The sequence below is a fragment of the Pseudomonas lundensis genome, assembly GCF_002269125.1.
GTDB lineage: Bacteria > Pseudomonadota > Gammaproteobacteria > Pseudomonadales > Pseudomonadaceae > Aquipseudomonas > Aquipseudomonas lundensis_A.
The window spans coordinates 1-56693 of sequence record NZ_NQKI01000026.1; the positions used below are offsets into that span (position 1 = coordinate 1).

Below are 56693 nucleotides of genomic sequence, written 5' to 3' on the forward strand. Positions count from 1 at the left end.
ACGGGGCTTCGGTCATCCAGCTTTTGGCCGTAAGACGGGTGCCACGGGCGGCGCGGATTTCACCTTCGCGGTGACGGGTGGACTCGGCTGGCGATTTAGGGGTTGTTGAAGTCACGGGTAACTCCTCAGCAATGGGCAGACGCACACTTATGTACTTGTACATACAAGCATATGCAAGTAAGCGGCCAATTTGGGAATTCTTCCCATGAAAATGACGAGAACCCCGAAAATAGTGGTCCGGAGCACCGTGAGGGATTTTCTGGAAGGAAAGAGAGAAGGCAGAGAGATGTTACGAGAGGAAATTTTTGCGCTGTTCTGAGGCATTCGGTAACAAACGGGCCCCAAGGTGAGCGCACAGCAGCGGCAGACCGCTGCTATGCGATATGCATCAGGCGGCACTTAACTCAATCACACAGCAGCGCCCTGTGACGGTGATTTCCAGCAACCGATCTGCATTGCTCAATTGCAGGCAATCGTAACGGCCAAGGTGTTCATGATGGGTGTTACCGACACCGACCTGGACCTGCTCGCTGGCACTGAATACCAGCACGGTGTGGGCCGAGGTGAAAAAGCGCTGCGGCGTTGTAGCCGCCAGCCATTGCAGGCGGGCGCGGAAGCGATCCGGGGCGTAAATCAGGTTGAAATCGCGGATCGGCCCATCCATCAGGGTGCAGCTCACTGCGCTTTCGCCGCTGAAGGCAAACGCATCGAACGGTAACAAGGCACGCGTGCGCGCGCCGTCCACTTGCAGATTCATGCCCGCGCCTTGTAGCACGCTGATGATGCGCTGATAGCCCTCAAACTGCGAAAAACCGCCCGACTCGCCAATGTCAGCAATCGACAGGCGCCAGCCAAAACCTTCAAGCCCCTCACCTGCATCGCGGGTGATTTCTTCGGTGCTGCCACCGCCGTTTTTCCACGGCATGCGCGGGTAATCAGCGGCGCGTAAAACGCTCAATGCATTCATTTACTGAAACGTCCTTCAAGGCGATGGCGGGAGCCGGGATGAATCAGCCGGGCCGCCGTCACGGGCTGGCGTCCCGACCAGGTCCGACGACGAACCAGCAGGCAGGGCTCGCCGGGTTCAATTTGCAGCAGCTTGCACTCTTTCGGGTCAGCCAGAATTGCTTCGACCACGTGTTCACCCTCCGTCAACGGTGCGACTTGAGACAGATAGGCGTAAGGCGTTTGCAGGGTGAAGTCCTGCTTGAGGTAATCCGGTGCTACCAGCGCATTTACGAAACGGTCCTCAATTTGCACAGGAATTCCATTCTCGTAATGCACGATCAACGAATGAAAAACCTTTTGCCCTTCGCGCATGTCCAGCACCGCCGCACGTTCGGAGCCGGCAGCTTCTTCGCCCAGGCTGATGACCTTGCAGCTGTGCTCATGGCCACGGGCGGCAATCTCGTCAGCGATGTTGTGAACTTCAAACAGTGCAGACTGGGTTTTGGGCTCGGCCACAAATGTGCCGACCCCTTGCATGCGGACCAGCAAGCCGTCAGCTGTCATTTCACGCAAAGCGCGGTTAATGGTCATACGGCTGAAGCCCAATTGGCTGACCAGCTCGCTTTCCGAAGGCACACGGTAATGCGGCGGCCAGTTACCACTCTTGATTTGTTGAGTGATCATCTGTTTAACGCGGGCGTACAGGGGCGCCGGACTATCGCCCATTTGGGCAGCCAGCGGGTTCACGGCAGGCGGAGTCGGCACGGGCATTCCTTGTTGATGAGTAAAGATGCGTAGCTTGCCGGAGTTTACCGAGCAGGCAAACGTCTGTATATGTATATACAAATAACAAACAATAGGGTGCGAAACCGATGTCCGTCTTCTTTGCCGAACGTGCGCTGTTATCCACAGGCTGGGCGACCAATGTCCGAATAGAGATCGGTGAAGATGGCCGGCTCGCGACAATCCAGCCTGATGCCCACGCGCAAGGTGCCGAACGCTTGAATGGCCCATTGTTGCCGGGCATGCCCAACCTGCATTCCCATGCGTTCCAGCGTGCCATGGCCGGTTTGGCGGAAGTGGCTGGCAACCCCAATGACAGTTTTTGGACATGGCGCGACTTGATGTATCGCCTTGTCGGCGAAATCAGCCCGGAACAGTTGGGCATCATCGCCCGCCAGTTGTACATCGAGATGCTAAAGGCCGGTTATACCTCGGTGGCTGAATTTCACTACGTTCACCACGACCTATCAGGTAAGCCCTACACGAATCCGGCCGAGCTGGCGTTAAGAATCAGTGAGGCCGCACGCTCTACGGGCATAGGTCTGACGCTGCTACCGGTACTTTACACACACGCCGGATTTGGGGGCCAAGCGCCAAATGACGGCCAGCGGCGTTTCATCAACAGCACAGAGCATTACCTGAAATTGCAGCAACAGTTAGCGCCGTTGCTGGCCGGGCAACCGGCTCAAGCCCTGGGCGTGTGTTTTCACTCGTTGCGCGCTGTGACCCCGGAGCAAATCCATGAGGTCATGAGCGCCAGCAATAGCACGTGCCCGGTACACATACACATCGCGGAACAGCAGAAAGAAGTGGATGACTGCCTGAGCTGGAGCGGCAAACGTCCGATCGAGTGGTTGTATGACAACGTTGAGGTCGATGCACGCTGGTGCCTGGTGCATGCCACCCACGCCAACGCTGACGAAGTGACGCGCATGGCGCGTAGCCAGGCCGTTGCCGGGTTGTGCCTGACCACCGAAGCCAATCTGGGCGACGGTATTTTCCCGGCAGTGAACTATCTGGCACAGGGCGGCCGCCTGGGGATTGGTTCCGACAGCCACGTCTCCTTGAGCGTGGTGGAAGAACTTCGCTGGCTGGAGTACGGCCAGCGCTTGCGCGACCAGCGCCGTAACCGGTTGCATCGCGCCGGTCAGCCCATGGTGGGGCGTACGCTGTTTGACGCGGCGCTGGCTGGAGGCGCGCAAGCCATGGGGCAACCGGTTGCCGGGCTGGCGGTAGGCCAACGCGCCGATTGGCTTGTGCTGGACGGCAACGACCCGTATCTGGCCACGGCACACGAAGATGCCATCCTCAACCGCTGGCTGTTTGCAGGCGGTGATCGTCAGGTGCGTGATGTGCTGGTCAATGGCAAGTGGGTAGTGCGTGAGGGTCACCATGCTGATGAAATCGAAAGCAGCCAAGACTTTACCCGCGTGCTCAAAGCGCTATTGGGGTAAGCCAGCAACAGTGACTGCAAACAGCTAAGGAAAGTATTCCCATAGCGGCCAAATCTCCTTCTGATGCAGGAGCTTTCCGATCGTTACCTTGCGTTCTCTCCAATGAACGCAAGGATTTATCGTGACTACTGTAACTGTTTACTTCTGCGGCACCGGCTCCACCAAGTTCGACGCGACCCACGAGAACTATTGGAATGGCGAGCTGATTTCGACGCTGGCGTCCCACAGCACAGGTCGTGAGTTTGCTGAGTGGATCGTCGTCGATGGCCCCGGCAGCGGCAACTTGCAAGCCGATGAGATGTTCGTGCAAAACAAGGAATACGGCATGACCGGCAGCCTGTTCGGCAACGGCTGGGAAGAGAACGTGAAGCACGCGCTGAGCATTCTCAAAGGCAAGTGCGAATGGCAACGCGAGAAGCTCACCGAAGCGGAATATAACCGTCTCAAAGCGGCCGGTATCCCGATCGAAGACGTGACCGTTACCGGTTCATGGATGTGGCGCAAATACGATTACGGCAACCGCAGCGTGACCCAGCAACAACTGCAAGAGCAGTTGATCAAAACCTTCCGCAAGGACGGCGTGATTCCGACCAAGGTCAATCTGGTGGGCTGGAGTCGCGGCGCCGTCAGTTGCCACATGTTGGCTAACGCCATGCTCAACGACAGTGAGCTGAAAAACATTGCGGTCAACATTTTCGCCGTGGACCCGGTGCCGGGCCCGCTTAACTTCCAGAATTCGCGGGTTGAGCTGGGTAAAAACGTTCAGGAGTACGTGGGCTTTTTCGCCCGTGACGAACGCTCCAAAGGGTTTTCTTGCGTGGTCCCGGAAACGGCATCCAATACGCGCGTCCACATTTACCCAATGGCCGGGCGCCATGCCACGCTGGTGGGCAACGCTGCGCCTGATGGTGACAAAGGCGCCAAGGTGCTGGTCGCGCCAGGGATGGTGGTGCGTCATTTCGCAGAAACCTGCCTGACCCGCTGGGACGTGGCGCTGGATAAGCGCTTGAACCTGTCTGCTGCGGATCTGGAAGCCCAGCACAAAGCCATCGTCAGTGACGATGCGAAATACGCCGCGATGCATAAGTCTTCCTACACCAAAATCACGGAGTCGGAGAAAAACGAACGTTACGCATCACTGGGCAGCAAAGGCATCGCCTTCAGCGCCATTAAAGGTGCGCCTTACCAGCCAGTGGCCGGTTTGTCGCAGAGCCTTGCGTACAGCCCCAACACCTACAAAGACATCCTTTGATGTAACGCGTTGAAGCCAACCCTCAGGGATGGGGGTTGGCACGTTCGTGTGCCTGAGGTTCGGGTCAAGCCCCTTGCACATACCGCGCGGCCCAATCGCGAACTTCAGCGTAGGGATACAGCTCAAGGGCGGCAAACCCCGGAATGGCACGGGCTTTCATCTTGGTAAACATGGGCACGTTGATACCGCACAAGAAGCGGGTCAGCCGTTCTGCCGGGGGATAACAGCCCGTGTATTCCTGATGCCTGTGGATAAACGGGCCGCATAAGCCTTCAACGTTTTTATCCACAAGCGGCGCAAGCGGTGGCGGCTCAGGCAATTGCGCCACCTGCCCGGCGCAAACCGAACAATGCCCGCAACGTTGCGGTGCATTGTAGTCGCCAAAATACTGCGCCAAGCGATAGCTCAAGCACGTGTCGCTGGCAAACAGCGCCAACATGGCGTGAATGCGCGCGATTTCTGCACGTTCATGGGCCGTAAAGTAGCGATGCAGCTCCAGGCTCAGCGCATCCACGTCCACCTCGTTCACCAGCACGCTGTAAACGTCGGTCATCTGCTTACTTTCGAGCTCAATCCAGCCTTTCTCCTGAAAATAGTCCAGCGCCTTGACCACGCGATTGCGCTCAGCCTGATGCTGTTCATACAGCGCATCGAAATTTACCGTCCACCAGGTTCGGGCGCGGCTGGAGGTCTGAATGATGCCCGACACAAAATCCCGGCGTTCGCCTTCAAACTGGGCCAACAAGGCCTCGGGCTCGATCAGGCACTTGAAACGGTACTCCGCGAAGTAGGCATAGCGCGGTGCAATCAGGCCACGCAGTTCCAGTTGCACCAACAGGGTTTTCAGGGGCAACTGACGGATATTGCTCTGATCGGACAAGGGCAGGAGCATAAATTCCCACTGCCCCTCCGCGATTGCCGCACGCACGTCTTCCAGTACCGTGCGAATGCCTTGCAGCTCGGGGGTGTCGCCATAGACGAAGTTCTCCAGCACATTGAGGCTGTCCCGGTTGGCCAGCACCAGGCAATCCGACGCCTGGCCATCGCGCCCTGCCCGCCCGATTTCCTGGCTGTAATTTTCGATCGACTTGGGCAGGTCAAAATGCACCACATTGCGGATGTCACTTTTGTCGATGCCCATGCCAAAGGCGATGGTGGCAACGATGCAGTTCAACTGCCCGCCCATGAACTGACGCTGAATACTTTCGCGCTGATCGTGGGGCAAACCGGCGTGATAGGCACTGGCGCTGACGCCGTGCTGATTCAGGTGCTGAGCGATGTGCTCGGCCGTCTTCTGCAAGGTGACGTAGACAATACTCGGTTGGCCCTGACGCTCACCCATCCACTGCACCAACCGCTGGCGCTTGGCAGCACCGGTGACAGGTTCGACCCACAGATTGAGGTTAGCGCGGTAAAAACCGGTGGTGACGACATCGGCATCAGCAATCGCGAACTTGGTTTGCATGTCCACAATGACCACAGGCGTGGCGGTGGCCGTAAGCAACAACACTTGGGGGATATTGAACTGGCGCTGATAGTCCGGAAGCTTCAAATAGTCAGGACGGAAATTATGGCCCCATTCGGAAATACAGTGCGCCTCGTCTACCACCAGCAAAGAAATCGGAACTTGCTGCAGAAAATTTCGGAAGCGCTCGTTTTTCAAGCGCTCAACCGAAATCATCAAAATTTTCAACTCCCCCGACTTGGCCCGCGCCATCACCGAACTGGCCTCATCGCGGCCCTGTGCCGAGTCAATACTGGCCGCCGGGATGCCGTGACGCTGGAGAAACGCCAGTTGATCCTGCATCAGTGCCAGCAGCGGCGAGACCACCAGCGTCAGGTGCGGCAACAGCAAAGCCGGCAACTGATAGCACAGCGACTTCCCGGAGCCCGTGGGAAAAATCGCAGCCGCTGAGCGCCCCGCCAACACCGCACGGATGGCCGCCTCCTGGCCGGGACGAAATTGTGGATAACCGAAAACCTGTTCCAGGGTGTTGTGCATCACTGTCACTCCATTGACCGTTGCAAAGCCCGCCAGGCTAACGCCCGCTGCGCAACGGATCGAGAAAAGGTCAGGGGAAATTGAAAGGGAATGATACAGGGTCGAGTTCAACTGTTCGGTGTTGATCGACGAAGGCAGACCTTCAGCCAGGCAGGTTTACTCCCGCTATTCCAACGAACATCCAGGGTCGTCGAATGTTGAAAAGTAGACATTTTTACTGGATGCATTCCGTCTGCCGTCCAAGAGATATAGGGCAGCCAATGTGAGCACGCGCAAATCGAATGCAGGCCGACGAGGCTGAAGGTAAGCTCGCCCGCAATGACGGTGAGCCGAACACTGCGCTTATGACGAGCACGGCCATTTTCGATTGCAAGCCGGTACAACTGGGTAACTGCGTTGTACTTCATCAACCTTGGGTTTACGGACACACCACATGAAACTCGCCACCGACCTCCCCGACACGCCCGCCTTGCGTGAGCTGTTGCAATTGCTGCATGAAGAAATCGGTCTGCCAGAGCACAAAACCGTCAGCCTGAAGACGTCGATCAACCTTGATCTGGGCTGCAATGGCCGGGACGCCCAACAGTTGATGGAGGCGCTGGAAGAGCGCTTCGGGCTGACGCTGGAGGATTACGACGCCTATCGCTACTTTCAGCCTGCGGGGCATGACCCGCATCTCAAGCGCAGTGCCAAGGGCCGCGAAAGCAAAGTGCCCTTGACGATTGGCATGCTGTACGCGGCAATTGTGGCGCAGCACTGGGATACCGACAGCCTTGAAGCCTGATTAACAGGTACAAAAAAGCCGCCTTCTCAGGCGGCTTTTTGGTCAATCAGCATTCGGTACGAAGGTTTACGCCTTCGGACCGGCAGCCTTGATTGCATCGCTCACGTCGAACTTCTTGAAGTTTTCGGTGAACAGGCCAGCCAATGCTTTGGCGGCTTCGTCGTACGCGGCTTTGTCAGCCCAAGTGTTGCGCGGGTTGAGCAGTACAGTGTCGACGCCCGGTACGGCTTTTGGCACGTCCAGGTTGATGATGTCCAGGTGCTCGGTTTCAGCACCGATCAGCGCGCCGCTCTGGATCGCAGCGATCACGGCACGGGTGGTCGGGATGTTGAAACGCTTGCCTACGCCGTAGCCACCGCCGGTCCAGCCGGTGTTGACCAGGTAAACCTTGGAGCCGAAACCGCGGATACGTTTGATCAGCAGCTCAGCGTATTCACCGGCAGGACGCGGGAAGAATGGCGCGCCGAAGCACGTCGAGAACGTCGACTTGATGCCGCTGCCCGAACCCATTTCAGTCGAGCCTACCAGTGCGGTGTAGCCAGACAGGAAGTGGTAAGCCGCTTGTTCTTCGCTGAGGATCGACACTGGCGGCAGTACGCCAGTCAGGTCACACGTCAGGAAGATCACGGCGTTAGGTTCGCCACCCAGGTTCAGCGGGGCGCGCTTTTCAATCAGTTCACGCGGGTAAGCGGCGCGGCTATTCTGCGTCAGGCTGTCATCCGCATAGTCAGGCTTTTTGTTGGCGTCGAGTACGACGTTTTCCAGAACGGCGCCGTGCTGGATCGCTTTCCAGATGACCGGCTCGTTTTTCTCGGACAGGTCGATGCACTTGGCATAGCAACCGCCTTCGATGTTGAACACCACGCCCACACCCCAACCGTGTTCGTCGTCACCGATCAGGTAACGGCTTTCATCAGCCGACAAGGTGGTTTTACCGGTGCCGGACAGACCGAAGAACAGGGTCACGTCGCCGTCTTCGCCCATGTTGGCCGCGCAGTGCATAGGCAGGACGTCAACGGCTGGCAGCAGGAAGTTCTGAACCGAGAACAGGGCTTTTTTCATTTCGCCGGCGTAACGCATGCCAGCGATCAATACTTTTTTGGCCGCGAAGTTGATGATCACGCAACCGTCAGAGTGGGTGCCATCACGCTCAGGCTCGCACACGAAGTTCGGTGCGTTGATCACTTGCCACTCATCTTTGCCAGCCGGGTTGTATTGTTCCGGGTTGATGAACAGGCAACGACCAAACAGGTTGTGCCAAGCGGTTTCGGTGGTCATTTTCACGGGCAGGTAGTGCGCCGGGTCAGAACCTACATGAACGTGGGAAACGAAACGCTCGCGCTCACCGAGGTAGGCCGCAACGCGGTCCCACAGTGCGTCGAACTTGTCAGCCGGGAACTTGCGGTTGATCGGGCCCCAGGCAATGGCGTCCTGAGTAGTAGGCTCTTCAACGATGAAGCGGTCAGCTGGCGAACGGCCGGTACGGTGGCCCGTTTTAACAACCAGTGCGCCATTGTCGGCAAGCTCACCTTCACCACGGCTCAGGGCTTCTTTGACCAGATCGTCGATGCTCAGATCGGTGTACACGGCGTTATTAGCTTGCGTCATGAGGTTCCCCGTCGGCCATTGGCCGATTGCGCCAAACGTTTTGTAGTAGAAAATTTTGCACTACTACCGCGAAAAAAGTGGGCCGGATTATGCCAGAAACGCCCAAAAATAGTAGGCCCCACCTGTCAGAACCGCGTTATACCGGGCTTTGACAGGGGTTTTACCTGCGCTGAAACGTTTTAGTGGTGAGTGCCTGAAGGCGTCTCTACACCGGCGCCCGCGAACAATTGATCGACGTCTGCTGCATCGAACAGGTAGCGCTCGTTACAGAATTGGCAATCGATTTCAATATGACCGCCATGTTCTTTGACGAGCGCAAGCGCATCATCATGACCCAGGCTGGACAATGCATTGCCAGACCGCTCGCGCGAGCAACTGCATTTGAACTTGATGCATTCATCGACAAAAACGCGTACTTCTTCTTCGTGGAACAAACGCACCAGGATGGTTTGGTTATCCAGCCCCAACAGCTCTTCAACCTTCAGGGTATCGCCCAGCGCATTCAGGCGGTTCCAGCACTCCGCACGTTCGTCTTCGTCTTTGATGACTTCGGCAGGCAGTTGCTGCAAGAGCATGCCACGCGCGCGCTTTCCATCAGCCGCGAGCCAGAAACGGGTAGGCACCTGGTGCGACATCACGAAGTAATTGGTGAAACAGGCCGACAGATCATCGCCGTTCAGGTCCACGATGCCCTGATAGCGCTTGCCGATGGTCGGGTCGATGGTCAGGGCCAGAACCCCGTTGGGCATCAGGTCGCTGAGGGTCGCGTCCGGTTTGATCTGGTCCGCGTCAAATCGGGCCAGCCCGCGAATTTCATGGTGGCTGGTGATTTCAATCATCAGCAACGGAACGGCGCCTTCGGAACGGGCTTGCAGGCTCAGCAAACCGTCGAACTTCAAGGTGCTGACCAGCAACGCCGCAGCAGCCATCAGCTCGCCCAGCAGTTGTTGAACCGGCTCAGGGTAGGCGTGCTTGGCCAAGACCTCAGCGTAGCTGTGATCCAGCGAAACCAGTTCGCCGCGGGTGTCGCTGTTGTCAAAAATGAAACGTTGCGTGAAGTCGGTTTTGCGTAAATCTGACATAGGAATAGGGTTCTAAATTGGTGACAAAATGTGTTCGAGTCTTTATAAAGGCGCGTTTTTAGCACCTATCGGGTGCAAAGACCCAGCCAAGGGGGCATGTCATGAACAATCCCACTCTGTTCCAAACAAGGTGGAACCTCGGAGCCCTAGCGGGGTGTAATTTACTCGCTCTGGGGCTTTTGTGTTTCTGGTTATGGCCATTCGGCCAAATTCTCTGCCTGACTTTCGACGACTGGTTGTTCCATCTGCTCAATCGTCCATTGGCTGATAACCCTATATGGCTCCACATGTGGGCAGTTGCAAGTCTTCGCCCTTTCGATGTGGTTGTCGGCGTGATCATGCTGGCTTTGCTGATCAAAGGTAATTGGGTGTTTGAAGCCACTCAGGTGCGTCGCGCGCTGTTTGGTTTTCTGGCGATCCTGTTGCTGCTGGTGGTGATCCGCGCGCTGTTTTCCAAACTCACCGCCGCGATGGGTTGGCAGCACAACAGCCCGTCGATGGTGTTTGAAGACGCCATTCACCTGAGCGATTACTTCCCCGGCCTGGAAAAAACCTGGGAGCTCAAAGACCGCTCCAGCCAGAGTTTTCCGGGCGATCACGCCTCTGTGCTGTTGATTTGGGGCCTGTTCATGAGCGTGTTCAGCCGCAACGCTGGCCAGAAAGTCGTGATTTGGGGCCTGACGCTGCTGTTCATGATGCCGCGGCTCGTGGCCGGCGCCCACTGGGGCCAGGACGACTACATCGGCGGCTTGCTTCTGGCCTTGCTGGCGTTGGGCTGGGGCTATTACACCCCGTTCGCGGCCCGGGCGTCGGATCTTCTGCTGCGCGTGACAGCGCCGATCTTTTCGCTGTTGCAGCGTCTGCCACTGGTGTCTCGCATGAGCATCGTGCGCGGTTAAGCAACCCGCGTTGGCATGCGGTTCAAACGCCGCTCTACTCGGCGCCGCTGGCATCATGAAACTGATGCAGTTGGCGCCGTTGTTTTTTAGTCGGTTTACCTTCCGTAGTGATCCCCATTGCACCGGATTTACGCATCGCGGCAGCGTGCTCGCGTTTAGCGATGCTTTGCGCTGTTTCGGCGTACAACAATTGCGCTTGCGGTGCGCCACCACGCACGACTGAGAGCGCTTTGACTTCTACCGTTCGCTCTTCCAGGCCCACACGAATCTGCAGCTCATCGCCTACCCGCGGTTCTTTACTGGGTTTGCAGCGCTCACCTCGACAATGGACTTTGCCACTTTCAATGGCCGCCTTGGCCAGTGCCCGGGTTTTGAAAAAACGCGCCGCCCACAACCATTTGTCCAAACGGACCTTATCGTCTTCTTCTTGCTTCTGAGCCATTGGAATTCCTCTTCTTTGGCAGGGTCAGAACTGTACTACCGTTTCTAACGAATAGATGAATCTGGCACCCGGCTAGAATGCCGCTCCTCTCAGCGCCTTTGGCGAGGTTATGTCCCATGACGTTTTTCCCCGATTCCCTGACGGGCGCCAAAAGCCGCTGCGACGCTTGCCGGCAAGCCACGCCGCTGGGGTTCGATTTTCAGTTTGCCTACCAACCGATCGTGGACCTGCGCGATCAATCGGTGTTTGCTCACGAGGCACTGGTCCGAGGCCCGTCCGGTGAAGGCGCGTTCGAGGTATTGCAGCAAGTTAATGACACCAATCGTTACCGCTTCGACCAGGCGTGTCGCACCCGCGCGATCAAGGGTGCGGCCACGCTGGGCATGCAGCAACATCTATCAATCAATTTCATGCCCAACGCGGTCTATCGGCCAGAACTGTGCATTCGCAGCACCCTGGAGGCCGCCAAAGCCCATGATTTCCCGCTCGACAAGCTGATTTTCGAAACGCTGGAAAGCGAACACATAGATAACTATCGCCATTTGACCCATATTCTGCGTGAATACCGCGAATTCGGTTTCAAGACAGCGATCGACGACTTCGGAGCCGGCTATTCGGGGCTCAATTTATTGGCGGATTTTCAACCTGACCTGATCAAGCTCGACATGGCACTCATCCGCGATGTCGATCAGGACCGTGCGCGTCAGGCCATTGTGCGCGGCGTTGTCATGATGTGTTCTGAATTGAACGTTACAGTCATAGCCGAAGGCATCGAAAGCGCTGGCGAGAGGGATTTCCTGGCCGATTGTGGAATATTTTTGATGCAGGGTTACTGGTTCGCCCGACCTGCATTCCAAGCGTTGGCCGAGGTTCGTCCTGCGGCCTGGATACGTTAATCGCGGTTACTCATATTGAAGACATTTGATCATCTGACCGTTGTCGGTCTGCGCGAGTGGGTGGCGCTTCCCGATTTGGGAGTCGCAGGCTTGCGCGCCAAAATCGACACCGGTGCTAGTACTTCCAGCCTGCACGCCACTGAAATCGAGCCTTTTGTGCGCGACGGTGTCGAGTGGGTGCGTTTCAACGCGCATTTGGGCACGCGGGTGCAACTGCGTCACCGCCGTTGCGAAGCCCCGTTGGTGGCGATAAAAACTATTAAAAGCTCGAACGGGCATACGCAAGTGCGCTATGTGATCCGCACCAGCCTCGCGCTGGGTGATCGGGTCTGGCCGGTGGAGTTCACCCTCGCTTGCCGCAAGTCCATGCGTTACCGTTTGCTGCTCGGCTCGAAAGCCCTGATCGATGGCCAATTGGTCGTTAATCCGGGCCTCAAATACGTTCAAGACAAACCGGTTTTTCCGGTCACTACCCTTTCTGCCACAGGTGCTGCATGAAGATCGCTGTGCTGTCGCGTAACCCGCGTCTGTATTCCACTCGTCGCCTGGTTGAAGCCGGGACAGAACGAGGCCACGAAATGGTGGTGATCGATACCCTGCGTGCCTATATGAACATCGCCAGCCACAAGCCGCAGATCCACTACCGGGGCAAGCCGCTGGAAGGCTTCGATGCCGTGATTCCGCGCATTGGCGCCTCGGTCACGTTTTACGGCTGCGCGGTGTTGCGTCAGTTCGAAATGATGGGGGTTTTCCCGCTGAACGAATCGGTGGCCATCGCCCGCTCGCGGGACAAACTGCGCTCCCTGCAATTGCTGTCGCGGCGTGGGCTGGGGTTGCCGGTGACGGGTTTTGCGCACTCACCGGATGACATCCCCGACCTGATCGAAATGGTCAATGGCGCCCCCTTGGTGATCAAGGTGCTGGAAGGCACACAAGGCATCGGCGTTGTCCTGTGCGAAACCGCTACGGCGGCAGAATCCGTGATCGAAGCCTTCATGGGCCTCAAACAAAACATCATGGTGCAGGAATACATCAAGGAAGCCGGTGGCGCCGATATTCGCTGCTTCGTGGTGGGTGACAAGGTGATTGCAGCGATGAAACGCCAGGCCAAGCCGGGTGAGTTCCGCTCCAACCTGCACCGTGGCGGCAGCGCCAGCCTAATCAAGATTACCCCGGAAGAACGCATGACCGCCATTCGGGCTGCCAAGGTGATGGGGTTGAGCGTGGCGGGCGTGGACATCCTGCGCTCCAATCACGGCCCGTTGGTGCTGGAGGTCAACTCCTCACCGGGTCTGGAAGGCATCGAAACCACCACGGGCAAAAACGTGGCAGGGATCATCATTGAACATCTGGAGAAAAACAGCGGGCCGAACCTGACAAGAACCAAAGGCAAAGGCTGACGCCCGTAGCCTCTGAAGAAACAACGCGAGGCTGCGTCCACCGACAGCCTCGCGCGTCCTTCGTCGCGTATTTACACCGCGCCTCGGGGCAGCATCAGCCCCAACGGCAATCTGACGCGTGCTTCAAGCCCACCCCCTGAACGGTTGCGTAACTCGACATTGCCGCCATGCATTGAGGCGATGCGCTTGACGATGGCCAACCCGAGTCCGGTCCCCTTCCCGCCGCGTGCCCGATCGCCACGAATGAACGGGTTGAAGATGTCTTCCAGTTCGCAAGGGTCGATGCCTGCGCCGCGGTCCATCACGCTGAGCACCACATACGGCGCACTCACATCGCCCGACACATAGGCAGCCACTTCCACATCTTCACCCGCATGATGCAATGCGTTGCCGATCAAGTTATTGAGCAGGCGCTTCATCGATACCCGGCGCAGCGGGAACGGCTGAATCGGTTGCAGACGCAAACGAACCCGTTCTTCGTTCTGGTTGTAAGGTGCCACGACCTCACGCACCAGCTCGCACAAGTCCACCTCTTCGACCAGTTCGTCACGGCCATCGCGAATAAAAGCCAGGAACTGATCAAGGATCGCGTCCATGTCTTCGATATCGCGCACCATGTCATCCGTCAGGTCGTTGTGGTTGCCCATCAATTCCAGCGACAACCGCAAACGCGTCAACGGTGTACGCAAATCATGGGAAACACCTGCCAGCATCAACTCTCGCTCGCGACCCGCCTGCTCCACGTCTTCGGCCATCTGGTTGAAAGCACTGTAAACCTCCGTCATCTCACTCGGCGTGTCACTGATCGGCAACCGCACGCTACGTCCCTGACCCAGTTGACGCGCGGCATACACCAGGCGCTTGAGCGGTTGATTAAGCTGGCTGACGAAAATCCACGCCGACGCAGTGGAGAGCAAGCCAATGGCCAAAAACCAGCCCAACACGCTCCATATCTTTTGCCCGCGCAGCGGGTGCGGGTAGAGCGGCACTTTCAGCCAGCCATCCCCCAGGCTCGGCGCTCGAACCCATAAGGCGGGCGGGGAATGCACACGTAAACGAACCTCGGTATCAGCCCCGAGTTCGGCTTGCATCTGACGTTGGTAAGCGCCGCTGTACGGCCAATGCTGCTCCCCCTCGGGCACACCGCCACCCACCACCCGGATCAACCCGGCAGCATCGGCAATTTTTTCGCGATTTTCTTCATCGGCCGCCCAATAGGCACGTAGCGTGAGGGCAACGCCGTGGCTGTACTGACGATCAACCAGGACATCTTCATTCATCAACAAGTACACCAATGTCAGTGCCTTGGAGAATAGAACGACGATCAGTACCAGCCAGAGGGTGCGCGAGAAGAAACTTTGGGGAAACCAGAGAGGGGTTTTCATAGATTGATGCTTTTGCAGTTTGCAGGAGCGCGCAGGGATATTCGCAGAAATGGAATTGCGGGCCACTCAGGTAGTGAACAACCTGTGTGACCCGCTCCTACAAATGATCCATCACTTGGTGGCGTTGCCGTCGGGTACAAACACATAGCCCACGCCCCAGACTGTCTGGATATAACGCGGCTTGGAAGGATCCGGCTCAATCATGCGACGCAGACGGGAAATCTGAACATCGATTGAACGCTCCAACGCATCCCATTCACGGCCACGCGCCAGATTCATCAGCTTGTCGCGCGTCAACGGCTCGCGAGCATGCATGACCAGCGCTTTAAGCACCGCAAATTCACCGGTGGTCAGCATGTGAACTTCATCACCGCGTTTCAGTTCGCGGGTCGCCAGTGACAACTCGTAATCACCGAACGTGACGCTTTCGTCTTCGCTGCCCGGCGCGCCCGGCACGGGCGCGGACTGGCGACGCAACACCGCTTTGACCCGTGCCATCAGTTCATCGGGGTTGAATGGCTTGGCCAGATAATCGTCGGCCCCCAGTTCAAGGCCCTTGATACGGCTAAGTTCATCGCCCTTGGCCGTGAGCATGATGATTGGCACGCGATTGTTCGCAGCGCGCAAACGGCGGCAGGCGGACAGACCGTCTTCGCCTGGAAGCATCAGGTCCAATACAACAAGGTTAAACACCTCGCGGGCCAACAAACGGTCCATTTGCTCGACGTTTGGTACCGCGCGGGCACGATAGCCTTTGCTGGTGAAAAAACGTTCCAGCAGGCTGCTCAGGCCCGGGTCGTCGTCCACGATAAGAATTTTTTCGCCTTCAGCAGTGTGTGCAGTGCTGCTCATTAGATGCTCCTATGATCTCGGCGCGCATTATGGCGTAGCTGCTGTTATACGCATCGTGTGCATTGTTAGCAGATTTTTCCTTCACAGCCAGTACACAGATCAAGGCGCACGCTGCACGCAGTGCCCTGAATACGGGAACGCTGGTTATAATGCGCCGCCTTTTGTGTCAGGCAACCTCGAATTTTCAACCGCTGCGGCGCAATTATTTTTTTCAGTGCGTGCCGCAATGTGCAGACTTCACGGGTCAACAGGCTGCCCTTTTGGCCCAGGTAGCGGCGCTTTTTAAAGCCGCTCAACCAGCCTCGCAAGCCTTCAAGCCCGGGCCTTCGAGCCTGCATCACAATTTGTCAGGTGGTTTTATGGACAGCATCAACAGCCGCATCGCCGAAGAACTTGGCGTGCGCCCGCAGCAGGTCGAAGCGGCCGTCGCACTTCTGGATGAAGGCTCCACCGTACCCTTCATCTCCCGTTACCGTAAGGAAGTGACCGGCAGCCTGGATGACACCCAACTTCGTCATCTGGAAGAACGCCTGCGCTACCTGCGAGAACTCGACGAACGGCGCATCAGTATCCTCGCCAGCATCGAAGAACAAGGCAAGTTGACGCCAGAACTGGCGCGCGATATCAAACTCGCAGATACCAAAACCCGCCTTGAAGACTTGTACCTCCCCTACAAGCAAAAGCGCCGCACCAAAGGCCAGATCGCCCTCGAAGCCGGCCTCGGTGAACTGGCTGACGGCCTGTTCAATGATCCGAACCTGAACCCCGAAACAGAAGCCGCCCGTTTTGTCGACGCCGAAAAAGGCGTGGCCGACGTCAAAGCCGCCCTCGACGGCGCCAAATACATCCTGATGGAGCGTTTCGCCGAAGACGCCACCCTGTTGGACAAACTGCGCAGTTTTCTCAAGCAGGAAGCCACCCTCAGCGCCCGCGTCATCGCAGGCAAAGAAGAGGAAGGCGCCAAGTTCCGCGATTACTTCGAGCACGACGAGCCACTCAAAAGCATGCCGTCGCACCGGGCGCTGGCCATTTTCCGCGGGCGCAATGAAGGCATCCTCAGCGCGTCGCTCAAAGTGGGAGAAGAATTGCCCGGCACGATGCACCCCGGCGAGATGATGATTGCCGAACGTTTCGGCCTGCAAAACCAGAACCGTCCGGCTGACAAATGGCTGGGCGAAGTGGTGCGCTGGACGTGGAAGGTCAAGCTCTATACACACCTTGAAACCGATCTGCTGGGTGAACTGCGCGACGCCGCAGAAACCGAAGCCATCAACGTGTTTGCGCACAACCTGCACGACTTGCTGCTGGCCGCGCCTGCTGGCCCGCGCGCTACCCTTGGCCTGGACCCGGGCCTGCGCACCGGCTGCAAAATTGCCGTGGTCGATGCCACCGGCAAACTGCTGGAACACGCCACCGTGTACCCGCACGTGCCGCACAACAAGTGGGATCAAACCATCTCGATCCTGGCTGCCCTGTGTGCCAAACACGCGGTCGAACTGATCGCCATCGGCAACGGAACCGCGAGCCGCGAGAGCGACAAGCTGATCATCGACCTGATCAAAAAATACCCTGCACTGAAAGTCACCAAAGTCATGGTGTCTGAAGCCGGGGCCTCGGTGTACTCGGCATCGGAGTTGGCAGCCAAAGAATTCCCGGACCTGGACGTGTCGATCCGTGGCGCTGTTTCGATTGCGCGCCGCCTGCAAGATCCGCTGGCCGAGCTGGTCAAAATCGACCCCAAATCCATTGGGGTCGGCCAATACCAGCACGACGTGTCGCAGCTCAAGCTGGCGCGGGGTCTGGACGCCGTTGTGGAAGACTGCGTAAACGCCGTGGGGGTGGACGTAAACACCGCCTCGGTGGCGCTGCTGGCCCGGATCTCCGGCCTCAACGCCACGCTGGCGCAAAATATCGTGAACCATCGCGATGAAAACGGTGCCTTCAAAACCCGCGCGGCGCTGAAAAAAGTCAGCCGTCTGGGTGAAAAAACCTTTGAACAAGCCGCCGGTTTCTTACGCGTCATGAACGGCGACAACCCGTTGGACGGCTCGGCGGTTCACCCCGAAGCCTACCCGCTGGTCAAGCGCATTGCGTCCGACACCGAACGCGACATTCGTTCACTGATTGGTGATGCGAGCTTTCTCAAGCGTCTCGATCCGAAGAAATTCACCGATGAAACCTTCGGTTTGCCGACGGTCACCGACATTCTGCAAGAGCTGGAAAAGCCGGGCCGGGATCCGCGTCCCGAGTTCAAGACCGCCGAGTTCCAGGAAGGCGTCGAAGACCTCAAAGACTTGCAACTGGGGATGATTCTGGAAGGTGTCGTCACCAACGTGACCAACTTCGGTGCGTTCGTCGATATCGGTGTGCATCAGGACGGTCTGGTGCATATTTCGGCGCTGTCCGAGAAATTCATCAAAGACCCGCGTGAAGCAGTCAAAGCCGGTGACGTGGTCAAGGTCAAGGTGATGGAAGTCGACATCCCCCGTAAGCGGGTGGGCCTGTCGATGCGCATGAGCGACACACCCGGCGAGAAAATTGACGGGGCGCGCGGCGCACGTCCGGGCGCTTCGGGGCGCCAGCAAAACACCGCACCGCGCAAGGAAACCGTGGCCGCGGCCCCTGCCAACAACGCCATGGCATCGCTGTTCGCCAATGCCAAGCAACTGAAGAAGCGCTAATGGACATCCCGGCCGGGCTGACCCAAAGCGCGTTCAGTGAACTGATCGGCTGTCGCGTGGTGCAACTTGATGAAGGCGCGGCCCACGTCGCCCTGAGCCTTGAGCCGCACCTGCGCAACCGGGGCGGCAAACTGCATGGCGGGGTGCTGTTCAGCCTGGTCGACATCAGCATGGGGCTGGCCTGTTCCAGTACCCATGGCTTCGATCAGCAAAGCGCCACCCTGGAATGCAAGATCAACTACATCCGGGCGGTGTCCGAAGGCGAAGTGCTGTGTATCGCCAAGGTCATCCACCCCGGTCGCCGCACGCTGGTCGTTGAAGCTGACGTCTGGCAGGGCGAAAAGCGGGTCGCAAAAGCGCAAGGCACGTTCGCTGTCCTGTAGCGGTCACCCGTCGATTTAGGTTAATTTCGGCACTGCATACGCGGTGCCGAAATGCGCCTGGAGCGCCTGGGACCGACACAGGGACGGGGCTGAGCACTTCTTTTAAAAGTCAGGCGACCACGCCGGCTTCAACTTCACCCTTGTAGACCGTCCTGACCACCCCCATATTGGGGCGACTGACGCGTGAAGGAATCCAACTTGAGCCAACTTCTCAACCGCCGCCTGGCTCTGCTCAGCGAGCGCGCTAACCTCACTCTGCTGGAGCAGTGTCTGCACGGGATCGAGCGCGAATGTTTGCGCGTCACCGGCGATGCCCGCCTGGCCCAGACGCCGCACCCCGAAGAACTGGGGTCGGCCCTGACCAACGATCAAATCACCACCGACTATTCCGAGTCGCTGCTGGAGTTCATCACCCCGGCCCTGGCCGACCCGGCTGAGACGCTGGCCAGCCTCGACAAGATCCACCGTTTTGCCTACAGCAAACTCAACAACGAGTACCTGTGGAGCCCTTCAATGCCGTGCCCGTTGCCGGCCGAAGCGGATATTCCGATTGCCTACTACGGCACGTCCAACATCGGACAGCTCAAGTACGTGTATCGCAAAGGCCTGGCCCTGCGTTACGGCAAAACCATGCAGTGCATTGCCGGCATTCACTACAACTTCTCGTTGCCTGAAGCCCTTTGGCCTGTGCTGAAAGCGGCAGACGGCTTTGTGGGCACAGACCGCGATTACCAGTCGAGCGCCTACATCGCGCTGATCCGTAACTTCCGCCGTTACAGCTGGCTGCTGATGTACCTGTTTGGCGCCTCGCCTGCGCTGGACGCAGGCTTTTTGCGCGGCCGGGCTCACCAGCTCGAACAACTGGACCCCGACACGCTTTACCTGCCGTACGCCACCAGCCTGCGCATGAGCGACCTCGGTTACCAGAGCAACGCTCAGGCGGGCCTGACGCCGTGCTACAACGACCTCAACAGTTACACCGACAGCCTGCGTAAAGCCGTGGCAACGCCCTACGCGCCGTATGTCGAAATCGGCACGCACCAGGACGGCGAGTGGGTGCAACTGAACACCAACATCCTGCAAATCGAAAACGAGTACTACTCCAACATCCGCCCCAAGCGCGTGACCTACAGCGGCGAGCGTCCGATTCAAGCGCTCATGTCCCGTGGCGTGCAGTACGTTGAAGTGCGTTTGCTGGACATCAACCCGTTCCTGCCCGTGGGCATTGACCTGCCCGAAGCCCGCTTCCTGGATGCCTTCCTGCTGTACTGCGCCCTGCAAGAAAGCCCGCAGTTCGACAGCGCGGAGTGCGGCAGTTGCACCTCCAACTTCCTCAGCGTCGTCAAAGAAGGTCGCCGCCCGGGCCTGCAATTGCAGCGTGACGGTCAACCGGTGGACATGAAGGAATGGGCAGCCGAACTGCTGGAACAAATCGCACCACTGGCCGCGTTGCTGGATCAAAGCAAGGGTGACGATGCGCACAGCAAGGCACTGGATGAGCAACTGGCGAAAATCAAGGACGTGTCCCTGACCCCGTCGGCCAAAGTGCTGGCCAGCATGGCCGAACACAAAGAAAGCTTCGCTCAGTTCTCCATGCGCCAAAGCATTACCCACGCTGAATACTTCCGCAGCCAGGCCCTCAGCCCTGAAGACCAGGCCGCTTTCGAAGAAAAAGCCCGTAAATCGATCAACGACCAAATGGAAATTGAAAACACCGAAGAGGGTGATTTCGACCTGTTTGTGGCGTCGTATCAGGCGAGTATTTTGGCGATCAGTAACTGAGTGATGACAGGCAGCCCGTTAGCCAAACCCCGAAGACGTTCAGGTTTCGCCGTGTCAGAGGCGCGCACGCAAAGGTGCCGCCTCCTACACGAACTGCGGCAACGGATGGCTTCGGGGAGTTGAGTGCAGGCGTACCGTACACCGCCGCTGAAATAAACAGTGGCCGGGCCTGGAAACCCGAGTAACAATTACGCGCCTTAGCGCCATGTACCCTTCGGGGAGTTGGCGTTTTTTGTGCGTCAGTCTTCATCTTATGACGGCTGTGCGCGGGAGGTCTTCGGACCTGCCGGGTTTGCCTAATTGTCCCGGTTTCCAGCCTGCGTACAGCTGTCACCTTCGCCTGGACACGAACCTGACAGCTCTTAAACATATTAGGAGCACACTCAATGACTACCCCTTCCCCGATCAACACCCTCGGCGTCGTAACCTTCAGCCCGTGCGGCGAAAATGACCAACCTCTGTTTTGCGTTAACCCCGGTATACCTTTGCGTCAGGCGCTGGAGCACGTCTCGGCGTTGTTGTTTTGCGCCAAAAAGCTGGCCCTGGATGCCGCCCTGGAGAAAGACGGGGAACGCCATGCCTGGGCGTCGCACTACTTGTGCGACATGGGCAAGGCCGTTATTGATGATGTGTGTTTGCAGGCGTTTTAACGACGCACCGAAGCCGCCGCTCGACGCAGGTGTGCGTTGAACGGCGGCTTCAGTCGGCCGTGCAGGCGTTACAGGGCTTTTTCGAAGATTTTCGAATTGCGCTGAAAGTTGTACAACGAGGCGCGTGCGACCGGCAGGCGTTCAACGCTGCTGGGCTCGAAGCCGCGCTCGCGGAACCAGTGGGCTGTGCGGGTGGTCAGGACGAACAGGGTTTTGAGGCCCAGCGCTCGCGCACGGTTTTCAATGCGTTCGAGCAGTTCATCGCCGCGACGGCCGTGGCGGTATTCCGGGTTCACGGCCAGACAGGCCAGCTCGCCGGCTTCGGAGTCGGCAATCGGGTATAACGCCGCGCAAGCGATGATCATGCCTTCGCGCTCGACCACGCTGAATTGCTCGATTTCACGCTCCAGCACGTCACGCGAACGACGCACCAAAATGCCCTGCTCTTCCAGCGGGCTGATGAGGTCCAGCAAACCGCCGACGTCTTCAATCGCGGCTTCGCGGATTTTTTCGAACTGCTCCTGCGCCACCAGTGTGCCGCCGCCGTTACGGGTGAACAGCTCGGTCAGCAGTGCGCCGTCTTCGGCGTAGCTGACGATATGGCTGCGGGCCACGCCGCCACGGCAGGCCTCGGCGGCCGCTTCCAGCAGTTCAGCCTGATAATCGCTGCCCAGACGCTTCATGTGGGCGGGCACTTGTTGCGGCCGCAGCTCGCGCACCAGACGCCCGTCTTCATCGAGCAAGCCCGGCTCGGCGCCAAACAACAGCAGTTTATCGGCCCCAAGGTCGATGGCGGCACGGGTCGCAACGTCTTCGCAGGCGAGGTTGAAGATTTCGCCAGTCGGCGAATACCCCAGCGGCGACAGCAGCACGATGGAGCGTTCGTCGAGCAGGCGGTTGATGCCCTTGCGGTCCACCCGCCGCACTTCGCCGGTGTGGTGGTAGTCCACGCCATTGAGCACGCCAATCGGACGCGCCGTCACCAGATTGCCGCTCGCCACCCGCAGGCGCGAACCCTGCATCGGTGAGGACGCCATGTCCATCGACAGCCGGGCTTCTATCGCAATGCGCAGTTGACCGACGGCGTCGATCACACATTCCAGCGTCGGGGCGTCGGTGATGCGCATGCCTTCGTGGTAATGCGGCGTCAGCCCGCGGGCTTGCAGGCGGCTTTCGATTTGCGGGCGCGAGCCATGCACCAGCACCAGCCGAACGCCCAAACTGTGCAGCAGCACCAAGTCGTGAACGATGTTGCCGAAATTGGGGTGCGCCACGCCGTCGCCGGGAAGCATGACGACGAAGGTGCAATCGCGGTGGGCATTGATGTAAGGGGACGCGTGACGTAGCCAGTTAACGTAATCGGGCATAACCGGAGCCTGTAAAAAAGTGAGTCGCCTAAAAAGGGCACAAACAGCAAACGCACAACGGGCGGGGGTTATCGTCGAAACTGACTTGGCGACACGCGTGCTCTCCTTGTGTGTACGGGTTGGACCTGCGGCGATTTACAGCGCCGGGGTCAGGCAATAGTGTTCGATCAATTGACTGAGTAGACGCACCGTCGGCTGCAAACGTGACATGTCGAGGTGTTCGCCCGGCTGATGTGCGCAGCTGATATCGCCGGGGCCGAGGACAATGGTTTCGCAGCCAAGGCGCTGAAGATAAGGCGCTTCGGTGCCAAACGCTACTGCTTCGGCACGATGCCCGGTCAGACGTTCAGCCACACGCACCAGTTCGCTGTCGGCCGGCTGCTCAAAGGGCGCCACGCCTGCCGCTAGCGGGGCGAAATCAATCTGTACTTGATGGCGTTCAGCCAGTGGCTGGAGCTTGCTGCGGATGATGGCCCGCAGCGCAGTCGGGTCCATCCCCGGCAAAGGCCGCAGGTCGAATTCCAGCGAGCACTGGCCGCAGATGCGATTCGGGTTGTCGCCGCCGTGGATGCAGCCAAAGTTGAGGGTCGGCTGCGGCACGCTGAATTGCGGGTTGCGGTATTCGTGCAGCCATTGCTGGCGCAGGGCCTTGAGTTCACTGATGGCGTCGTGCATGGCATCCAGCGCGCTATGGCCCAGGCTTGGGTCAGAGGAATGGCCGCTGCGCCCCAGAATCTCGATGCGCTCCATCATCACGCCTTTATGCATGCGGATCGGTTTGAGCCCGGTCGGCTCGCCAATCACAGCCACACGGCCCAGCGGGCGACCCGCTTCGGCCAGTGCCCGGGCGCCGGCCATGGAGGTTTCTTCGTCGCACGTGGCCAGAATCAGTAAAGGTTGCTTGAACGGTTGATCGAGCAGCGGCCGGACGGCTTCGATGATCAGCGCGAAAAAACCCTTCATGTCACAGCTGCCCAGTCCGACCCAGCGGTTATCCACTTCTGTCAGCTTGAGCGGATCGGTCTGCCACAAGGCTTCATCGTACGGCACCGTGTCGCTGTGGCCTGCCAGCACCAGCCCGCCGGGGCCGCTGCCATAACTGGCGAGTAGGTTGAATTTACCGGGGCTGACCTGCTGGATGTCGATGGCGAACCCAAGGTCTCCCAGCCACAGGGCCAGTAGATCAATGACCGGGCGGTTGGTTTGATCCAGGTGCGCCTGGGTGCAACTGACGGACGGCGCGCTGATCAAGGCAGCGAATTGCTCTTTGAGGGAGGGTAAAGGCATGCGCTGACTTCCTGTTGGCGGGGCGAGGCCCATCATAGGGCCATCTGAGCAGCAGAATAAACCCATGCGGGGCGCCGGGGCGGCGAGTCCTGTACACTGCACGGCCTTGGCAGCCACACCTTTCCCCGGCTGCGCACCGTTCCTGGATTTTCCGGCCATGCAGAAAGAAACCGAAATCAAACTCCGCGTCAGCCGCGAAACCCTCGCCGCCTTGCGCGAGCACCCTTTGCTGAAAAAGCGCAACAAAAGTGGCTGGGAAAGCCGTGAGTTGCTCAACCAATATTTCGATACCCCTGAGCGCGACCTGGCCAAGGCCAAGGTTGCCCTGCGCTTGCGCCGTGATGGCGAAGACGTGATCCAGACCCTCAAGACCCGTGGCGAGAGCATTGCCGGTCTGTCGGTGCGCAATGAATACGACTGGCATTTGCCTAAAGCCAAGCTCGACGTCAAAAAACTCGACGGCGAATGCTGGCCCGAAGCGTTGGCCGAGCTGGACAAAAAAACCCTCAAGCCGATTTTCACCACTGATTTCGTGCGCGAGCGCGCTGAAATCTCGTGGGGTCGCGGCAAAGCCAAAGTGGTGATCGAAGCCGCACTGGACGTGGGCCACGTGATTGCAGGCAAGCAGAAAGAAGAAATCTGCGAGTTGGAACTCGAACTGCGCGAAGGCGAACCGGCTGCTTTGCTGGAACTGGCTGCCGAGCTGGCTGAAAAACTGGCGTTGATGCCGTGTGACATCAGCAAGGCAGAGCGCGGTTATCGCCTGTTCGACGCCAACAGCTACTCGGTGAGCCTGCCAGCCCCTGAGCTGACGCCTGAAACCCCGCTGGATGACGCGTTTGCCGCGCTGGCGTGGCATTTGCTGGCCAGCAGCCAGCGTTTGGCCGAGCAATACCGCTTCAATGGCCACTGGCGTCTGTTGCAAGACTGGGTGCAGCAATTGATTGACCTGCGCGCGCTGGTCAGCAGCCTCGGTCAGGCCGCGCCACGCCAATCCACCAGCACCTTGCGCGCCTCGCTGGACGCACTGCTGGAAGACTGGCGCCCGCTGGTGCAGATCGGTCAGGACGACGAAGACGTGCGCAAAGCCGCGCCCGAGCAGTTCCTCGAAGAACTCGAAGACCCGCGCTGGGGCCAATTCTCCCTGAACACGTCGCGCTGGTTGATGGAGCGCAGCTGGACCGTGGATCGTGGCACGACCCGTGGCAATCGTCAGGGCGCTGCACAGCTGAGCAGTTGGCTGCCCCGTTTGCTGTCGGATGAAGCTATCGCGTTGCGTCTGAACCGTTACCAGCAGCAACCAGAAGATTTGGCAGAGCAGTTGCCGCGCATCGAGCGCATTCAAGCGTGGCTGCGTTTGGCCCGTGGCGTGCTGGAGATTGCGGAAGTGGACCGTTTGTTTGGCGAGATGAACAAGCTGCAAGAGCTGGCCAATCAGCCACTCACAGACGATGTTGAACACAATGATGCGTTGCTCGATGCCCGCAAGCATCAAGCGATCGCGGTTTACCAGAACCGCGCCTGGAAGACCTTGCTGCGCGCGTAAGCATCATGCAAAGGGCTCTCAGCGCTCGCTGAGGGCCCTCTCCCACTTATTGCGCAGTCTTGGGCATGTCCGCGTCGGGCGTGCGCCAGATCAGGCGTGTGGTGTCGTAGCCTTGCTGTTGAGCCTTGCTGAGTAACTCGTCACGGGTTTGCTGATCAATGGTCGGTTTGCGCGACAGCAACCACAGGTAGCGACGGTCCGGGTTACCGACCAGCGCAGTGCTGTAGTTGTCCCCCAGATACAGCACCCAGTAATCGCCTTTAGTCACACCCGGCAACAGCGTCGAGACCCAGTTATCAAACTCAACCCACAATTTGTCGGTCTTGCCCGGCACTTGAGGCGTCGCTGTGCCTTTGGCCTCCTGCCACTTGCCGTCTTCGGTCAGGCAGCGGTTGAGCACCGCCACATTGCCATCGGGCTTGAGGGTGTATTGCGCTTGGGACTGTGCGCAATTGCGCTGGAAGAACATCGGCAACCGCGCCTGCTCATACCAAGTGCCTTGATAGCGCTTGAGGTCGACGTTATCGACAGTTTTGGGGGCCAGTGCATCGCTGCCGGAGCTGGAGCACCCGGCCAACACCAACGCAGTGCCCAGACACGCTAAAAGTCGCTTCATGGGTAACGCTCCTGTTCAGTCTTATTTCAAGCCCTGACCCGAGAACATCAGCACTTTGTCACCTGCATATTGCACGCTGATAAAGCTGTTTTTATCGCCCCAGGTGCAGCTCGACATACCGAGTGCGCCCGAGCAATCCGTCGGGTTGCCCAACAGCTTCTCCACCTCGGCCTTGGGCATACCGGCCGACAGTTTTGAGTAGTTCTCTTGATTGACCTTGCTGCAGGCCGCCAATAACACACAGAACGACAACAACGCCAAAGAACGCAACTTCATGGAAAAGCTCCTGAATGGGAAAGTCGGCATCGCTGCCTCGGTGAGAGCTTAGAAGAGAAAAGCGCGGGGTGGTTCCCGACAGGCCGGGGTTTTGTTGCAGGCGGGCAGGTAGAGCTCAGGCAACGCGCTGTCGAGGCTGCCGGGTAATGGCGAGACGGTGCACAGATCGGGGGGGCTTGCCCCCCCTTCGCAGCCTGCGGCAGCGACTGCGCGCTTAGGCTTTGTGGTAAGCCGTAATGCGCGCCACTTCTTCTTTGGAGCCCAGGAATACCGCAACACGCTGGTGCAGGCCTTCAGGCTGGATGTCGAGGATGCGCTGGTGGCCGTCAGTGGACGCGCCGCCTGCCTGCTCCACAAGGAACGACATCGGGTTGGCTTCGTACATCAAACGCAGCTTGCCTGGCTTGGAAGGCTCACGGCTGTCACGCGGGTACATGAACACGCCACCACGGGTCAGGATGCGGTGGACGTCTGCCACCATCGCAGCAACCCAACGCATGTTGTAGTTCTTCTTCAGCGGACCTTCTTCACCGGCCAGCAATTCGTCAACGTAGCGCTGTACCGGGGCTTCCCAGTGGCGCTGGTTAGACATGTTGATGGCGAATTCCTGCGTGGATTCAGGAATGCTGATGTCTTCGTGGGTGAGCACGAAGCTGCCCATTTCGCGGTCCAGGGTGAACCCTTTAACGCCATCACCCAGGGTCAGCACCAGCATGGTTTGCGGGCCGTAGATCGCATAACCGGCCGCCACTTGGGTGGAGCCCGGTTGCAGGAATGCTTTTTCGCCCAGGTCGCCGTTCTCGGCCAAGTGGCCTTCAGGGCAACGCAGCACGGAGAAAATCGTACCGACGGGCGCGTTGATGTCGATGTTGGACGAGCCGTCCAGCGGGTCGAATACCAACAGGTAGGCGCCTTTCGGGTATCTGCCCGGGATCTGGTAGGCGTTGTCCATTTCTTCGGATGCCATACCGGCCAGGTGACCGCCCCATTCGTTGGCTTCGAGCAGGATTTCGTTGGAAATCACGTCAAGCTTCTTCTGGACTTCGCCTTGCACGTTTTCGGTGCCCATGCTGCCCAGAACACCACCCAGGGCGCCTTTGGACACGGCGTGGCTGATCTCTTTGCAAGCACGCGCCACCACTTCGATGAGGAAACGCAAATCAGCAGGCGTGTTGTTGCTGCGGGTCTGCTCGATCAAATAGCGACTCAGGGTAACGCGGGACATGTAAGGCTCCGAACTAGGGGGAGGGGGCAAAAAACCCGCGCAGTTTAACGCGTGTTGACGTGCAAATCTTCTAATCAGACTCAGATCCGGCCGAGCGGGTTCAGTTGCGGGCAAAAAACAGCCAAAACCCGTAACTGCCGCCCTGTGACGAGGCTGCGTCCGGTCGCAGCCTCGCGGTGGTTCAGTAGCGCCAGCAAGACCGTTAGAGCGCCTTCCAGATCTCGGTCGCATACTCACGAATGGTGCGGTCGGAAGAGAACCAGCCCATGCGCGCGGTATTGAGTACCGACGTGCGCCACCACGCATCGTTGTCGTGCCACAGCGCTTCAACACGCATTTGCGCATCCCAATAAGCGTCAAAGTCAGCGCACACCAGGAAGCGGTCGTAATCAATCAGCGAGTCGATCAGCCCCGTATAGCGCGCCGGGTCATCGTGAGAGAACACCCCGCCGCGAATCGCCTGCAACACATCATTGAGCCGATGAGACGCGGCGATTTCCGGCCCGGCATTGAACTCGCCACTGAGCTTGCGGGCTTCGACCTGTTGCGCGGTGAGGCCGAAGATAAACATGTTTTCTGAGCCGACACGCTCGCACATTTCGACGTTGGCGCCGTCCAGCGTGCCAATGGTCAACGCCCCGTTGAGGCCGAACTTCATGTTGCTGGTGCCCGACGCTTCATAACCGGCGGTGGAAATTTGCTCGGACAAATCGGCCGCCGGGATGATGTTCTCCGCCAGGCTGACGTTGTAGTTGGGCAGGAACACCACTTTGAGCAAACCACGCACAGTCGGGTCGTGGTTAATGGTGCGCGCGATGTCATTGGTCAGTTTGATGATGAGTTTGGCCTGTTGATAACTGGCCGCCGCTTTGCCGGCAAAGATCTTCACACGCGGCACCCAGCGGTTACCCGGCTCGGCACGGATTGCCTGATACAGCGCCACGGTGTGCAGCAGGTTCAGCAACTGGCGCTTGTACTCGTGGATACGTTTGACCTGCACATCGAACATGGCTTCGGGGTTGACCACAATGCCGAGGCGCTCATAAATCAAGGCCGCCAAGGTGCATTTGTTTTGCAGCCGCTGTTCAGCGAATCGCTTGCGAAAGTCTGCACGCCCGGCAAACGGTTCCAGCTGGATCAGGTTGTGCTCGGGATCGTCCTGAAATTGCGGGCCTAGCGCATCCACCAACAGTGCCGTCAGCGGCGGGTTGGACTGGTAAAGCCAGCGCCGAAAGGTCACGCCGTTGGTTTTGTTGTTGATGCGGTCCGTGTACAGCTTGTGCATGTGCGAGAACACGGTGCTGCGCATCAATTGCGTGTGCAGCCCTGACACGCCATTGACGCTGTGACACCCCAAAAACGCCAGATTGCCCATGCGCACACGGCGGCCATTGTCTTCCTCGATCAACGACACGGCGCGCAGCACGTCAAAGTCATGCACGCCCTGTTCGCGCAGCGAATCAATGTGCAGCCCGTTAATCAGGTAAATGATCTGCATATGCCGGGGCAGCAAACGCTCCATGAGCCCCACTGGCCAGGTTTCAAGCGCCTCGGGGAGCAAGGTGTGATTGGTGTAGGCCAGGGTTTCGACCGTGACCTTCCAGGCGGCACCCCACTCCACGCCGTGTTCATCGACCAACAGGCGCATCAACTCTGCGACGGCAATGGACGGATGGGTGTCATTGAGCTGGATGGCCACGTGGTCGCCAAGATCGAGCAATGCGAAGCCCTGATCCAGATGGCGCCGGATCAAGTCCTTCAACGATGCTGCCACGAAGAAATATTCCTGACGCAGCCGCAGCTCCTGCCCGGCTTCGTTGCTGTCCGCCGGGTACAGCACCCGCGAAATGCTCTCAGCGCGCACCACCTCTGCGACCGCGCCCAAGTGGTCACCGGCATTAAAGCGTTCGAGGTGCATCTCGTGCACCGCCCTGGCCCGCCATAAGCGCAACGTGTTGACGCTGGCACCGCGCCAGCCCACAACCGGGGTGTCGTAGGCAATCGCACGCACGGTTTCGCCCGGCCACCAGACCTGCCGCGGGTGACCCTGTTCATCGATGAGGGTTTCGACCGCTCCGCCGAAGCCGATGAGGTACACCACCTCCGGCCGCTCAAACTCCCACGGGTTGCCAAAGTCCAGCCAGTTTTCGGTCTGCTCCTGTTGCCAACCGTCCACGATGCTTTGGCGAAACAACCCGTGTTCATAGCGAATGCCGTAGCCGTGGGCCGCGACGCCAAGGGTGGCCATGCTCTCCATGAAACACGCCGCCAGACGGCCAAGCCCCCCATTGCCCAGCGCGGCATCGGGTTCAAGCAAACGGATTTGCTCCAGATCCACCCCCAGCTCGGTCAGCGCTTCACGCGCAATGTCGAGCAAACCGAGGTTACTGAGGCTGTCGTACAGCAAACGGCCGATCAGAAACTCCAGCGACAGGTAATACACCCGCTTCTGGCCTTTGCGGTAAATCTGCCGTGTGTTGTCCATCCAGTGCTCGACCATATGGTCTCGGGCGGCCAGCGCAATGGCTTCGAACCAGTCATGATCGAACGCGTGTTCCGGGTCCTTGCCCACCGCGTAGGTCAGTTTGGCCAGTACGGCGGCGCGGAAGGCCGCCACTTGTGCATCACAAACAAGCGGTTCCTGGGACATCGATACAACCTCAAGCGAGATGGAGCGATTTGAAGAACGAATGGTGTCAGCCTAGACGCTCTGACAGAAGGAAGCGGCTTGTGTTCGAGATTTTTGCGCTATCCTGGGGATAAATCGGCCAAGCAAACAATGCACCGGATGGCGGCACAAAACGGCGGCGCTCGATAGTGAGCAAAAAACCGGCAAATGGTTGTTCAATTCTTGCTCAACCCCGGTATGATCGCGCGCCCTGTTACACGCTGGAATATAAGCCTGATGAAGTCCAACCTGATCGCCGCCGCGGAAATCGACCGTCTCGATACCTGGGCCAAATACACCGCGCCCATGTGCGGCTCCTGCATTTCCAGCTGCTGCACCCTACCGGTCGAGGTCAAGGTCAAAGACTTGATCCGCATCGGGCTGGTGGATGAATTCGAACTGGGCGACCCGCCGAAGAACATCGCCAAGCGTTTGCAAAAAGAAGGGATTGTGGAACGTTTCAACCAGAAGTCGGGCATCTTCACGCTGCAGCGCATGAGCAACAATGACTGCCTGTACCTGGACCGCAAATCGCGCATGTGTACCATCTACGAAAAACGCCCTGATACCTGCCGCAACCACCCGCGTATCGGGCCGCGACCAGGGTACTGCGCGTATATTCCCAAAGCGGTCGAGCGTAAGAACAGCAGCGTTAAATTGATGGATTTTTAAGGCTCGAATTACCCTCTATCCAGGCCCCTCTCAAGGCAGGGAGTTGGAGTGACGGGTAACAGCGCACACAAATCCCGCACATAAAAAAACGCCCCCGACCGCAAGGCCGGGGGCGTTTTTGTAACCGCTAACTAATTAACTTAGTTTTTGGCCTTTTTGGCAGCGCGGGTACGCTCGCCTTCGTCCAGGATCTTCTTACGAAGACGGATGGACTTAGGCGTCACTTCACACAGCTCGTCGTCCTGGATGAATTCCAGAGCCTGTTCCAGGGTGAAGCGAACAGGTGGAACCAGAGCGATGGTTTCGTCTTTACCCGAAGCACGCATGTTGTCGAGCTTCTTGCCCTTGGTAGGGTTAACGCCCATGTCGGTGTCACGGCTGTTCAGACCAACGATCTGACCGTTGTAGATCTCTTGACCGTGTTCAACGAACAGCTTGCCACGCGCCTGCAGGGTTTCCAGGGAGTAGGTCAGCGCCTTGCCCGTTTCAACCGATACCAGAACGCCGTTCTGACGGCCGGACATGTGGCCGGACTTCATCACGTCGTAGCGATCGAAGATCGAGGTCAGGATGCCAGCACCGTTGGTCAGGGTCAGGAACTGGTTACGGAAACCGATCAGACCGCGAGCAGGGATGTTGTATTCCAGACGTACACGGCCCTTGCCATCCGGCACCATGTTGGTCAGGTCGCCCTTACGCAGGCCCATCTCTTCCATCACCTTGCCCTGAGATTCTTCAGGCAAGTCGATGGTGACGTTTTCGAACGGTTCGTGCTTAACGCCGTCAACCATGCGGATGATTACTTCTGGACGGCCAACGCCCATTTCGAAGCCTTCGCGACGCATGGTTTCGATCAGAACCGACAGGTGCAATTCACCACGGCCCGATACTTTGAACTTGTCAGCCGAGTCGCCTTCTTCAACGCGCAGAGCAACGTTGTACAGCAGCTCTTTGTCCAGACGTTCCTTGATGTTACGGGATGTCACGAACTTGCCTTCTTTACCGCAGAATGGCGAGTCGTTTACCTGGAAGGTCATGGAAACGGTTGGCTCGTCAACGGTCAACGGCTTCATCGCTTCAACGTTCATCGGGTCGCACAGGGTGTCGGAGATGAACAGCGAGTCCATACCGCTGATGCAAACGATGTCGCCTGCTGCAGCTTCTTCAACGTCTACACGGTGCAGACCGTGGTGACCCATCAGCTTCAGGATACGACCATTGCGGCGCTTGCCGTCAGCGTCGATAGCAACAACCGGGGTGTTCGGCTTGACGCGACCACGGGCGATACGGCCAACACCGATAATGCCCAGGAAGCTGTTGTAGTCCAGTGCCGAGATTTGCATCTGGAACGGACCGTCACGGTCTACGGCTGGTGCCGGTACGTTGTCGACAATCGACTGGTACAGCGGGGTCATGTCTTCAGCCATGTCGGTGTGGTCAAGACCAGCAATACCGTTCAGGGCAGAGGCGTAAACCACTTTGAAGTCCAGCTGTTCTTCAGTAGCGCCCAGGTTGTCGAACAGGTCGAAGATCTGGTCCAGAACCCAATCAGGACGCGCGCCCGGACGGTCAACCTTGTTGATTACCACGATTGGACGCAGGCCGGCTTCGAACGCCTTCTTGGTCACGAAACGGGTTTGCGGCATAGGGCCGTCTTGAGCGTCAACCAGCAGCAGAACGGAGTCAACCATCGACATCACGCGTTCTACTTCACCGCCGAAGTCGGCGTGGCCCGGGGTGTCCACGATGTTGATGTGGTAGCCGTTCCAGTTGATGGCGGTGTTTTTCGCCAGAATGGTAATACCGCGCTCTTTCTCCTGGTCGTTGGAGTCCATCACGCGCTCGTCGTTGAGCTCGCCGCGCTCCAGAGTGCCGGATTGACGCAAGAGTTTGTCTACCAGGGTGGTTTTACCGTGGTCAACGTGAGCAATGATGGCGATGTTGCGTAGATTTTCGATCACTTGTGTATCTCGATCAGAGGATTCGGTGTGCTGACAGGTCGTGGCAGCGATTAACAATAGAGTCAGGCCTTGCCGTTACAACTTGACGGCGGCGTCGGGGGGCCGGTGACGCAGGCCACAGGCATACAGCCCCGGGCTCTTAGCTCGGTCGATAAACGCGCACATTGGCATGTCCCTCACTGAGCAAATGGTGAGCATGCAGGCGACTCATCACGCCTTTGTCGCAATACAACAGGTACTGACGGGTGTCATCCAGTTCCTTGAAGCGGCTGTTCAGAGCATAGAACGGCAACGCTTGTACTTCGATGCCAGCCAGTTCCAGCGGCTGATCTTCCTGAGCATCCGGGTGACGGATGTCGAGAACGATCTGGCCCGCCAGCACTTCGCTGACCTCTTCGACTTGCAAGTCCTGGCCCAACTCATCGATCACACGATCAATCGGCACCAGTTTGGCCCGCTCGAGCGCACGCTCAAGCACGGCCATATCAAACTGTTGTTCTTCATACTCCACGCGTGGACGCTTGGCGTGGGTCTTGGGGTTGACCGAAATCACCCCGCAATATTCAGGCATGTGTTTGGCGAAGTCGGCGGTGCCGATCTCGTTCGCCAAATCGATGATGTCCTGCTTGTGGCTGGCGATCAGCGGGCGCAAGACCAGTTTGTCGGTCACGCAATCGATCACGGACAGGTTGGGCAGCGTCTGGCTGGACACCTGTGAAATCGCTTCGCCCGTCACCAGTGCGTCGATATCGAGCCGGTCCGCAATACGGGACGCAGCGCGCAACATCATACGCTTCAAAATGACGCCCATATGACTGTTATCGACTTTGCCGAGAATTTCGCCCAGCACTTCTTCGAACGGCACGCTGACAAACAGCACGCGCTGCGAGCTGCCGTACTTCTTCCATATATAGTGCGCGACTTCCATTACGCCCAGTTCATGGGCCCGGCCGCCGAGGTTGAAGAAGCAAAAGTGGCTCATCAGGCCGCGGCGCATGATCTGGTAGGCCGCGACCGTAGAGTCGAACCCGCCGGACATCAGCACCAGCGTCTGCTCCAGCGCGCCCAGCGGGTAACCGCCAATGCTGTCGTGCTGGCTGTGAATCACAAACAACCGTTGGTCGCGAATTTCGATCCGGACTTCGATTTCCGGGTTTTTCAGCGAGATTCCGGCCGCTCCGCACTCGCGACGCAGCTTGCTGCCCACATATTTCTCGACATCCATCGAGGAAAACGGGTGCTTGCCCGCGCGCTTGCAACGCACCGAAAAGATCTTGCCCGCCAGCGAATCGCCGAAGTGCAGTTTGCACTTCTCGACGATGTCGTCGAAGTCACCCAACGGGTACTCATCGACCTGCAGAAAATGCGCGATGCCCGGCATGCAGCTCAGGCGTTCGGTCATCTCTTTCAGGGCTTTGGGGTCGCTCACACGCGTTTGCAGCTCGATGTTGTCCCACACACCACTCACTACCACAGCCGGGTCCAGATCGCGGAGCACGGTACGGATGTTTTTGGCCAATTGACGGACGAAACGCATCCGAACCGGGCGGCTCTTGATAGTGATCTCGGGGAAGACTTTAACGATTAGTTTCATGAAAACAGCGCGCGAGCAGCCTGCCAAAAAAGGGGGGCGCGGATTATAGCGGAAATTGCTCAAGGTTTAACCAGTTATCGTACAAACGGTTTTGGCCGCACCAAAATAGAGCAAAAAGGCAAGTTTTCGCTTCATTTGAGTGCGATTAAAGGCATGAATCGGTAGGCTGCACCGCTTACTTGCCTGAGTTTGGCGCATTACACCCAAGTCAGGGCACTGGCATGCAATTTGCTCCCTTGTGAGGCAGGTTGCCTTGGCAGAGTATTCGCGCCGGCATCAAGCACATTACTAAGGGCGCACCACTACTTACCCGCCCGAAGCCACCCCGGAGGACATATGTCGAAGTCGGTTCAACTCATCAAAGATCATGACGTCAAGTGGATTGATCTGCGCTTCACGGACACCAAAGGTACTCAGCACCACGTGACCATGCCGGCCCGTGATGCGCTCGATGAAAACTTCTTCACCGACGGCAAGATGTTCGACGGCTCCTCCATCGCTGGCTGGAAAGGCATCGAAGCCTCCGACATGATCCTGCTGCCAGACGACAGCACAGCGGTCCTGGACCCGTTCACCGAGCAGCCTACGCTGATCCTGGTGTGCGACATCATCGAGCCTTCGACCATGCAAGGCTATGACCGCGACCCGCGTGCCATCGCTAACCGTGCCGAGGAGTACCTGAAGTCCACCGGTATCGGCGACACCGTATTCGTTGGCCCGGAGCCTGAGTTCTTCATCTTCGACGAAGTGAAATTCAAGTCCGACATCTCCGGTTCCATGTTCAAGATCTACTCCGAACAAGGTTCGTGGATGTCCGACCAGGACGTTGAAGGCGGCAACCGTGGTCACCGTCCAGGCATCAAGGGCGGCTACTTCCCGGTGCCACCGTTCGACCACGACCACGAAATCCGTACCTCCATGTGCAACGCCATGGAAGAAATGGGCCTGGTTATCGAAGTTCATCACCACGAAGTGGCAACTGCTGGCCAGAACGAAATTGGCGTGCAGTTCAACACCCTGGTGAAAAAGGCTGACGAAGTTCAGACCCTGAAGTACTGCGTACACAACGTGGCAGACGCCTACGGCCGTACCGCGACCTTCATGCCAAAGCCTCTGTACGGCGACAACGGTTCAGGCATGCACGTGCACATGTCCATCTCCAAAGAAGGTAAAAACACCTTCGCGGGCGAAGGCTATGCCGGTCTGTCCGACACTGCCCTGTACTTCATCGGCGGCATCATCAAGCACGGTAAGGCCCTGAACGGCTTCACCAACCCGTCGACCAACTCCTACAAGCGTCTGGTGCCAGGTTTCGAAGCGCCGGTCATGCTGGCCTACTCGGCACGCAACCGTTCTGCCTCGATCCGTATCCCTTACGTGTCCAGCCCTAAGGCTCGCCGTATCGAAGCACGTTTCCCGGACCCGGCAGCCAACCCGTACCTGTGCTTCGCAGCCCTGATGATGGCGGGTCTGGACGGCATCCAGAACAAGATCCACCCAGGCGACGCCGCCGACAAAAACCTGTACGACCTGCCGCCTGAAGAGGCGAAAGAAATCCCGCAGGTGTGTGGCAGCCTGAAAGAAGCCCTGGAAGAGCTGGACAAGGGCCGTGCGTTCCTGACCAAAGGCGGCGTGTTCAGCGACGACTTCATCGACGCTTACATCGCCCTGAAAAGCGAAGAAGAAATCAAAGTACGTACCTTCGTACACCCACTGGAATACGAGCTGTACTACAGCTGCTAATCCCGTGACACCGGCGCTGGCCGCGTGAATAAAAAAACCTCCTTCGGGAGGTTTTTTTTGCTCGGTCTTACACCTATTCCAGCCTTGGCTTGCACGGTACATCAACCCTGACCGACAGCCACTCTTCGCCGTCCTGCGTAGCTTGAGTCCACTCAACCACTGCCTTCAAACCACGCCAGGACTCGCCAATGGTGCTCGCACGCCTTATCCCCTCATTTCTGCTCATTACTGCCTGCCTGAGCTTCGCGGGTTGTGCACAGACCTCAACCGGCGTGCAGACTCAACAGCTCCTCAAAACCGCGTACGCCTGGGAAGGTACACGCTACGACGCGTACCCTCAGGGACGGCCTGAATTAAGTGTTTTGAAAATTACCATTCCCGCCAAAACCACCCTCAACTGGCACACCCACCCGATGCCCAATGTGGCCTATGTGGTTTCCGGCGAACTGCTCGTAGAAACCCGCGAGGGCAAACAAACCCGGCTGACGCCCGGTCAGGTGCTGCCCGAAGTGGTGAACGTGGCTCATCGCGGTACCAGCGCAAACACCCCCGTTGAGCTGATCGTCTTTTATGCGGGCACCACAGACCTGCCGCTGTCCAAACCCGACTGAGCCCTCCATGCGAAGCCTTGTGCTACTGACCCTTGCGCTGATCGCTGTGCCCGGCGCTGCGCAGCCTTACACCTACACCGATGAAGCCGGCACAACCCACTACACCGACATGCCTGGGCGCAATGTGCTTAGCGAGCCGGTGGTGCTTCCCCCCCTTAATCGACTCCCCGCACGGGCGATAAACCCAGAGGCCGATCCGCTGGCTGTGTTACCCGAGCGTGAAAGCCACCCGGTGGTTTTCAAGTACAGCGCGCTGGAGGTCCGCGGCTTACCAGAAGGTCAAGCACTGAGGGCCAACAACGGAACATTCAGCGTTCAGGTACATATCGAGCCAGCCCTTCGTGAAGAGCACCGTATTCAACTGGTACTCGATGGTAAGCCCTACGGTATACCCAGCCGCTCGGGCGAGTTCGAACTGGTCAATATTGACCGGGGAGAGCATCGCCTCGCCGTGAATGTCCTGGGACGCAACACGGTGGTGCAACGCAGCACGGGCGTGATGTTTGATCTGCAACGCGTGCGTGTGCGCTAGGGCCACGCCCCTCTCTGCACAGCACCTTGCAGCCATATTGAAAGTAGCCTCACAATTTGCACTATATTGGTGCATGAATGGCGGATTCTCAGACTACGCAACCCAATTTGGTTCGAAGCGCTGCGTCGAGCCTCCCCCGGCATCCTCTAAAAGACCTGTCACCCCTTATTTCGGACTATTCACGCTTCTTTTCGGAGCCTTGGTTTGGTTTTTGCATTTTCTTAGTCTCAGCGTGTAACCCGCGCACGTAATCCGGGATCGGCCCATGACCATCAGTGATGCCTTGCACCGACTGCTACTCGACAACCTGACCACAGCGACCTTGCTGCTCAATGCCGATTTGCGCCTTGAGTACATGAACCCCGCCGCCGAGATGCTGTTGGCCATCAGCGGTCAACGCAGCCATGGGCAATTCATCAGCGAACTGTTCACCGAATCCACGGAAGCCCTGCATTCACTGCGTCAAGCTGTTGAACAGGCCCACCCTTTTACCAAGCGTGAGGCCATGGTGACCTCGCTCACCGGTCAAACCCTCACCGTGGACTACGCCGTTACGCCGATCCTGAGCGCGGGCACCACGTTACTGCTGCTCGAAGTGCATCCACGCGACCGCTTGCTGCGCATCACCAAAGAAGAAGCCCAGCTGTCCAAGCAAGAGACCAGCAAAATGCTGGTGCGCGGGCTGGCCCATGAGATCAAGAACCCTCTGGGCGGTATCCGCGGGGCCGCCCAGTTGTTGGCCCGTCAGTTGCCGGACGAAGGCTTACGCGACTACACCAACGTCATCATTGAAGAAGCCGACCGTCTGCGTAACCTGGTAGACCGCATGCTGGGCTCCAACAAACTGCCGCTGCTGGCCATGACCAATGTGCATGAAGTCCTTGAACGGGTCTGCAACCTGGTAGAAGCCGAGACCCAGGGCAGCATCACCCTGGTGCGCGATTACGACCCCAGCCTGCCCGACCTGCTGATCGACCGTGAACAAATGATTCAGGCTGTGCTCAATATCGTGCGCAATGCGATGCAGGCCATCGGCGGCCAAAACGAACTGCGGCTGGGGCGTATCACCCTGCGCACCCGCGCCATGCGCCAGTTCACCATTGGCCACATTCGCCATCGGCTGGTCACCAAAATCGAAATCATCGACAACGGCCCGGGCATCCCGGGCGAGTTGCAGGACACCCTCTTCTTCCCGATGGTCAGCGGGCGCCCGGACGGTACCGGACTCGGGCTGGCCATCACCCAGAACATCATCAGTCAGCATCAAGGGTTGATCGAGTGTGAAAGCCACCCCGGCCACACGCTCTTCTCGATCTTTCTGCCACTGGAACAAGGAGCCGCATCGACATGAGCCGAAGTGAAACCGTGTGGATCGTCGACGACGACCGTTCAATCCGCTGGGTCCTGGAAAAAGCGTTGCAACAAGAAGGCATGACCACACAAAGCTTCGACAGCGCCGATGGTGTCATGAGTCGTCTGGCTCGCCAGCAACCGGACGTCATCATTTCCGACATCCGTATGCCGGGCGCCAGCGGGCTTGATCTGCTGGCCAGGATTCGCGAACACCACCCTCGCCTGCCCGTGATTATCATGACCGCCCACTCGGATCTGGACAGCGCAGTCGCGTCCTATCAGGGCGGGGCCTTTGAATACCTGCCCAAGCCGTTTGACGTGGATGAAGCCGTATCGCTGGTCAAGCGTGCCAATCAGCACGCCCAAGAGCAGCAAGGTCTGTCCGTGGCGCCCGCGCTGGCCCGCACCCCGGAGATCATCGGTGAGGCCCCGGCGATGCAAGAAGTGTTTCGCGCCATCGGGCGCTTGAGCCACTCCAACATCACGGTGCTGATCAATGGCGAGTCGGGCACCGGCAAAGAGCTGGTGGCCCACGCGCTGCATCGACACAGCCCGCGTGCTGCTTCGCCATTTATTGCGCTGAACATGGCCGCCATCCCCAAAGACTTGATGGAGTCCGAGCTGTTCGGCCACGAGAAAGGCGCGTTTACCGGCGCTGCCAACTTGCGTCGCGGGCGCTTTGAGCAAGCGGACGGCGGTACCCTGTTTCTGGATGAAATCGGTGACATGCCTGCCGACACCCAAACCCGCCTGTTGCGGGTACTGGCCGATGGCGAGTTCTACCGTGTCGGTGGGCACACGCCGGTCAAGGTCGACGTGCGCATCATCGCCGCCACCCACCAGAACCTGGAAACCCTGGTGCAGGCCGGCAAGTTCCGCGAAGACTTGTTCCACCGCCTGAACGTTATCCGTATCCACATCCCGCGCCTGTCGGACCGCCGCGAAGACATCCCGACCCTGGCCCGCCACTTCCTCAGTAGCGCGGCTCAAGAACTGTCGGTCGAGCCCAAGCTGCTCAAAGCCGAGACCGAGCAATACCTGAAAAACCTGCCGTGGCCCGGCAACGTGCGCCAACTGGAGAACACCTGCCGCTGGATCACCGTGATGGCGTCTGGCCGCGAGGTACATATCAGCGACTTGCCACCCGAGCTGCTGAACCTTCAAAACGATGCATCGCCTGTCACCAACTGGGAGCAAGCCCTGCGCCAGTGGGCCGATCAGGCGTTGGCCCGTGGCCAGTCCAACTTGCTGGACAGCGCCGTGCCGACCTTTGAACGCATCATGATCGAAACCGCGCTCAAGCACACAGCCGGGCGCCGCCGCGACGCCGCTGTACTGCTGGGCTGGGGTCGCAACACCCTGACCCGGAAAATCAAAGAGCTGGGGATGAAGATTGATGGCGACGAGGACGACGGCGACGACACCTGATTCACCGCTGAAAAGGGAGGCTTCGCACCCTTGGCTGGCAGCACGCACCATTAGCGTGCACCGCTCTAGCACAATGGTTTGAGACGAGCTTCTTGTCAAAAACCGTCACCTGACAAAAAAGCCCCGGATTCCGGGGTTTTTGCGTTTTTGTTCATTTTTTATGAGCCAATCCGCGAAAACTGGCACGCGCCCTGCAATAACCCGGATAACGCTTTAGGGGACCCTGGTACAGGCAGGCCAGGACTCCCCACTTTTACACCCGCGACCTGGATGCTCTTGGCATCAAGGCGCACCCCGGTTTGGGGAACCCGGTACAGGCAGGCCGGACTTCCCTCTTTTATTGCTCGCGCACGTTGACCTGCAAACGCCAGCGCCCGTCCTGCGGCGCGCCGGCCCATTCGCCCAGCAGGGCGCGGGCCGCCACCACGGTTAGCAACAAGCCTGAGTCGGTGCGTCGCACCCGCCAGTTCGCTTCTTTATCGTTGAGCTTGAACTGACCGTTCTGCGCCTTGCCTTGGGCATCGAACAACAGACCAACCGTGCCATCGATCATTTCACCATGCAGCTTGGGTTCATCGCTGAACCACACCACCAAGGCGCCCGGTAACACCTCGACCTGTTGCAATTGAACGGGCTCGGGCGTGGTCAAACGGCCGATCATCATCCCCACCATAAAACCTACAATCGCCAAAGAACCTAAAACACGCGGCCAGAGTTTAGGTCGCGGGTCCTCTTCGAGAGTAGAATCCTGCCCATCTTTTAATTCGGAGCCGTGCATGTTTCACGTCATCCTTTTTCAACCAGAAATTCCGCCGAATACCGGCAACATTATCAGGCTGTGCGCCAACAGCGGCTGCCACCTGCATTTGATTGAGCCCATCGGCTTTGAACTCGATGACAAGCGCTTGCGCCGCGCCGGGCTCGATTACCACGAGTATGCGCCGCTCAAGCGTCATGCCGATCTGGCCAGTTGCCTTGAAAGTCTGGGGCACCCGCGCCTGTTTGCCTTCACCACCAAAGGCTCAAAGCCGTTTCATGACGTGCAGTTTGCCGAGGGCGATGCCTTTATCTTCGGGCCTGAAAGCCGTGGCCTGCCGCCTGAAGTGCTGGACGCACTGGACGGCGAGCACCGCTTGCGCCTGCCGATGCGCGAAGGCTGCCGCAGCCTGAACCTGTCCAACACCGTAGCCGTCGCGGTGTATGAAGCCTGGCGCCAGCAGGGTTTCAAGTAACCCGGCCATGGCCCCATAAAAAAAGCGCCTTTACGGCGCTTTTTTGTCACATCGGCTGCTTACTGAACAGTCGGTGTGCCTTCTTCCTGCATGCGCTGCAGCTCTTGCGCGTACAGGGCATCGAAGTTCACCGGAGACAACATCAGGGCCGGGAACGAACCACGGGTCACCAGGCTGTCCAGGGTTTCACGGGCGTAAGGGAACAGGATGTTCGGGCAGAACGCGCCCAGGGTGTGGTTCATCGAGCCTGCATCAAGGTTTTTGATCAGGAAGATGCCAGCCTGTTGCACTTCAGCAATGAACGCCACTTCTTCAGCGTTTTTGACCGTGACCGACAGGGTCAGTACGACTTCGTAGAAATCACCTTCCAGCGGCTTCTGACGGGTGTTCAGATCCAGCGCAACTGTCGGTTCCCACTGCTGACGGAAGATCGCCGGGCTTTTCGGCGCTTCAAACGACAGGTCACGCACGTAGATGCGCTGCAACGAGAATTGTGGGGAAGTATCGTCTTCAGTCGCAGCGGTGTTCTGTTGGTCAGTCATCACAGATCCTTGTTGATCTTGGGGCTTATAGAGAATGAGAGTCAGACGTTCAGCAGCGCGTCCAGTTTACCGGCGCGCTCAAGCGCGAACAGGTCATCGCAGCCGCCCACGTGTTTGCCGTTGATCCAGATTTGCGGCACCGAGGTACGGCCTGCTTTCTGAGCCATGTCGGCGCGCACTTGTGGCTTGCCATCGACCTTGATTTCTTCAAAGGCGACGCCTTTCTTTTCAAGCAGGCCTTTGGCCCGCATGCAATAAGGGCAATAGTCGCTGGAATAAACGATGACCTTGGACATGCTTACTTCACCACAGGCAGGTTATCGGCACGCCAGCTGGCAATGCCACCGGACAATTTGGCGGCGTTGTAACCGGCTTTCAGCAGTTCGCGAGCGTGGGAACCGGAGTGCTGGCCTTGAGCGTCAACCAGAATCAGGGTTTTGCCCTTGTGCTTGTCCAGCTCGGCAATGCGCGCCATCAGTTTGTCTTGCGGAATGTTCAGCGCACCCACGATGTGGCCGGCGGCGAAGTCCTTGGCCGGGCGAATATCAATCACCACACCTTCGTCGCGATTGACCAGGCCGGTCAGTTCGCCGGTGCTGATGCTACGTCCGCCACGGCTCATTTCGTGGGCAATCAACAACGCCAGCAGGATGACAAACGCGCCCACCAACAGGTAGTGGGAAGTGGCAAATGCAATCAGGTGATCAACCATCAGAAGGTTCCAGGGTCGTAAAATGTGGGCCAGTATACACAGCCGCCTTGGTCGGCCAAACCCCGCCCGGCGGTGACGCCACATGAACTTCGCTTTAAACTGCCCGTCCTCTGCAACCCTTCTTCTAAACCAGCCACGAGTGGGATCTATGACTACCACGCCTAAACCTTTGGTCCTGATCATCCTGGATGGCTTCGGTCACAGTCAAAGCCACGAACACAACGCCGTTTATTCGGCCAAGAAACCGGTGCTCGATCGTCTCTGCGCAAGCATGCCAAACGGCCTGATCTCAGGTTCAGGCATGGATGTCGGCCTGCCGGACGGGCAAATGGGCAACTCCGAGGTTGGCCACATGAACCTGGGCGCTGGCCGCGTGGTGTATCAAGACTTCACCCGTATCACCAAGTCGATCCGCGACGGCGAGTTCTTCGAGAACCCGACCCTCTGCGCGGCGGTCGACAAGGCTGTTGCCAACGGCAAGGCCGTGCACATCATGGGCCTGCTGTCCGACGGCGGCGTGCATAGCCATCAAGATCACCTGGTGGCCATGGCAGAACTGGCTTTCAAACGCGGCGCCGAAAAGATCTACCTGCACGCGTTCCTGGATGGGCGTGACACCCCGCCAAAAAGCGCGGCGTCTTCGATTGAATTACTGGACGAAGCATTCAAAGCCCTCGGCAAAGGCCGTATTGCCAGCCTGATCGGCCGCTACTTCGCCATGGACCGCGATAACCGCTGGGACCGCGTCGAGCAAGCGTACAACCTGATTGTTGACGGCAAAGGCGAGTTCAACGCCCCCACCGCCCAGGCAGGCCTGCAAGCAGCGTACGACCGAAACGAAAGCGACGAATTCGTCAAAGCCACGACCATCGGCGAGCCGGTCAAAGTGGAAGACGGCGATGCCGTGGTCTTCATGAACTTCCGCGCCGACCGCGCCCGCGAGCTGAGCCGCGTATTCGTCGAAGACGATTTCAAAGCGTTCGCACGTGCCCGTCAGCCAAAACTGGCCAGCTTTGTGATGCTGACCCAATACGCGGCCAGCATTGCGGCACCGAGCGCCTTTGCGCCGGGCAGCCTGGAAAACGTACTGGGCGATTACCTGGCGAAAAACGGTAAAACTCAGCTGCGCATTGCCGAGACCGAAAAATACGCCCACGTGACCTTTTTCTTCTCCGGCGGCCGCGAAGAGCCTTTCCCGGGCGAAGAACGCATCCTCGTACCATCGCCGAAAGTCGCGACCTACGACTTGCAGCCAGAAATGAGCGCGCCCGAAGTCACTGACAAGATCGTCGATGCCATTGAGCACCAGCGTTACGACGTGATCGTGGTCAACTACGCCAACGGCGACATGGTGGGCCACAGCGGCGTGTTCGATGCAGCGGTCAAAGCGGTGGAATGCCTGGACGCCTGCGTGGGCCGGATTGTCGAAGCGCTGGAAAAAGTCGGCGGCGAAGCCCTGATTACGGCCGACCACGGCAACGTCGAGCAGATGTCTGACGAATGCACCGGCCAGGCGCACACGGCTCACACCTGCGAACCGGTACCGTTTATTTATGTTGGCAAACGCAATCTCAAAGTACGTGAGGGTGGCGTGCTGGCAGATGTGGCACCGACCATGCTCAAGTTGCTGGGGCTGCCACAGCCAGAAGAAATGACCGGCAAATCGATCCTGGTCGACTAATGTAAACCTGTGACCGCTGGCACAGGCTGCCTAAAAGGACGGTGCAACGCTCAAGCAAACCGGCGTATGCACCGCCCTGCGCAGCCTGCGGCAGCGACTACGGGTATTTCATCTCACGGATTTCTCATACTTAACGAGGGCGGGCATACTAGGCCGTCCCATTCCCCAGGTGTCGCCCGCCCCATGCTCCGCGCCCTTATAGCCCTGACTCTCACGTGCATGCTGCAACCGGCCTTTGCCGATGAGCGTGCGCAAACCCAACAACAGCTTGAAGCCACCCGCCAGGACATCGGCGAGCTGAAAAAACTGCTCGGCAAACTCCAGGAAGAAAAATCCGGCGTGCAGAAAGACCTGCGCAGCACCGAGACTGAAATCGGCAAGCTGGAAAAACAGGTGGAGGAACTGCAAAAAGAACTAAAAAAGAGTGAAGGCGAGCTGCTGCGCCTTGATAGTGAGAAAAAAAAACTCAACAGCGCAAAAGTTGAACAGCAACGCCTGATCGCCATTCAGGCCCGTGCTGCCTACCAGGGCGGGCGTCAGGAATACCTGAAAATGCTGCTCAACCAACAACACCCCGAGAAATTTGCCCGCACCCTCACCTATTACGATTACCTGAGCCAGGCCCGCCTGGAACAGCTGAAAGGGTTCAATGAAACCCTGCGCCAATTGGCCAACGTCGAAGCCGATATCAACCTGCAACAGGCGCAACTGCTGACGCAAAAAAGCGCACTCGACAGCCAGCGCGCCGAGCTCGACAACGTCAAAGCCGAGCGCCAGCAAGTGCTGGCCAAGCTCAACAAAGATGTCAAAGACCGCGACCAAAAGTTGCAAGCCCGCGAGCAGGATCAGGCAGATCTGGCTAAAGTCCTCAAGACCATCGAGGAAACCCTGGCGCGTCAGGCACGCGAAGCCGAAGCCGCCCGCCAGAAAGCCTTGCTGGCCCAGCAAGAAGCAGAACGCAAACGCCAGCGCGAAGCTGAATCGGTTGTGACCGACGCCCCGCGTAAACCGGTCAAACCTACACCCGGCGCACTGGTCTCCAGCGCCGGGGTTTCGTATGGCGGACCTTTTTCTCAGGCACGCGGCAAACTTCCGTGGCCCGTTGATGGTCGATTGCTAGCGCGTTTCGGTGAAAGCCGTGGCGATGATGCCCGCACCAAGTGGGACGGGGTGATGATCAGCGCAGGCGCTGGCACTCAGGTGCACGCCGTGCACGGTGGACGCGTGGTGTTCGCCGACTGGCTGCGCGGCGCGGGCCAACTGGTCATTCTGGACCACGGTAATGGCTACTTGAGCTTGTATGGCCACAACCAGACGCTGCTCAAGTCTGCCGGAGACATCGTAAAAGCCGGGGAAGTGATTTCCACCGTGGGTAACAGCGGTGGCCAGGCCACTCCGGCGCTGTATTTTGCTATTCGTCAGCAGGGCCGCCCCAGCGACCCCGCACAATGGTGCCGCGCTCAAGGATGAGCCCATCACCTTTAATACGTAGGAGTTCGCTCAACATGCCGCACTTGTCCCGCCTCAACTCGCTGGCCCTGACAATCGCCTTGGTGATTGCTTCGCCTCTGGCCCTGGCGGCCGGGCAGACTGCCCAGCCCGCCGCCACTGCCGCCAGCGCCAAGGCCCCGCTGCCGCTGGATGAGCTGCGCACCTTTGCCGAAGTCATGGACCGGATCAAAGCTGCGTACGTTGAGCCTGTGGACGACAAGACCCTGCTTGAAAACGCCATCAAAGGCATGCTCAGCAATCTTGATCCGCACTCTGCGTACCTTGGGCCTGAGGATTTTGCCGAACTGCAAGAAAGCACCAGCGGTGAATTCGGCGGGCTTGGGATCGAAGTCGGCACCGAAGACGGCAATATCAAAATCGTTTCGCCCATCGACGACACCCCTGCCAGCAAGGCCGGGATTCAGGCAGGCGATTTTATCGTCAAGATCAATGGCCAGCCGACCCGCGGCCTGACCATGACCGAAGCTGTGGACAAGATGCGCGGCAAGGTCGGGCAAAAAATCACCCTGACCCTCGTACGCGATGGCGGCACGCCGTTTGACGTGACCCTGACCCGCGCCAACATTCAGGTCAAAAGCGTGAAGGCGCAATTGCTGGAAGATGGCTATGGCTACATTCGCATCACCCAGTTCCAGGTCAAGACCGGCGAAGAAGTCGCCGCAGCCCTCGCCAAGTTGCGCCGTGACAATGGCAATAAAAAGCTCAAGGGCATCATTCTCGACCTGCGCAACAACCCCGGCGGCGTCCTGCAATCGGCAGTCGAAGTGGTGGATCACTTCATTACCAAGGGCCTGATCGTTTACACCAAAGGGCGGATCGCCAACTCCGAACTGCGCTTCTCGGCCACTGGCAAAGACCTCAGCGAAAACGTACCGCTGGTGGTGCTGATCAACGGCGGCAGCGCCTCGGCCTCGGAAATCGTCGCGGGCGCCCTGCAAGATCAAAAACGCGGCGTGGTCATGGGCACTACCAGTTTCGGCAAAGGCTCGGTGCAAACCGTGCTGCCACTGAACAACGACCGTGCGCTGAAAATCACCACCGCGCTGTATTTCACCCCGAACGGGCGCTCGATTCAGGCCCAGGGCATCGTGCCGGACATCGAAGTCAACCGCGCCAAAATCACCCGCGAGCAAGACACCGAGTACTTCAAGGAAGCCGACCTGCAAGGTCACCTCGGCAATGGCAACGGCGGCGCCGACAAGCCGACCGGTTCTGGCGTTAAAGCCAAGCCGATGCCACAGGATGATGACTTCCAGTTGAGTCAGGCGCTGAGCCTGCTCAAAGGGCTGAGCATTACGCGCGGCAATTGAGATGCGCTTTTCGCTCGTCCTCAGTCTGCTCTGCTGCCTGACCGGTGCCGCCCACGCGGCGCCGGCCAGCCATCCCGCCACCCCGCACAAGGCTTACCTGAGCCTGATCATCGATGACCTGGGGCAAAACCTGCCACGCGACCGCCGCGTGCTGGGCCTGCCCGGCCCGGTCACCACGGCGGTCATGCCCGATACACCCCACGCCGCCGAGTTTGCCCGCGAAGCCTACAAGGCGGGCAAGATCGTCATCCTGCATATGCCCATGGACCCGGCCACCGGGCCGTTTGCATGGCACCCCGACTTGCCCCTCGATGAACTGGAAAAGCGCCTGAACGCTGCGTTCAAGGCCGTGCCGTACACCAGCGGCATCAACAACCACATGGGCAGCCGCATGACCTCCCAACCGCAGGCCATGGCCTGGTTGATGAGCGACTTGCAGCGACGGCACAAATTTTTCGTCGACAGCCGCACCAGCGCACAGACTGTCGCGGCGGCCGAAGCACAAAAAATCGGCCTGGCCAGCGTGTCGCGGGATGTGTTTCTGGACGACGTGCGCACCGAGCAAGCCATCACCACTCAGCTTGAAACCGCTATCAGACTGGCACGCAAGCAAGGCTCGGCGGTGATGATCGGCCACCCGTATCCGCAAACGCTGGCAGTACTGGAGCGCGAGTTACCCAAGCTCAAGGCTCAGGGCATTGACTGGATTGATATTCGGCAAATGATCGGTGTGCGCAGCAACAAAGCGATGGCCGGGCACGGCAAGGACGGGGTTTACCGTTAACGGTTACAAATACTTGGCGCGTATTTTATCAACCACGCCTTCGGCCCGCAGTTGATCCAGCGCGTTCTGCAATTTGGCCACCACGGCGTCAGGCACTTCTTTGTTCAGCGCCAGATACAGCTCGGCCTGATGGAATCGCAACACCGTTTTGAACCCTGAAATACCCACTTGTCGCGCCAGAAAACGGCCAGCCGGATCACCCGTGGCCCACAAGTCGATCATCCCGGCTTGCAGCCGTCTCGCGTTGTCCTGATCGCGCAACACGATCACAGGCTTCAAGCCTTGCTTCTGAAGGGCGAGCGCAATCACATCTTCTTTGTAGGCGCCAATCCGGTAGGCGCTGGCCTGTTCCAGCGAGGTCAGGCTGATCGGGCTGTCGCCACGCGCCAGTAACACCCAGTCATCCGGTCCGATAGGCCCGACCCATTTGAACAAGGCTTCGCGCTCAGGCACGCGGGCGGTGACGAAGACGCCAAAGCCGGGTTTTTCAAGGGCAAGGTTGTAGATACGCTCCCAGGGGAAACGCAGGGTCATACTGTAGGGGATGCCCGCCCGGGCGAAGGTGGCACGCAACACATCGACGGCGATGCCTTCGAGGTTCTGGTCTTGCGCGAAGTTTTTGCCGTTTTTCGCCATGTTGTAGGGCGGGAAATTTTCAGTCAGCAACACCAGCGGCGTTCGCGAAACCTCCGCAGCAAAAACGGTGCTGGCCAGCCACAGCGTGGCACTGGCGACAACAGGCAATATTCGTTTCAACATACTGGCGACCTAAATCCATGGCGTGCCCAAGAGTGCCGTGGGCTCGCCATGCTGTCCAGTAGCCTTTCGGGTTAGCGCACCACGATCCCGCGCTCGGCCATGTAGGCTTTGGCCTCGGGTACGGTGTATTCGCCAAAGTGGAAAATACTCGCCGCCAACACTGCACTGGCGTGGCCTTCGAGGATGCCATCGGCCAAATGTTGCAGGTTGCCGACGCCGCCCGACGCAATCACCGGAATGCCCAACGCATCGCTGATGGCGCGCGTCACGCCCAGATCAAAACCGCTTTTCATGCCGTCCTGATCCATGCTGGTCAACAGAATTTCACCGGCGCCCAGCCCTTCCATCTTCATCGCCCACTCAACGGCATCGAGGCCGGTTGGCTTGCGCCCGCCGTGGGTGAAGATTTCCCAGCGCGGGGTTTCGCCCGGCAGTGAAACCTTCTTGGCGTCAATTGCCACCACGATGCACTGCGAACCGAAATGCTGCGCTGCCTCGCCCACAAACTCAGGGTTAAACACCGCGGCGGTATTGATCGAGACTTTGTCCGCGCCCGCATTCAGCAAGTTGCGGATGTCCTGAATGCAGCGCACGCCGCCACCCACGGTCAGCGGGATGAACACCTGGCTGGCCATGCGCTCCACGGTGTGCAGCGTGGTGTCGCGGCCATCGACGCTGGCCGTGATGTCGAGAAAGGTAATTTCGTCGGCACCCTGCTCATCGTAGCGACGGGCGATTTCCACCGGGTCGCCCGCATCACGGATGTTCTCGAACTTGACGCCCTTGACGACCCGGCCGTTATCCACGTCCAGACAAGGGATGATGCGTTTGGCTAGCGCCATGACGTTCTCCTCAGGCCTTGTAGCTGTCGCAGAAGGCTTGGGCCTCGGCCACATCCAGAGTGCCTTCGTAAATCGCACGGCCGGTGATGGCACCCACGATGCCCGGCGCCTTGGCGTCCATCAGGGCCTTGATATCGCCCAGGTTGTGGATGCCGCCCGAGGCGATTACCGGGATGCTGGTCGCGGCCGCCAATTTGGCGGTGTAGCTGACGTTGCAGCCCTGCATCATGCCGTCTTTGGCGATGTCGGTATAAACGATGGCCGACACGCCGTCCGCTTCAAACCGCTTGGCCAGATCGATCACTTCTACAGTGCTGACTTCTGCCCAGCCATCAGTGGCCACGAAGCCGTCTTTAGCGTCCATCCCCACGATGATTTTGCCGGGGAATGCACGGCAGGCTTGAGCCACGAACTCTGGGTTTTTCACCGCTTTGGTGCCCAGAATCACGTAACTCACACCCGCCTTGACGTAGTGTTCGATGGTTTCCAGCGAGCGAATCCCGCCACCGATCTGGATCGGCAAATGCGGGTAACGCTTGGCAATGGCCGTGACCACTTCGCCATTGACCGGCTGGCCTTCAAAAGCACCGTTCAAATCCACCAGGTGCAAGCGGCGGCATCCGCCGTCTACCCATTTGGCGGCCATGCTCACCGGGTCATCGGAGAACACCGTGGAATCTTCCATGCGGCCCTGGCGCAGACGTACACAGGCACCGTCTTTAAGATCGATAGCGGGGATAATCAGCATCTGGCAAACCTTTAAATTCGGGAGTCAGTGACTCGGAAATCAGTTCTTTTCGAGTGCCCACAGATCGCTTTCGATGCTCTCGAACCTCTCTTTGAGGTGCGCCTGCACATCGAAAATCGCGCGATTGTAGTAATGCGGCGCGATTTCGCGGGTGAACAGCTCAAGGATTTCAGCCGCTTCGAACGAACCGAGGTCCAGTTCGAAACGGTCTTCCATAAAGCGTTTGATCTTGCTGTTGGCTTCGTTCTCTTGCTCAGGGGTGAGCGTGAGAATCGGTGGCTTTGGCTTACGCGCCATTACCAGCGGCCATCCCAGGCCACGAAGTTTTCCAGCAACTGCAAGCCGTGGGTATGGCTCTTTTCGGGGTGGAATTGCACCGCGAAGCGCGAGCCTTCAGCCAGCGCGGCCGCAAAGTCGACGCCGTAATGCCCGCCACCCACTACCTGCCGGGGATTGCCCGCTGCGATGTAGTAGCTGTGAACAAAGTAGAAACGCGCCAGGTCCGGGATGCCGTGCCACAACGGGTGATCGACCTTCTGCTGCACTTCGTTCCAGCCCATGTGCGGCACTTTGAGGTGCTCGCCGTTTTCGTGCAGGTCTTTGCCGAAAAACTTCACCTGACCGGGGAACAGGCCAATGCAGTCGACCCCGCCGTTCTCTTCACTGCTGTCGAGCAAAGCTTGCATGCCGACACAAATGCCGAGAAACGGACGGTCCTGGCTGACCTCGCGCACCAGCGAATCGAAGCCCAGGCGACGGATTTCCGCCATACAGTCGCGAATCGCGCCCACACCGGGAAACACCACGCGGTCGGCTTCACGGATCACATCCGCATCGCTGGTAATCAGCACGCGACCGGCGCCGACGTGCTCCAGCGCTTTGGCGACCGAGTGCAGGTTACCCATGCCGTAATCGATAACCGCCACTGTCTGCATCAGAGCACGCCCTTGGTTGAAGGCATTTGCCCGGCCATACGCTCATCGAGCGTTATCGCCATGCGCAATGCGCGGCCGAAGGCCTTGAACACGGTTTCGATCTGGTGGTGCGTATTGGTGCCACGCAGGTTATCGATGTGCAGCGTTACGTTGGCGTGGTTCACGAAGCCCTGAAAGAACTCCTGAAACAGGTCAACGTCAAAGCCGCCGACGGTGGCGCGGGTATAAGGAATGTGCATTTGCAGGCCCGGACGGCCGGAAAAATCGATGACCACACGCGACAGCGCTTCATCCAGCGGAACATAAGCGTGGCCGTAGCGGGTCATGCCTTTTTTGTCGCCAACCGCCTGGCTAAAGGCTTTACCGAGGGTAATGCCGACGTCTTCGACGGTATGGTGATCGTCGATATGCAGGTCGCCTTTGCACTCGATGTCCAGGTCGATCAGCCCATGTCGGGCGATCTGGTCGAGCATGTGCTCAAGAAAAGGAACACCGATATCGAATCGGGCCTTACCGGTACCATCCAAGTTGATCGAGGCTTTGATCTGGGTTTCCAGAGTATCGCGCTCGACTGACGCCTTACGTTCGGCCATCACCAGCTCCGCAAAATCATTGGGCGAAAAAGGTGGCCATTATAGGCACGGGTCCGGCAAACAGAAACACGCAAGGGGATAAGACTGACAGAGCGCGGTTTCGCACCTCAGGTGTGGCCGCTGCCAAAGGCCGCGAGAAGGCGCCGCATTGAATGCGGCGCCCTTGCGGTTACTGGAACAACACCGCCGTTTTCTGCACGGTGACCCACACGCCCCACAACAGCGGAATCCCCACCGCCAGCCATGCTGCCACGGTCAACGGCAGGCTGCCCGGCGCGGCTTTCCACTCCAGCGATGTGTTGGCATCAGCGCCCTTGTCATGGCCCAGCGCCTGCTCGGCCGCCAACTGCGCATCGGTCATGAAGTACTTGTCGGCCACCGGGCGCACCAGCAAGTTGCAGATGAAGCCCAGCACCAGTAAGCCCGCCAAAATGTACAGCGTGATGTCGTACGCCGCAGCACGCTCGACGCCGATGCTCAGCTGGTATTCACGCAGGTAGTTGACCAACACCGGCCCCAGCACGCCTGCCGCCGCCCAGGCTGTCAGCAGACGACCGTGGATCGCCCCCACCATTTGCGTTCCGAACAGGTCCGCCAAGTAAGCCGGAACCGTGGCAAAACCACCGCCATACATCGACAAGATGATGCAAAACGCTGCCACGAACAGCGACACATTGCCCAGATGCCCCAGGTTGGGCACCAGCGCGTACAGCGCAAAACCCAGCGCGAAGAACACGAAATAGGTGTTTTTACGCCCCAGGTAATCGGAGAATGATGCCCAGAAAAAGCGTCCGCCAATATTGAACAGGCTCAACAACCCCGTGAAGCCCGCCGCAATTGCCGCGATCTGCGCCAGTTGTGCTGTGTCCAGTTGGCTGAATGACAGGTCGTTGCCGAGCAACTTACCGGCGAACACTTCCTGCAACAACGGCGAAGCCATGCCCAGAATGCCGATACCGGCCGATACGTTGAGGCACAGCACCAGCCACACCAGCGCAAATTGCGGGGTTTTCCAGGCCACACTGACGTGAACATGACGCTGGGTGATCATTGCGTTTGCGGCTTTTTTCGCCGGTGGCGTCCAGCCTTCAGGTTTCCAGCCGGTCGGCGGTACACGATAAGCCAGCGCACCGCCGATCATGAACACGAAGTAAATCGCCGCCATCACCAGGAAGCTCTGCCACACGCCCACGCTGTCCGGCGTCGCAAAGTGGCCCATCAACGCAGCCGCCAGAGGCGCACCTACCATGGCACCCCCGCCAAAGCCCATGATCGCCATGCCGGTAGCCATGCCGCGCTTGTCCGGGAACCACTTGATCAAGGTCGATACCGGCGAGATGTAACCCAGCCCGAGACCGATACCGCCAATCACCCCGGAGCCCAGCCACATCAGCCAGATCTGGTGGGTGTAAATGCCCAGCGCCGAAATCAGCAAACCGCCACACCAGCACAGTGCTGAGACCACGCCTGCCTTGCGCGGCCCGGCATGCTCAAGCCAGCCACCCCACACGGCAGCCGAACATCCCAGAAAGATAAAGAACAAGGTGTAGATCCAGCCGAGCATCGAAATCGGCCAGTCGCATTGCGACGAAAACACCTGCGCGATAAAGCTCATGTCCGGTGCACAGGCAACGGGAGCCGTAACCCCCAGCGCCTTGGACAGCGGCAGCCAGAACACCGAAAAGCCATAGGCCATGCCAATGCACAAATGGATGGCCAGAGCGGCAGGTGGAACCAGCCAACGATTGAAACCGGGTTTTGCGATGATGCGTTCCTTGGACAGGAACGCCGGCTGTGAGGCAAGGCTGCCCGCAGCAATGCTGGTGCTCATTGATGTTTCCCCCATGAAGTAGAAGGTTCCCCAGACACACTCATGCCCTGACTTTGGCGCCCTTGAGCGCACAGTCTTGTTATTGGCGTAAGTTCGAGGCGCGACAATGCGCCGCAGAAGGCCTGAAAAACAGGCGGAGATTACCATTGAGGCGTAGGAGAAAGATCAAACTGATGCGGTCTTTTACGCCAAAACTGATCTTATTATTCCGATTCAAAACTCAACAGGTGTCTAAACCGTACCTCACCGGTTTCCCGCCTCTGCATCCGACACAAGTCGCATCTGGCCACAGGCAGCCGACGCGTGGCGCTATACTCTGCGGCTAAATTTAAAACTGACCTTCACACAGACTTACAAGGACCTGCCCATGAAAGCGTTCGGCAAAATCCTGGGTCTGGTGCTTCTCGGATTGTTGCTGATCATCGTGGCTCTTGGCTTTGCCTTGAGCCATTTGTTTGATCCCAATGACTACAAAGACGAGATCCGCCAGATAGCCCGTGACAAAGCCCACATTGAGCTGACTCTCAATGGCGACATTGGCTGGAGCCTCTTCCCCTGGCTCGGCCTTGAACTGCACGACGCCAGCGTGGCCACCCTCGCCGCACCGAACAAACCGTTCGCTGATCTGCAAATGCTTGGCCTGTCCGTTCGCGTGCTGCCGCTGCTGCGCAAAGAAGTGCAAATGAGCGACGTACGGGTTGAAGGCCTGAACCTGCGCCTGACCCGCGACAAAGCCGGTCACGGCAACTGGCAAGACATCGGCCAGCCCGCACCGGCCACCGCCAGCGCCCAAACCCAGGCACAGCCTGCAGAGCCCGCGCCGACTGCCAAATCCGACACCGCCAGCCAGCCGATCAAGCTCGACATCGACAGCTTGACCGTGAACAACGCGCGGGTTGAGTACAACGACGAGCAAAACGGCAAGCAGTTCAGCGCAGAAAGCATCCAGCTGAGCACCGGCCCGATTCATGAAGCCACCAGCACCCCGGTCAAATTGACCGCGTTTCTGGGCACCAACCAGCCCGTTATGCGGGTCAAGACCGAGGTCGACGGCAAGCTGCGCTTTGACCGCGTCCTCAAGCGCTACCAGTTCGAAGACATGAGAGTCACGGGCGAAGCCTCGGGCGAGCCACTGCAAGGCAAAACCGTGACTTACGCCGCGCAAGGCCAATTATTGGTCGATCTGGCTGCGAACGTCGCTGAATGGAGCAGTTTGAAGATTTCCGCCAACCAGCTGCGTGCGCTGGGTGAACTCAAGGCCCACAGCCTGGACACCACCCCGCAGATCAGCGGCGGCCTGTCGGTTGCCCAACTTGACCTGGCCAAATTCCTCGACAGCATCGGCCACCCGTTACCGCCTATGGCGCCGGGCAGCCTGAGCAAAGTCGAAATGGTCAGCCGCCTGTCCGGCACGCCCACCAGCGTGACCTTCGATGAGCTGAACCTGAAAGTCGACGACAGCACCTTCACCGGTCGCATCGCCGTCGATGACTTCGCCAAACAGGCCCTGCGCATCCAGCTCAAAGGCGACACGTTTGACGCTGATCGCTACCTGCCGCCAAAAACTGCAGAAGCCGCCAGCGCCACAGCCGCACGCCAGGCCGAAGTGCAATCGAGCGAGGCTGGCGCACTGGCCGCTTCGGGCGACACGCCATTGCCTGCCGCGCCGACCAAAAGCGGCTGGAGCACTGCCAAGCTGATCCCGATCACTCGCCTCAAGGCGCTGGACCTGACTGCCGACATCAGCTTCGGTCAACTGACTGTGAGTCAATTGCCGATCCAGCGCGCAGCCCTTAAAGCCAACAGTAAAGACGGCCTGCTGACCCTCGAAACCCTGCGTGGCGATCTGTACAAAGGCAACTTTGCTGCCAACGGCAGCCTTGATGTGCGGCCGATGCTGCCGCTGGTGAACCTGCAAACCCAAATCAACAACGTGCCGGTGGAAAAAATCCTGCAAAGCCAGGGTCAAAAACCGCCAATCAACGGCCTGTTAACCCTCAACAGCAACGTCACTGGCAGCGGCAACAGCCAGAACGCACTGATTGAAAGCCTCAACGGTACCGCCAATTTCGTGCTCAACGACGGCGTGCTGCTTAACGCCAACCTTGAGCAGCAACTGTGCCAGGGCATCGCCATCCTCAATCGCAAAACCCTGAGCGGCGCGCCACGCGGCAAAGACACGCCGTTCAAGGAGCTCAAAGGCAGCCTGGTGTTCCGAAACGGCGTGGCCAGCAACCCGGACATGATCGTGCGTATCCCCGGCATGAGCGTCAAAGGCGATGGCGACATTGACCTGCGCGTACTGGGCATGGATTACCGCATCGGCATCACCATTGAGGGTGACAAGGGCGCCATGCCTGACCCGGCGTGCCAGGTCGGTAAAAACTTCGTCGGTGTCGAGCTGCCTTTGCGCTGCCGTGGCCCGCTGGAGCTAGGCGCCAAGGCCTGCCGCCTGGACAAGGAAGGCTTGGGTAAAGTCGCAGCCAAAGTGGCGGGCAATAAAATCAGCGAAAAGCTTGAAGAGAAACTCGGCGACAAAGTCAGCCCGGAACTCAAAGAAGCCCTCAAGGGGCTGTTCAAGCGATGAGAGATGAGCAGTTCGCAACCGTGGTGCTCGAGTGGTTCGACCGCCACGGCCGCCATGACCTGCCCTGGCAACAGGGCATCACCCCTTACCGGGTGTGGGTCTCGGAAATCATGTTGCAGCAAACCCAGGTCAGCACCGTGCTGAACTACTTCGACCGGTTCATGGCGTCATTGCCGACGGTCGAAGCGCTGGCCGCCGCTCCCGAAGATGAAGTGCTGCACCTGTGGACAGGGCTGGGCTACTACACCCGCGCCCGCAACCTGCAAAAAACCGCAAAGATCGTCGTCGAACAATACGGCGGCGAGTTCCCCCGGGACGTCGAGAAACTGGTGGAGCTGCCCGGCATCGGGTTATCCACTGCGGGGGCGATCGCCAGTATCAGCATGGGCCTGCGCGCACCGATCCTCGACGGCAACGTCAAACGCGTGCTGGCCCGCTACACCGCACAAGAAGGGTATCCGGG

At 58.7% G+C, this 56693-nt stretch carries 53 protein-coding genes (1 of these 53 running past the window's edge); 25 read left to right on the forward strand and 28 right to left on the reverse strand.

From position 1 onward, the window contains the following. From CJF39_RS23720 to hutC, 3 genes are all read right to left on the reverse strand, one after another. On the reverse strand, positions 1-115 hold a 115-nt coding region (locus CJF39_RS23720; protein WP_432760248.1), incomplete at its 3' end, for a hypothetical protein. A gap of 273 nt (positions 116-388) precedes the next feature. Beyond that, positions 389-967, reverse strand: coding sequence for a HutD/Ves family protein (locus tag CJF39_RS15830; protein ID WP_094994266.1), 579 nt, complete (start codon positions 965-967; stop codon positions 389-391). Next, a complete protein-coding gene (gene hutC, locus CJF39_RS15835; RefSeq protein WP_170046893.1) occupies positions 964-1719 on the reverse strand; it encodes a histidine utilization repressor in 756 nt (251 codons plus the stop codon). The genes CJF39_RS15830 and hutC overlap by 4 nt, the downstream gene beginning before the upstream one ends. Before the next feature lie 101 nt (positions 1720-1820). Here hutC and CJF39_RS15840 point away from each other — a divergent pair, with 101 nt between their 5' ends. Both CJF39_RS15840 and CJF39_RS15845 read left to right on the forward strand, forming a co-directional pair. Beyond that, positions 1821-3185 carry a formimidoylglutamate deiminase gene (locus tag CJF39_RS15840; protein WP_094994268.1) on the forward strand — a complete coding sequence of 455 codons (1365 nt, stop codon included), beginning with the start codon at positions 1821-1823 and terminating at the stop codon, positions 3183-3185. A 121-nt stretch (positions 3186-3306) separates the two neighbouring features. Continuing rightward, entirely contained in the window at positions 3307-4437 is a 1131-nt protein-coding gene (locus CJF39_RS15845; protein ID WP_094994269.1) for a hypothetical protein, read from the forward strand. A gap of 64 nt (positions 4438-4501) precedes the next feature. Here the strand turns inward: CJF39_RS15845 and CJF39_RS15850 are convergent, their stop codons facing one another. After that, positions 4502-6439 carry a RecQ family ATP-dependent DNA helicase gene (locus CJF39_RS15850; protein ID WP_094994270.1) on the reverse strand — a complete coding sequence of 646 codons (1938 nt, stop codon included), beginning with the start codon at positions 6437-6439 and terminating at the stop codon, positions 4502-4504. 433 nt (positions 6440-6872) lie between these two features. On the opposite strand from CJF39_RS15850, the gene CJF39_RS15855 reads away from it, so the two are divergent. After that, positions 6873-7223: a DUF1493 family protein gene (locus CJF39_RS15855; RefSeq protein ID WP_094994271.1), complete on the forward strand. Its 351-nt coding sequence runs from the start codon at positions 6873-6875 to the stop codon at positions 7221-7223. Positions 7224-7289: 66 nt separating this feature from the next. Here the strand turns inward: CJF39_RS15855 and CJF39_RS15860 are convergent, their stop codons facing one another. Both CJF39_RS15860 and hslO read right to left on the reverse strand, forming a co-directional pair. Continuing rightward, on the reverse strand, positions 7290-8831 hold the full coding sequence (locus CJF39_RS15860) for a phosphoenolpyruvate carboxykinase (protein WP_094994272.1): 1542 nt from the start codon (positions 8829-8831) through the stop codon (positions 7290-7292). A 179-nt stretch (positions 8832-9010) separates the two neighbouring features. Further along, positions 9011-9913, reverse strand: a complete 903-nt coding sequence (hslO, locus tag CJF39_RS15870; RefSeq protein WP_094994274.1) for an Hsp33 family molecular chaperone HslO — start codon at positions 9911-9913, stop codon at positions 9011-9013. 101 nt (positions 9914-10014) lie between these two features. Here hslO and CJF39_RS15875 point away from each other — a divergent pair, with 101 nt between their 5' ends. After that, complete coding sequence (locus CJF39_RS15875; RefSeq protein WP_094994275.1) at positions 10015-10812, forward strand: phosphatase PAP2 family protein; 798 nt, start codon at positions 10015-10017, stop codon at positions 10810-10812. 34 nt (positions 10813-10846) lie between these two features. Here CJF39_RS15875 and CJF39_RS15880 read toward each other — a convergent pair whose 3' ends face one another. Beyond that, a complete protein-coding gene (locus CJF39_RS15880; protein ID WP_094994276.1) occupies positions 10847-11254 on the reverse strand; it encodes an RNA-binding S4 domain-containing protein in 408 nt (135 codons plus the stop codon). A gap of 116 nt (positions 11255-11370) precedes the next feature. Here CJF39_RS15880 and CJF39_RS15885 point away from each other — a divergent pair, with 116 nt between their 5' ends. The 3 genes from CJF39_RS15885 (at position 11371) to rimK (ending at position 13550) form a co-directional block, all read left to right on the forward strand. Continuing rightward, the gene (locus CJF39_RS15885; RefSeq protein ID WP_094994277.1) at positions 11371-12150 is read left to right on the forward strand and encodes an EAL domain-containing protein; all 780 of its coding nucleotides are present in this window, start codon (positions 11371-11373) and stop codon (positions 12148-12150) included. A gap of 75 nt (positions 12151-12225) precedes the next feature. After that, the gene (locus tag CJF39_RS15890; RefSeq protein ID WP_249275376.1) at positions 12226-12648 is read left to right on the forward strand and encodes an ATP-dependent zinc protease; all 423 of its coding nucleotides are present in this window, start codon (positions 12226-12228) and stop codon (positions 12646-12648) included. Then, complete coding sequence (rimK, locus tag CJF39_RS15895) at positions 12645-13550, forward strand: 30S ribosomal protein S6--L-glutamate ligase (protein WP_047272929.1); 906 nt, start codon at positions 12645-12647, stop codon at positions 13548-13550. The genes CJF39_RS15890 and rimK overlap by 4 nt, the downstream gene beginning before the upstream one ends. Before the next feature lie 71 nt (positions 13551-13621). On the opposite strand, the gene CJF39_RS15900 is transcribed toward rimK, so the two are convergent. After that, positions 13622-14935, reverse strand: a complete 1314-nt coding sequence (locus CJF39_RS15900; RefSeq protein ID WP_094994279.1) for an ATP-binding protein — start codon at positions 14933-14935, stop codon at positions 13622-13624. Positions 14936-15046: 111 nt separating this feature from the next. Beyond that, the gene (gene ompR, locus CJF39_RS15905) at positions 15047-15787 is read right to left on the reverse strand and encodes an osmolarity response regulator transcription factor OmpR (RefSeq protein WP_047272927.1); all 741 of its coding nucleotides are present in this window, start codon (positions 15785-15787) and stop codon (positions 15047-15049) included. A gap of 359 nt (positions 15788-16146) precedes the next feature. Here ompR and CJF39_RS15910 point away from each other — a divergent pair, with 359 nt between their 5' ends. The 4 genes from CJF39_RS15910 to CJF39_RS15925 all read left to right on the forward strand — a co-directional run bounded on the left by CJF39_RS15910 (position 16147) and on the right by CJF39_RS15925 (position 21283). Further along, on the forward strand, positions 16147-18468 hold the full coding sequence (locus tag CJF39_RS15910) for a Tex family protein (protein WP_094994333.1): 2322 nt from the start codon (positions 16147-16149) through the stop codon (positions 18466-18468). Next, on the forward strand, positions 18468-18851 hold the full coding sequence (locus tag CJF39_RS15915; RefSeq protein ID WP_094994280.1) for a PaaI family thioesterase: 384 nt from the start codon (positions 18468-18470) through the stop codon (positions 18849-18851). The genes CJF39_RS15910 and CJF39_RS15915 overlap by 1 nt, the downstream gene beginning before the upstream one ends. Before the next feature lie 198 nt (positions 18852-19049). Continuing rightward, the gene (gene gshA, locus CJF39_RS15920; RefSeq protein WP_094994281.1) at positions 19050-20633 is read left to right on the forward strand and encodes a glutamate--cysteine ligase; all 1584 of its coding nucleotides are present in this window, start codon (positions 19050-19052) and stop codon (positions 20631-20633) included. 386 nt (positions 20634-21019) lie between these two features. Then, positions 21020-21283 carry a DUF3077 domain-containing protein gene (locus CJF39_RS15925; protein ID WP_094994282.1) on the forward strand — a complete coding sequence of 88 codons (264 nt, stop codon included), beginning with the start codon at positions 21020-21022 and terminating at the stop codon, positions 21281-21283. A 68-nt stretch (positions 21284-21351) separates the two neighbouring features. On the opposite strand, the gene argA is transcribed toward CJF39_RS15925, so the two are convergent. Both argA and argE read right to left on the reverse strand, forming a co-directional pair. Then, positions 21352-22650 carry an amino-acid N-acetyltransferase gene (argA, locus tag CJF39_RS15930; protein WP_094994283.1) on the reverse strand — a complete coding sequence of 433 codons (1299 nt, stop codon included), beginning with the start codon at positions 22648-22650 and terminating at the stop codon, positions 21352-21354. A gap of 135 nt (positions 22651-22785) precedes the next feature. Next, a complete protein-coding gene (gene argE, locus CJF39_RS15935; protein WP_094994284.1) occupies positions 22786-23937 on the reverse strand; it encodes an acetylornithine deacetylase in 1152 nt (383 codons plus the stop codon). A 157-nt stretch (positions 23938-24094) separates the two neighbouring features. Here argE and CJF39_RS15940 point away from each other — a divergent pair, with 157 nt between their 5' ends. After that, a complete protein-coding gene (locus CJF39_RS15940) occupies positions 24095-25483 on the forward strand; it encodes an inorganic triphosphatase (RefSeq protein ID WP_094994285.1) in 1389 nt (462 codons plus the stop codon). 46 nt (positions 25484-25529) lie between these two features. On the opposite strand, the gene CJF39_RS15945 is transcribed toward CJF39_RS15940, so the two are convergent. The 4 genes from CJF39_RS15945 to CJF39_RS15960 all read right to left on the reverse strand — a co-directional run bounded on the left by CJF39_RS15945 (position 25530) and on the right by CJF39_RS15960 (position 30250). Then, on the reverse strand, positions 25530-26099 hold the full coding sequence (locus tag CJF39_RS15945) for a lipocalin family protein (RefSeq protein WP_094994286.1): 570 nt from the start codon (positions 26097-26099) through the stop codon (positions 25530-25532). A gap of 21 nt (positions 26100-26120) precedes the next feature. Then, positions 26121-26375 carry a hypothetical protein gene (locus tag CJF39_RS15950; protein ID WP_094994287.1) on the reverse strand — a complete coding sequence of 85 codons (255 nt, stop codon included), beginning with the start codon at positions 26373-26375 and terminating at the stop codon, positions 26121-26123. A gap of 214 nt (positions 26376-26589) precedes the next feature. Further along, the gene (locus CJF39_RS15955; protein WP_094994288.1) at positions 26590-27600 is read right to left on the reverse strand and encodes a class 1 fructose-bisphosphatase; all 1011 of its coding nucleotides are present in this window, start codon (positions 27598-27600) and stop codon (positions 26590-26592) included. 202 nt (positions 27601-27802) lie between these two features. Beyond that, on the reverse strand, positions 27803-30250 hold the full coding sequence (locus tag CJF39_RS15960; RefSeq protein ID WP_094994289.1) for a glycogen/starch/alpha-glucan phosphorylase: 2448 nt from the start codon (positions 30248-30250) through the stop codon (positions 27803-27805). A 252-nt stretch (positions 30251-30502) separates the two neighbouring features. Here CJF39_RS15960 and CJF39_RS15965 point away from each other — a divergent pair, with 252 nt between their 5' ends. Then, the gene (locus CJF39_RS15965) at positions 30503-30940 is read left to right on the forward strand and encodes a YkgJ family cysteine cluster protein (RefSeq protein ID WP_047272954.1); all 438 of its coding nucleotides are present in this window, start codon (positions 30503-30505) and stop codon (positions 30938-30940) included. Positions 30941-31080: 140 nt separating this feature from the next. On the opposite strand, the gene typA is transcribed toward CJF39_RS15965, so the two are convergent. Both typA and thiI read right to left on the reverse strand, forming a co-directional pair. Continuing rightward, positions 31081-32901 (reverse strand): translational GTPase TypA, encoded by a 1821-nt coding sequence (gene typA / locus CJF39_RS15970; protein ID WP_047272916.1) that lies wholly within the window; start codon positions 32899-32901, stop codon positions 31081-31083. A gap of 139 nt (positions 32902-33040) precedes the next feature. Beyond that, positions 33041-34495 (reverse strand): tRNA uracil 4-sulfurtransferase ThiI, encoded by a 1455-nt coding sequence (thiI, locus tag CJF39_RS15975; RefSeq protein ID WP_094994290.1) that lies wholly within the window; start codon positions 34493-34495, stop codon positions 33041-33043. Between the two features lie 336 nt (positions 34496-34831). On the opposite strand from thiI, the gene glnA reads away from it, so the two are divergent. The 5 genes from glnA (at position 34832) to ntrC (ending at position 40162) form a co-directional block, all read left to right on the forward strand. Then, the gene (gene glnA / locus CJF39_RS15985; RefSeq protein ID WP_047272914.1) at positions 34832-36238 is read left to right on the forward strand and encodes a glutamate--ammonia ligase; all 1407 of its coding nucleotides are present in this window, start codon (positions 34832-34834) and stop codon (positions 36236-36238) included. Positions 36239-36426: 188 nt separating this feature from the next. Next, entirely contained in the window at positions 36427-36849 is a 423-nt protein-coding gene (locus CJF39_RS15990) for a cupin domain-containing protein (protein ID WP_094994291.1), read from the forward strand. Between the two features lie 7 nt (positions 36850-36856). Continuing rightward, positions 36857-37381 (forward strand): DUF4124 domain-containing protein, encoded by a 525-nt coding sequence (locus tag CJF39_RS15995; RefSeq protein WP_094994292.1) that lies wholly within the window; start codon positions 36857-36859, stop codon positions 37379-37381. A 265-nt stretch (positions 37382-37646) separates the two neighbouring features. Further along, a complete protein-coding gene (gene glnL, locus CJF39_RS16000; RefSeq protein WP_094994293.1) occupies positions 37647-38732 on the forward strand; it encodes a nitrogen regulation protein NR(II) in 1086 nt (361 codons plus the stop codon). Beyond that, complete coding sequence (gene ntrC / locus CJF39_RS16005; RefSeq protein ID WP_094994294.1) at positions 38729-40162, forward strand: nitrogen regulation protein NR(I); 1434 nt, start codon at positions 38729-38731, stop codon at positions 40160-40162. Before glnL ends, ntrC begins: the two co-directional genes overlap by 4 nt. A gap of 337 nt (positions 40163-40499) precedes the next feature. Here ntrC and CJF39_RS16010 read toward each other — a convergent pair whose 3' ends face one another. Beyond that, positions 40500-40940 (reverse strand): hypothetical protein, encoded by a 441-nt coding sequence (locus CJF39_RS16010; protein WP_094994295.1) that lies wholly within the window; start codon positions 40938-40940, stop codon positions 40500-40502. Here CJF39_RS16010 and trmL point away from each other — a divergent pair. Beyond that, entirely contained in the window at positions 40939-41394 is a 456-nt protein-coding gene (gene trmL / locus CJF39_RS16015) for a tRNA (uridine(34)/cytosine(34)/5-carboxymethylaminomethyluridine(34)-2'-O)-methyltransferase TrmL (protein WP_094994296.1), read from the forward strand. The two genes, CJF39_RS16010 and trmL, sit on opposite strands and share 2 nt — an antisense overlap. A gap of 59 nt (positions 41395-41453) precedes the next feature. On the opposite strand, the gene secB is transcribed toward trmL, so the two are convergent. Genes secB through CJF39_RS16030 form a run of 3 tightly spaced genes read right to left on the reverse strand, consistent with a single transcriptional unit; the run spans position 41454 to position 42648 of the window. Further along, positions 41454-41936: a protein-export chaperone SecB gene (gene secB, locus CJF39_RS16020; protein ID WP_047272909.1), complete on the reverse strand. Its 483-nt coding sequence runs from the start codon at positions 41934-41936 to the stop codon at positions 41454-41456. Between the two features lie 41 nt (positions 41937-41977). Then, positions 41978-42232, reverse strand: a complete 255-nt coding sequence (gene grxC, locus CJF39_RS16025; protein WP_094994297.1) for a glutaredoxin 3 — start codon at positions 42230-42232, stop codon at positions 41978-41980. Positions 42233-42234: 2 nt separating this feature from the next. Then, positions 42235-42648 (reverse strand): rhodanese-like domain-containing protein, encoded by a 414-nt coding sequence (locus CJF39_RS16030; RefSeq protein WP_047272907.1) that lies wholly within the window; start codon positions 42646-42648, stop codon positions 42235-42237. A 148-nt stretch (positions 42649-42796) separates the two neighbouring features. Between CJF39_RS16030 and gpmI the strand changes: the two genes are divergently transcribed. The 4 genes from gpmI to CJF39_RS16050 all read left to right on the forward strand — a co-directional run bounded on the left by gpmI (position 42797) and on the right by CJF39_RS16050 (position 47935). Then, positions 42797-44329, forward strand: coding sequence for a 2,3-bisphosphoglycerate-independent phosphoglycerate mutase (gpmI, locus tag CJF39_RS16035; protein WP_094994298.1), 1533 nt, complete (start codon positions 42797-42799; stop codon positions 44327-44329). 183 nt (positions 44330-44512) lie between these two features. After that, positions 44513-45799: a murein hydrolase activator EnvC family protein gene (locus CJF39_RS16040; RefSeq protein WP_094994299.1), complete on the forward strand. Its 1287-nt coding sequence runs from the start codon at positions 44513-44515 to the stop codon at positions 45797-45799. Positions 45800-45834: 35 nt separating this feature from the next. Next, on the forward strand, positions 45835-47151 hold the full coding sequence (locus CJF39_RS16045; RefSeq protein WP_094994300.1) for a S41 family peptidase: 1317 nt from the start codon (positions 45835-45837) through the stop codon (positions 47149-47151). 1 nt (position 47152) lies between these two features. Continuing rightward, positions 47153-47935 (forward strand): divergent polysaccharide deacetylase family protein, encoded by a 783-nt coding sequence (locus tag CJF39_RS16050; protein WP_094994301.1) that lies wholly within the window; start codon positions 47153-47155, stop codon positions 47933-47935. Between the two features lie 3 nt (positions 47936-47938). Here the strand turns inward: CJF39_RS16050 and CJF39_RS16055 are convergent, their stop codons facing one another. The 7 genes from CJF39_RS16055 to CJF39_RS16085 form a co-directional block, all read right to left on the reverse strand. Beyond that, positions 47939-48694 (reverse strand): substrate-binding periplasmic protein, encoded by a 756-nt coding sequence (locus CJF39_RS16055; RefSeq protein WP_094994302.1) that lies wholly within the window; start codon positions 48692-48694, stop codon positions 47939-47941. 71 nt (positions 48695-48765) lie between these two features. Continuing rightward, positions 48766-49536 carry an imidazole glycerol phosphate synthase subunit HisF gene (gene hisF / locus CJF39_RS16060; RefSeq protein WP_003438568.1) on the reverse strand — a complete coding sequence of 257 codons (771 nt, stop codon included), beginning with the start codon at positions 49534-49536 and terminating at the stop codon, positions 48766-48768. 10 nt (positions 49537-49546) lie between these two features. Continuing rightward, positions 49547-50284, reverse strand: coding sequence for a 1-(5-phosphoribosyl)-5-[(5-phosphoribosylamino)methylideneamino]imidazole-4-carboxamide isomerase (gene hisA, locus CJF39_RS16065; protein ID WP_094994303.1), 738 nt, complete (start codon positions 50282-50284; stop codon positions 49547-49549). A gap of 39 nt (positions 50285-50323) precedes the next feature. Beyond that, positions 50324-50581: a DUF2164 domain-containing protein gene (locus CJF39_RS16070; protein ID WP_047279761.1), complete on the reverse strand. Its 258-nt coding sequence runs from the start codon at positions 50579-50581 to the stop codon at positions 50324-50326. After that, entirely contained in the window at positions 50581-51219 is a 639-nt protein-coding gene (gene hisH / locus CJF39_RS16075) for an imidazole glycerol phosphate synthase subunit HisH (RefSeq protein WP_094994304.1), read from the reverse strand. Before hisH ends, CJF39_RS16070 begins: the two co-directional genes overlap by 1 nt. Continuing rightward, positions 51219-51812 (reverse strand): imidazoleglycerol-phosphate dehydratase HisB, encoded by a 594-nt coding sequence (gene hisB, locus CJF39_RS16080; RefSeq protein WP_047272898.1) that lies wholly within the window; start codon positions 51810-51812, stop codon positions 51219-51221. The genes hisH and hisB overlap by 1 nt, the downstream gene beginning before the upstream one ends. 169 nt (positions 51813-51981) lie before the next feature. Then, positions 51982-53643: an OFA family MFS transporter gene (locus tag CJF39_RS16085; protein ID WP_094994305.1), complete on the reverse strand. Its 1662-nt coding sequence runs from the start codon at positions 53641-53643 to the stop codon at positions 51982-51984. Positions 53644-54010: 367 nt separating this feature from the next. Between CJF39_RS16085 and CJF39_RS16090 the strand changes: the two genes are divergently transcribed. After that, positions 54011-56230 carry an AsmA family protein gene (locus tag CJF39_RS16090; protein WP_094994306.1) on the forward strand — a complete coding sequence of 740 codons (2220 nt, stop codon included), beginning with the start codon at positions 54011-54013 and terminating at the stop codon, positions 56228-56230. Continuing rightward, positions 56227-56693 carry the 5' end (the start) of an A/G-specific adenine glycosylase gene (mutY, locus tag CJF39_RS16095; protein WP_094994307.1) on the forward strand. It continues 601 nt past the right edge of the window, so the window shows 467 of its 1068 coding nt (coding positions 1-467); it begins with the start codon at positions 56227-56229; its stop codon lies off the right edge, out of view. Before CJF39_RS16090 ends, mutY begins: the two co-directional genes overlap by 4 nt.

What these genes read in the sequence shown, in the direction of transcription:
- CJF39_RS15830 (WP_094994266.1), bottom strand. Translation starts at nt 967, where the DNA reads ATGAATGCATTGAGCGTTTTACGCGCCGCTGATTACCCGCGCATGCCG.
- hutC (WP_170046893.1), bottom strand. Translation starts at nt 1,719, where the DNA reads ATGCCCGTGCCGACTCCGCCTGCCGTGAACCCGCTGGCTGCCCAAATG.
- CJF39_RS15840 (WP_094994268.1), top strand. Translation starts at nt 1,821, where the DNA reads ATGTCCGTCTTCTTTGCCGAACGTGCGCTGTTATCCACAGGCTGGGCG.
- CJF39_RS15850 (WP_094994270.1), bottom strand. Translation starts at nt 6,439, where the DNA reads ATGCACAACACCCTGGAACAGGTTTTCGGTTATCCACAATTTCGTCCC.
- CJF39_RS15855 (WP_094994271.1), top strand. Translation starts at nt 6,873, where the DNA reads ATGAAACTCGCCACCGACCTCCCCGACACGCCCGCCTTGCGTGAGCTG.
- CJF39_RS15860 (WP_094994272.1), bottom strand. Translation starts at nt 8,831, where the DNA reads ATGACGCAAGCTAATAACGCCGTGTACACCGATCTGAGCATCGACGAT.
- hslO (WP_094994274.1), bottom strand. Translation starts at nt 9,913, where the DNA reads ATGTCAGATTTACGCAAAACCGACTTCACGCAACGTTTCATTTTTGAC.
- CJF39_RS15875 (WP_094994275.1), top strand. Translation starts at nt 10,015, where the DNA reads ATGAACAATCCCACTCTGTTCCAAACAAGGTGGAACCTCGGAGCCCTA.
- CJF39_RS15880 (WP_094994276.1), bottom strand. Translation starts at nt 11,254, where the DNA reads ATGGCTCAGAAGCAAGAAGAAGACGATAAGGTCCGTTTGGACAAATGG.
- CJF39_RS15885 (WP_094994277.1), top strand. Translation starts at nt 11,371, where the DNA reads ATGACGTTTTTCCCCGATTCCCTGACGGGCGCCAAAAGCCGCTGCGAC.
- rimK (WP_047272929.1), top strand. Translation starts at nt 12,645, where the DNA reads ATGAAGATCGCTGTGCTGTCGCGTAACCCGCGTCTGTATTCCACTCGT.
- CJF39_RS15900 (WP_094994279.1), bottom strand. Translation starts at nt 14,935, where the DNA reads ATGAAAACCCCTCTCTGGTTTCCCCAAAGTTTCTTCTCGCGCACCCTC.
- ompR (WP_047272927.1), bottom strand. Translation starts at nt 15,787, where the DNA reads ATGAGCAGCACTGCACACACTGCTGAAGGCGAAAAAATTCTTATCGTG.
- CJF39_RS15910 (WP_094994333.1), top strand. Translation starts at nt 16,147, where the DNA reads ATGGACAGCATCAACAGCCGCATCGCCGAAGAACTTGGCGTGCGCCCG.
- CJF39_RS15915 (WP_094994280.1), top strand. Translation starts at nt 18,468, where the DNA reads ATGGACATCCCGGCCGGGCTGACCCAAAGCGCGTTCAGTGAACTGATC.
- CJF39_RS15925 (WP_094994282.1), top strand. Translation starts at nt 21,020, where the DNA reads ATGACTACCCCTTCCCCGATCAACACCCTCGGCGTCGTAACCTTCAGC.
- argA (WP_094994283.1), bottom strand. Translation starts at nt 22,650, where the DNA reads ATGCCCGATTACGTTAACTGGCTACGTCACGCGTCCCCTTACATCAAT.
- argE (WP_094994284.1), bottom strand. Translation starts at nt 23,937, where the DNA reads ATGCCTTTACCCTCCCTCAAAGAGCAATTCGCTGCCTTGATCAGCGCG.
- CJF39_RS15940 (WP_094994285.1), top strand. Translation starts at nt 24,095, where the DNA reads ATGCAGAAAGAAACCGAAATCAAACTCCGCGTCAGCCGCGAAACCCTC.
- CJF39_RS15945 (WP_094994286.1), bottom strand. Translation starts at nt 26,099, where the DNA reads ATGAAGCGACTTTTAGCGTGTCTGGGCACTGCGTTGGTGTTGGCCGGG.
- CJF39_RS15950 (WP_094994287.1), bottom strand. Translation starts at nt 26,375, where the DNA reads ATGAAGTTGCGTTCTTTGGCGTTGTTGTCGTTCTGTGTGTTATTGGCG.
- CJF39_RS15955 (WP_094994288.1), bottom strand. Translation starts at nt 27,600, where the DNA reads ATGTCCCGCGTTACCCTGAGTCGCTATTTGATCGAGCAGACCCGCAGC.
- CJF39_RS15960 (WP_094994289.1), bottom strand. Translation starts at nt 30,250, where the DNA reads ATGTCCCAGGAACCGCTTGTTTGTGATGCACAAGTGGCGGCCTTCCGC.
- thiI (WP_094994290.1), bottom strand. Translation starts at nt 34,495, where the DNA reads ATGAAACTAATCGTTAAAGTCTTCCCCGAGATCACTATCAAGAGCCGC.
- glnA (WP_047272914.1), top strand. Translation starts at nt 34,832, where the DNA reads ATGTCGAAGTCGGTTCAACTCATCAAAGATCATGACGTCAAGTGGATT.
- CJF39_RS15990 (WP_094994291.1), top strand. Translation starts at nt 36,427, where the DNA reads ATGGTGCTCGCACGCCTTATCCCCTCATTTCTGCTCATTACTGCCTGC.
- CJF39_RS15995 (WP_094994292.1), top strand. Translation starts at nt 36,857, where the DNA reads ATGCGAAGCCTTGTGCTACTGACCCTTGCGCTGATCGCTGTGCCCGGC.
- glnL (WP_094994293.1), top strand. Translation starts at nt 37,647, where the DNA reads ATGACCATCAGTGATGCCTTGCACCGACTGCTACTCGACAACCTGACC.
- ntrC (WP_094994294.1), top strand. Translation starts at nt 38,729, where the DNA reads ATGAGCCGAAGTGAAACCGTGTGGATCGTCGACGACGACCGTTCAATC.
- trmL (WP_094994296.1), top strand. Translation starts at nt 40,939, where the DNA reads ATGTTTCACGTCATCCTTTTTCAACCAGAAATTCCGCCGAATACCGGC.
- CJF39_RS16010 (WP_094994295.1), bottom strand. Translation starts at nt 40,940, where the DNA reads ATGCACGGCTCCGAATTAAAAGATGGGCAGGATTCTACTCTCGAAGAG.
- secB (WP_047272909.1), bottom strand. Translation starts at nt 41,936, where the DNA reads ATGACTGACCAACAGAACACCGCTGCGACTGAAGACGATACTTCCCCA.
- grxC (WP_094994297.1), bottom strand. Translation starts at nt 42,232, where the DNA reads ATGTCCAAGGTCATCGTTTATTCCAGCGACTATTGCCCTTATTGCATG.
- CJF39_RS16030 (WP_047272907.1), bottom strand. Translation starts at nt 42,648, where the DNA reads ATGGTTGATCACCTGATTGCATTTGCCACTTCCCACTACCTGTTGGTG.
- gpmI (WP_094994298.1), top strand. Translation starts at nt 42,797, where the DNA reads ATGACTACCACGCCTAAACCTTTGGTCCTGATCATCCTGGATGGCTTC.
- CJF39_RS16040 (WP_094994299.1), top strand. Translation starts at nt 44,513, where the DNA reads ATGCTCCGCGCCCTTATAGCCCTGACTCTCACGTGCATGCTGCAACCG.
- CJF39_RS16045 (WP_094994300.1), top strand. Translation starts at nt 45,835, where the DNA reads ATGCCGCACTTGTCCCGCCTCAACTCGCTGGCCCTGACAATCGCCTTG.
- CJF39_RS16050 (WP_094994301.1), top strand. Translation starts at nt 47,153, where the DNA reads ATGCGCTTTTCGCTCGTCCTCAGTCTGCTCTGCTGCCTGACCGGTGCC.
- CJF39_RS16055 (WP_094994302.1), bottom strand. Translation starts at nt 48,694, where the DNA reads ATGTTGAAACGAATATTGCCTGTTGTCGCCAGTGCCACGCTGTGGCTG.
- hisF (WP_003438568.1), bottom strand. Translation starts at nt 49,536, where the DNA reads ATGGCGCTAGCCAAACGCATCATCCCTTGTCTGGACGTGGATAACGGC.
- hisA (WP_094994303.1), bottom strand. Translation starts at nt 50,284, where the DNA reads ATGCTGATTATCCCCGCTATCGATCTTAAAGACGGTGCCTGTGTACGT.
- CJF39_RS16070 (WP_047279761.1), bottom strand. Translation starts at nt 50,581, where the DNA reads ATGGCGCGTAAGCCAAAGCCACCGATTCTCACGCTCACCCCTGAGCAA.
- hisH (WP_094994304.1), bottom strand. Translation starts at nt 51,219, where the DNA reads ATGCAGACAGTGGCGGTTATCGATTACGGCATGGGTAACCTGCACTCG.
- hisB (WP_047272898.1), bottom strand. Translation starts at nt 51,812, where the DNA reads ATGGCCGAACGTAAGGCGTCAGTCGAGCGCGATACTCTGGAAACCCAG.
- CJF39_RS16085 (WP_094994305.1), bottom strand. Translation starts at nt 53,643, where the DNA reads ATGAGCACCAGCATTGCTGCGGGCAGCCTTGCCTCACAGCCGGCGTTC.
- CJF39_RS16090 (WP_094994306.1), top strand. Translation starts at nt 54,011, where the DNA reads ATGAAAGCGTTCGGCAAAATCCTGGGTCTGGTGCTTCTCGGATTGTTG.